This window comes from Enterobacter sp. kpr-6, from assembly GCF_900116015.1.
GTDB lineage: Bacteria > Pseudomonadota > Gammaproteobacteria > Enterobacterales > Enterobacteriaceae > Enterobacter_D.
In genome coordinates this window covers 172294-229964 of the sequence record NZ_FOYH01000006.1, presented here as the reverse complement: position 1 = coordinate 229964, position 57671 = coordinate 172294, and the positions used below count along the sequence as shown (strand labels likewise).

Annotated in this window: 49 protein-coding genes, 1 tRNA gene and 1 other RNA gene (2 of these 51 only partly in view); 19 read left to right on the top strand and 32 right to left on the bottom strand. The window is 55.1% G+C overall.

The features are described from left to right. From bcsB to BM373_RS15550, 20 genes are all read right to left on the bottom strand, one after another. Positions 1–689 carry the 5' end (the start) of a cellulose biosynthesis cyclic di-GMP-binding regulatory protein BcsB gene (bcsB, locus tag BM373_RS15655; protein WP_090463193.1) on the bottom strand. Its footprint begins 1609 nt before the window's first position, so 689 of the gene's 2298 nt are visible here — the first part of the coding sequence; its start codon is at positions 687–689; the stop codon falls past the left edge of the window. Next, positions 686–2797 carry a UDP-forming cellulose synthase catalytic subunit gene (gene bcsA, locus BM373_RS15650; RefSeq protein ID WP_090463190.1) on the bottom strand — a complete coding sequence of 704 codons (2112 nt, stop codon included), beginning with the start codon at positions 2795–2797 and terminating at the stop codon, positions 686–688. The genes bcsB and bcsA overlap by 4 nt, the downstream gene beginning before the upstream one ends. A 16-nt stretch (positions 2798–2813) precedes the next feature. Next, positions 2814–3617, bottom strand: a complete 804-nt coding sequence (bcsQ, locus tag BM373_RS15645; RefSeq protein ID WP_090463186.1) for a cellulose biosynthesis protein BcsQ — start codon at positions 3615–3617, stop codon at positions 2814–2816. Beyond that, on the bottom strand, positions 3608–4156 hold the full coding sequence (gene bcsO / locus BM373_RS15640) for a cellulose biosynthesis protein BcsO (protein WP_090463183.1): 549 nt from the start codon (positions 4154–4156) through the stop codon (positions 3608–3610). The genes bcsQ and bcsO overlap by 10 nt, the downstream gene beginning before the upstream one ends. A gap of 588 nt (positions 4157–4744) precedes the next feature. Then, positions 4745–5764: a dipeptide ABC transporter ATP-binding subunit DppF gene (gene dppF / locus BM373_RS15635; RefSeq protein WP_090463181.1), complete on the bottom strand. Its 1020-nt coding sequence runs from the start codon at positions 5762–5764 to the stop codon at positions 4745–4747. Then, positions 5751–6743, bottom strand: a complete 993-nt coding sequence (dppD, locus tag BM373_RS15630) for a dipeptide ABC transporter ATP-binding protein (RefSeq protein ID WP_090463178.1) — start codon at positions 6741–6743, stop codon at positions 5751–5753. The genes dppF and dppD overlap by 14 nt, the downstream gene beginning before the upstream one ends. 12 nt (positions 6744–6755) lie before the next feature. After that, on the bottom strand, positions 6756–7658 hold the full coding sequence (dppC, locus tag BM373_RS15625) for a dipeptide ABC transporter permease DppC (protein WP_090463176.1): 903 nt from the start codon (positions 7656–7658) through the stop codon (positions 6756–6758). A 9-nt stretch (positions 7659–7667) separates the two neighbouring features. Continuing rightward, a complete protein-coding gene (gene dppB / locus BM373_RS15620; protein WP_090463173.1) occupies positions 7668–8687 on the bottom strand; it encodes a dipeptide ABC transporter permease DppB in 1020 nt (339 codons plus the stop codon). A 171-nt stretch (positions 8688–8858) separates the two neighbouring features. Beyond that, positions 8859–10466: a dipeptide ABC transporter periplasmic-binding protein DppA gene (gene dppA / locus BM373_RS15615; RefSeq protein ID WP_090463171.1), complete on the bottom strand. Its 1608-nt coding sequence runs from the start codon at positions 10464–10466 to the stop codon at positions 8859–8861. A gap of 617 nt (positions 10467–11083) precedes the next feature. Next, positions 11084–11215: non-coding RNA, RtT sRNA (locus tag BM373_RS15600), on the bottom strand. A gap of 32 nt (positions 11216–11247) precedes the next feature. After that, positions 11248–11324 (bottom strand) — tRNA-Pro (locus BM373_RS15595). A gap of 106 nt (positions 11325–11430) precedes the next feature. Beyond that, positions 11431–11964 carry a long polar fimbrial protein LpfE gene (lpfE, locus tag BM373_RS15590; RefSeq protein WP_090463165.1) on the bottom strand — a complete coding sequence of 178 codons (534 nt, stop codon included), beginning with the start codon at positions 11962–11964 and terminating at the stop codon, positions 11431–11433. 5 nt (positions 11965–11969) lie between these two features. Continuing rightward, entirely contained in the window at positions 11970–13028 is a 1059-nt protein-coding gene (gene lpfD / locus BM373_RS15585) for a long polar fimbrial protein LpfD (RefSeq protein WP_090463163.1), read from the bottom strand. 17 nt (positions 13029–13045) lie between these two features. Further along, a complete protein-coding gene (lpfC, locus tag BM373_RS15580) occupies positions 13046–15574 on the bottom strand; it encodes an outer membrane usher protein LpfC (protein ID WP_090463160.1) in 2529 nt (842 codons plus the stop codon). Between the two features lie 22 nt (positions 15575–15596). Then, positions 15597–16292: a long polar fimbrial biogenesis chaperone LpfB gene (lpfB, locus tag BM373_RS15575; RefSeq protein WP_090463157.1), complete on the bottom strand. Its 696-nt coding sequence runs from the start codon at positions 16290–16292 to the stop codon at positions 15597–15599. Between the two features lie 83 nt (positions 16293–16375). Next, positions 16376–16900 carry a long polar fimbrial major subunit LpfA gene (gene lpfA, locus BM373_RS15570; protein ID WP_218159475.1) on the bottom strand — a complete coding sequence of 175 codons (525 nt, stop codon included), beginning with the start codon at positions 16898–16900 and terminating at the stop codon, positions 16376–16378. A gap of 310 nt (positions 16901–17210) precedes the next feature. Beyond that, positions 17211–18899, bottom strand: a complete 1689-nt coding sequence (gene eptB / locus BM373_RS15565; RefSeq protein ID WP_090463151.1) for a kdo(2)-lipid A phosphoethanolamine 7''-transferase — start codon at positions 18897–18899, stop codon at positions 17211–17213. A gap of 219 nt (positions 18900–19118) precedes the next feature. Next, entirely contained in the window at positions 19119–19550 is a 432-nt protein-coding gene (locus BM373_RS15560; protein WP_090463148.1) for an organic hydroperoxide resistance protein, read from the bottom strand. Between the two features lie 71 nt (positions 19551–19621). Continuing rightward, complete coding sequence (locus BM373_RS15555; RefSeq protein ID WP_090463145.1) at positions 19622–20836, bottom strand: L-lactate MFS transporter; 1215 nt, start codon at positions 20834–20836, stop codon at positions 19622–19624. 233 nt (positions 20837–21069) lie between these two features. Beyond that, entirely contained in the window at positions 21070–21762 is a 693-nt protein-coding gene (locus tag BM373_RS15550; RefSeq protein ID WP_090463142.1) for an autotransporter domain-containing protein, read from the bottom strand. A gap of 152 nt (positions 21763–21914) precedes the next feature. Here BM373_RS15550 and tag point away from each other — a divergent pair, with 152 nt between their 5' ends. After that, on the top strand, positions 21915–22496 hold the full coding sequence (gene tag, locus BM373_RS15545; RefSeq protein WP_090463139.1) for a DNA-3-methyladenine glycosylase I: 582 nt from the start codon (positions 21915–21917) through the stop codon (positions 22494–22496). Continuing rightward, a complete protein-coding gene (locus tag BM373_RS15540) occupies positions 22474–22914 on the top strand; it encodes an N-acetyltransferase (protein ID WP_090463137.1) in 441 nt (146 codons plus the stop codon). Before tag ends, BM373_RS15540 begins: the two co-directional genes overlap by 23 nt. On the opposite strand, the gene BM373_RS15535 is transcribed toward BM373_RS15540, so the two are convergent. Further along, the gene (locus BM373_RS15535; protein ID WP_090463134.1) at positions 22883–25213 is read right to left on the bottom strand and encodes a molybdopterin guanine dinucleotide-containing S/N-oxide reductase; all 2331 of its coding nucleotides are present in this window, start codon (positions 25211–25213) and stop codon (positions 22883–22885) included. The genes BM373_RS15540 and BM373_RS15535 overlap by 32 nt on opposite strands. Before the next feature lie 157 nt (positions 25214–25370). Here BM373_RS15535 and BM373_RS15530 point away from each other — a divergent pair, with 157 nt between their 5' ends. From BM373_RS15530 to BM373_RS15500, 7 genes are all read left to right on the top strand, one after another. Beyond that, positions 25371–26033: an OmpA family lipoprotein gene (locus BM373_RS15530; protein ID WP_090463128.1), complete on the top strand. Its 663-nt coding sequence runs from the start codon at positions 25371–25373 to the stop codon at positions 26031–26033. A gap of 188 nt (positions 26034–26221) precedes the next feature. Next, positions 26222–27241: a LacI family DNA-binding transcriptional regulator gene (locus BM373_RS15525; RefSeq protein ID WP_090463125.1), complete on the top strand. Its 1020-nt coding sequence runs from the start codon at positions 26222–26224 to the stop codon at positions 27239–27241. A 101-nt stretch (positions 27242–27342) separates the two neighbouring features. After that, a complete protein-coding gene (locus BM373_RS15520) occupies positions 27343–28092 on the top strand; it encodes a sugar phosphate isomerase/epimerase family protein (protein ID WP_090463121.1) in 750 nt (249 codons plus the stop codon). 4 nt (positions 28093–28096) lie between these two features. Next, the gene (locus BM373_RS15515) at positions 28097–29038 is read left to right on the top strand and encodes a sugar kinase (RefSeq protein ID WP_090463118.1); all 942 of its coding nucleotides are present in this window, start codon (positions 28097–28099) and stop codon (positions 29036–29038) included. Positions 29039–29237: 199 nt separating this feature from the next. Next, entirely contained in the window at positions 29238–30518 is a 1281-nt protein-coding gene (locus tag BM373_RS15510) for an MFS transporter (RefSeq protein ID WP_090463115.1), read from the top strand. 35 nt (positions 30519–30553) lie between these two features. Then, positions 30554–31528, top strand: coding sequence for a glyoxylate/hydroxypyruvate reductase GhrB (gene ghrB, locus BM373_RS15505; RefSeq protein ID WP_090463112.1), 975 nt, complete (start codon positions 30554–30556; stop codon positions 31526–31528). A 73-nt stretch (positions 31529–31601) separates the two neighbouring features. Continuing rightward, positions 31602–32327 (top strand): MurR/RpiR family transcriptional regulator, encoded by a 726-nt coding sequence (locus tag BM373_RS15500; protein ID WP_090463109.1) that lies wholly within the window; start codon positions 31602–31604, stop codon positions 32325–32327. Here the strand turns inward: BM373_RS15500 and BM373_RS15495 are convergent. The 3 genes from BM373_RS15495 to BM373_RS15485 form a co-directional block, all read right to left on the bottom strand. Next, on the bottom strand, positions 32258–33667 hold the full coding sequence (locus BM373_RS15495; RefSeq protein ID WP_090463106.1) for a CehA/McbA family metallohydrolase: 1410 nt from the start codon (positions 33665–33667) through the stop codon (positions 32258–32260). The genes BM373_RS15500 and BM373_RS15495 overlap by 70 nt on opposite strands. Then, a complete protein-coding gene (locus tag BM373_RS15490) occupies positions 33667–35289 on the bottom strand; it encodes a PTS transporter subunit EIIC (RefSeq protein WP_090463103.1) in 1623 nt (540 codons plus the stop codon). The genes BM373_RS15495 and BM373_RS15490 overlap by 1 nt, the downstream gene beginning before the upstream one ends. Before the next feature lie 332 nt (positions 35290–35621). After that, a complete protein-coding gene (locus BM373_RS15485) occupies positions 35622–36332 on the bottom strand; it encodes a DUF3053 domain-containing protein (RefSeq protein ID WP_090463100.1) in 711 nt (236 codons plus the stop codon). A 375-nt stretch (positions 36333–36707) separates the two neighbouring features. On the opposite strand from BM373_RS15485, the gene BM373_RS15480 reads away from it, so the two are divergent. Next, on the top strand, positions 36708–37001 hold the full coding sequence (locus BM373_RS15480; protein ID WP_090463097.1) for an HTH-type transcriptional regulator: 294 nt from the start codon (positions 36708–36710) through the stop codon (positions 36999–37001). Positions 37002–37086: 85 nt separating this feature from the next. Here BM373_RS15480 and glyS read toward each other — a convergent pair whose 3' ends face one another. From glyS to BM373_RS15465, 3 genes are all read right to left on the bottom strand, one after another. After that, positions 37087–39156: a glycine--tRNA ligase subunit beta gene (gene glyS, locus BM373_RS15475; RefSeq protein WP_090463094.1), complete on the bottom strand. Its 2070-nt coding sequence runs from the start codon at positions 39154–39156 to the stop codon at positions 37087–37089. Positions 39157–39165: 9 nt separating this feature from the next. After that, positions 39166–40077 (bottom strand): glycine--tRNA ligase subunit alpha, encoded by a 912-nt coding sequence (gene glyQ, locus BM373_RS15470; protein WP_042393986.1) that lies wholly within the window; start codon positions 40075–40077, stop codon positions 39166–39168. Between the two features lie 125 nt (positions 40078–40202). Beyond that, positions 40203–40505 carry a YsaB family lipoprotein gene (locus BM373_RS15465; RefSeq protein WP_090463091.1) on the bottom strand — a complete coding sequence of 101 codons (303 nt, stop codon included), beginning with the start codon at positions 40503–40505 and terminating at the stop codon, positions 40203–40205. A gap of 183 nt (positions 40506–40688) precedes the next feature. On the opposite strand from BM373_RS15465, the gene BM373_RS15460 reads away from it, so the two are divergent. Beyond that, on the top strand, positions 40689–41684 hold the full coding sequence (locus tag BM373_RS15460; RefSeq protein WP_090463275.1) for an acyltransferase: 996 nt from the start codon (positions 40689–40691) through the stop codon (positions 41682–41684). On the opposite strand, the gene BM373_RS15455 is transcribed toward BM373_RS15460, so the two are convergent. The 4 genes from BM373_RS15455 to xylA all read right to left on the bottom strand — a co-directional run bounded on the left by BM373_RS15455 (position 41677) and on the right by xylA (position 46350). Further along, on the bottom strand, positions 41677–42597 hold the full coding sequence (locus BM373_RS15455) for a GlxA family transcriptional regulator (protein ID WP_090463088.1): 921 nt from the start codon (positions 42595–42597) through the stop codon (positions 41677–41679). The two genes, BM373_RS15460 and BM373_RS15455, sit on opposite strands and share 8 nt — an antisense overlap. Then, positions 42594–43136: an isochorismatase family protein gene (locus BM373_RS15450; RefSeq protein WP_090463086.1), complete on the bottom strand. Its 543-nt coding sequence runs from the start codon at positions 43134–43136 to the stop codon at positions 42594–42596. Before BM373_RS15450 ends, BM373_RS15455 begins: the two co-directional genes overlap by 4 nt. A 382-nt stretch (positions 43137–43518) precedes the next feature. Next, positions 43519–44973 (bottom strand): xylulokinase, encoded by a 1455-nt coding sequence (gene xylB / locus BM373_RS15440; RefSeq protein WP_090463080.1) that lies wholly within the window; start codon positions 44971–44973, stop codon positions 43519–43521. A 54-nt stretch (positions 44974–45027) separates the two neighbouring features. Further along, positions 45028–46350, bottom strand: coding sequence for a xylose isomerase (xylA, locus tag BM373_RS15435; RefSeq protein ID WP_090463077.1), 1323 nt, complete (start codon positions 46348–46350; stop codon positions 45028–45030). A 367-nt stretch (positions 46351–46717) separates the two neighbouring features. On the opposite strand from xylA, the gene xylF reads away from it, so the two are divergent. The 4 genes from xylF to xylR all read left to right on the top strand — a co-directional run bounded on the left by xylF (position 46718) and on the right by xylR (position 51920). Continuing rightward, positions 46718–47710 carry a D-xylose ABC transporter substrate-binding protein gene (gene xylF / locus BM373_RS15425; RefSeq protein WP_090463272.1) on the top strand — a complete coding sequence of 331 codons (993 nt, stop codon included), beginning with the start codon at positions 46718–46720 and terminating at the stop codon, positions 47708–47710. A gap of 216 nt (positions 47711–47926) precedes the next feature. Further along, positions 47927–49468: a xylose ABC transporter ATP-binding protein gene (locus tag BM373_RS15420; protein ID WP_090463074.1), complete on the top strand. Its 1542-nt coding sequence runs from the start codon at positions 47927–47929 to the stop codon at positions 49466–49468. Then, positions 49446–50627: a xylose ABC transporter permease XylH gene (gene xylH, locus BM373_RS15415; protein ID WP_090463072.1), complete on the top strand. Its 1182-nt coding sequence runs from the start codon at positions 49446–49448 to the stop codon at positions 50625–50627. Before BM373_RS15420 ends, xylH begins: the two co-directional genes overlap by 23 nt. Positions 50628–50741: 114 nt before the next feature. Beyond that, entirely contained in the window at positions 50742–51920 is a 1179-nt protein-coding gene (gene xylR, locus BM373_RS15410) for a D-xylose utilization transcriptional activator XylR (RefSeq protein WP_090463069.1), read from the top strand. Positions 51921–51952: 32 nt separating this feature from the next. Here xylR and BM373_RS15405 read toward each other — a convergent pair whose 3' ends face one another. Further along, on the bottom strand, positions 51953–52780 hold the full coding sequence (locus BM373_RS15405) for a protein bax (protein ID WP_090463066.1): 828 nt from the start codon (positions 52778–52780) through the stop codon (positions 51953–51955). 312 nt (positions 52781–53092) lie between these two features. Here BM373_RS15405 and BM373_RS15400 point away from each other — a divergent pair, with 312 nt between their 5' ends. The 4 genes from BM373_RS15400 to BM373_RS15390 all read left to right on the top strand — a co-directional run. Continuing rightward, positions 53093–55123: an alpha-amylase gene (locus BM373_RS15400; RefSeq protein WP_090463063.1), complete on the top strand. Its 2031-nt coding sequence runs from the start codon at positions 53093–53095 to the stop codon at positions 55121–55123. A 245-nt stretch (positions 55124–55368) separates the two neighbouring features. After that, positions 55369–56625 (top strand): valine--pyruvate transaminase, encoded by a 1257-nt coding sequence (gene avtA / locus BM373_RS15395; protein WP_090463060.1) that lies wholly within the window; start codon positions 55369–55371, stop codon positions 56623–56625. 488 nt (positions 56626–57113) lie between these two features. Further along, entirely contained in the window at positions 57114–57422 is a 309-nt protein-coding gene (locus BM373_RS21855; RefSeq protein ID WP_143102672.1) for a hypothetical protein, read from the top strand. Then, positions 57377–57671: the 5' end (the start) of a collagen-like triple helix repeat-containing protein gene (locus BM373_RS15390; RefSeq protein ID WP_256214657.1), read on the top strand. 617 nt of this gene lie beyond the right edge of the window; only the first 295 of its 912 coding nucleotides appear in the window; the start codon lies at positions 57377–57379; its stop codon lies beyond the right edge, outside the window. Before BM373_RS21855 ends, BM373_RS15390 begins: the two co-directional genes overlap by 46 nt.

Below are 57671 nucleotides of genomic sequence, written 5' to 3'. Positions count from 1 at the left end.
AGCGCGGCCGCGCTGATGGTGTCCGCCGTACTTTTCGCCGGGAAAGCAAAGGTGATGGTGGCAGGCGTCATCTGCATATCGTCAAAGAACGGACGCGGGAAGTGGCTTAAATCGGAGCCAATATCCAGCGCCTGCCCTTCGAGACTAAATGCGGAGTCCGGCAGGATGGTGACGCGATACTTATCGGTCAGATCGCGCTGGCACATCATGGCGTCGCCATCGTTGATTTTGAAGCTGATGGTGTTGCTCGACACCATCAGCGCGGCGGGGATATCTAACTGAAAGCGCGAGATATCCGATTCAGCCGCGCCCAGCGGCACGGTGCCTAACGGCTGGCCGTTAAGCATCAGTTGCATCGTGGTGTTGCGCGCCGCCATCGCTGGTGACACTTTCAGGTTCAGCGAAAGCTGCGCGTTGGTGGTGACCTGGCCGACCGGCAGGGTGAAGTTAATGCCCCCCTGCAACTGGCCGCCACTCAGCACGATGCCCTGCGGCTGGCCCATCTGCGCCACGGTAATGGCGGTAACCACCGACGGCACAAAGGCGGGCGGCGGCGCAACCGGCGCGGTATCCACCACTGGCGCAGGTAAATCCAGCGGCAGCATAGCGTCCGGCGCAATGTCCTGCGCGTGCAACGGTGTGATAAACAGCGCGCTGACCAGAATGGCCAGGGTTGTCAGCTTTTTCATACGCTGCCGTCCTCCCGGGAAGCATTGAGAACGGCGCGCTGGCGGCGGTTTTCCCGACGCGTTTTCCAGGTCAGCCAGAAAAGATCGAATACGCAGCGCATGATGGTCAGCATCGAGCGGAACGGGTTGTCCTGCGGCTTCGGCGGGTTAATCCACGCATCCGCACGAGAGAGCACCACGCGCACCAGTTCACGGCGGCGCGCCAGCGGAATGTCTTCAGCGAATTTCAGGCGGATGTATTCCTCATCCGTCCCCATGGTTTCAACCGGAATACTGATCGCCCCGGACTGCAACAGCAGTTCGACTTCTTCAATGGCGTCATTCAGATGGCGGTCGTCCGGGATCGCGACACGGCAGCCGCCCATCGACAGATCGACGGTATGGCTGCGCGAAGAAATACCGCTGGCGTAGTGGATCAGCACCGGAATGTTGACGTCGATACGAATCGTTTTACGCGTCTGACGGGTTTCCCGCGCCACGGCAATCGCCGCCAGCAGGAAGATCAGGCTGTACAGCCCCCACGCCACGTTAAGCGCGATAACTTTCGGGTCAACGCCAAAGTGGTCATGGGCGAAGGCGCGCACGATACCCCATATCACGGCGATCCCCAGCAGGACGGCGATCACCAGATGCGGGCGCACGACCCGGAAATCAAAGTAGCCGACGTTCAGCAGCGCGCCTTTATCGGTGACGTTAAACTTGCCGCGTTTCGGGAAAATCATCGTTACGACGGTCGGCAGCACGATATGGAACGCCAGCACCAGGTCGTAAATTTCACCCCAGAAGCTGTAGCGGTAGCGCCCGTTGAGCCGCGAGTTCAGGTAGATCGCGAGGAACAGGTGCGGCAGCGCATAGGCAAACACCAGGCTTGCCGAGGAGTAAATAATGTTCAGGTTAAACAACAGGTACGCCAGCGGCGCGGTCAAAAAGACGATGCGCGGCAGGGCGAACTGGTAATAGAGCATCGCGCTTAAATAGCACAGGCGCTGCTGAATGGTCAGGCCGCGCCCGAACAGCGGGTTATCGAGACGGAAAATCTGCGTCATGCCTCGCGCCCAGCGGGTACGCTGGATGATGTGCAACACCAGACGCTCGGTGGCAAGACCGGCCGCCAGCGGAATATCAATAAACGCCGATTTCCAGCCCAGACGCTGCATTTTCAGCGCCGTGTGCGCATCTTCGGTCACGGTTTCAACGGCGAAGCCGCCGATTTCTTCCAGCGCGCTGCGGCGAATGACCGCACAGGAGCCGCAGAAGAAGGTGGCGTTCCAGTTATCGTTACCCTGCTGGATTGGGCCGTAGAACAGTTGCCCTTCGTTAGGAATATTGCGGCCCACGGAGAGGTTACGTTCGAACGGATCCGGCGAGTAGAAGTAGTGCGGGGTTTGCACCAGCGCCAGCTTCGGATCTTTGAGGAAGCCGCCGACGGTGGCCTGCAGGAAGATACGGGTGGCAACGTGGTCGCAGTCGAAGACGCAGATCAGCTCGCCATGCGTTAACTTCATCGCGTGGTTGAGGTTACCGGCCTTGGCGTGGGAGTTGTCGTTACGGGTGATATACCCGACGCCAACGTCGGCGGCAAAGACGGCAAATTCCCGGCGCTTACCATCATCCAGAATATAAATTTTCATTTTATCTTTTGGATAATCAATGCACTGCGCCGCCAGCACGGTGTCGCGCACCACGTCCAGCGATTCGTTGTAGGTCGGGATATAAACGTCAACCGTCGGCCACTGGGTCATGTCGTCCGGCAGTTTGACGATCTCGCGCTTCAGCGGCCAGATGGTCTGCAAATAGTTGAGCAGCAGCATCACCCAGACGTAGATGTCGGCGAGGAACAGGCCAATCCCCAGAATGGTTTCAATCTCAGAGTTAAAATGCAGCGTTTGCGTGGCGCGGAAGTAGATGTAGCGGGTGGACATCAAAAATGACATCACCACCATAATCACCGAAATGCTGCGCTTTTTGCTGTAGCCCATCAGGAACAGCAAACCAATGCTGACCAGGCCAAAAATATACTGCTTCTGGCTGTCCATTGGCGTAATAACGACCAGCACAGCAACAGGTACCAGCGCCAGAATGAGCAGGTAAAACAAGAACTTTTTCATAGATTGCCCGCAGAAATTAGAATCCCGACATCCTGGGAAGACTGTGCACCGTGCCATCACCGACGTTCACGCCAAGCACATTGGCGACTTTTTTCGCGATAAGCTCAATATCGAATGCCGCCGCCGAAGCCGGGCTGAAATCGAAGACGGACTGCTGGGAAGCGTTCGCTTCCGCCACGCTCTCATCACGATGGACGATACCAATCAGGCGCTCGCCCAGACGCTGCTCCATAAATGCGGTGACATCGCGGCTAATCTGCCGGCGGTTATCGCTCTGGTTGAGCACGATGTAGTGCCCGGCTTTGCGGTTCAGGACATCGCCCGTCAGACGGTTGTTTTCCACCTGCGGCAACAGGGAGAGAGAAGCGGTGTCCGCCAGCAGCGTGACCAGGTGCAGATCCGCCAGTCGCGACAGCGCTTTAAGCGCCGCAGAAGGGCCGGGAGGAAAATCAGCGATGATAATAAGCCCCGGGTAATTAAGCAGAGTGTTGAGGCCGCGGATGAGGAAATGCTCATCGTGCGCCAGGCGCGATTCAAAGGCTTCACGCTGCTCTTCGGTGGCATCGCCGTACGGCAGCACAAAAATGTTGCCGCCCGCGGTCAGTACAAACTGGCTCCAGTCTGAGGATTCTGCCGAGCGGGCCACAAAGCCACGTCCGTCAGAAAGCGGCACGCCAAAATGCAGACGCAGCGCGTTTTGCACATCAAAGTCCAGCGCCAGCACTTTGCTGCCCGACCGGGCCAGTGCGTAAGCCAGGTTTGCCGTCATGGTTGTTTTACCGACACCGCCCTTGGGCGAACAGACACAGATCAACGGCATGAAGCGATCCTTTCTAACAACGATTTAAGGGGCTGGTTCTTTTCGACTTTTTGTTTCGTCTCAACCACTTTGGGCGCAAAAAGCTGAGTGAAATTCACCGGCGCAGCAGGGGCTGGCTTTTGTGGTGCTACAGCAGGTTTTTCGGCCACGACGTCTGGCGGCGGTGGAAACGCGCTGACTGGCGCAGAGACAGGTGCGGCGACCGGAACGTTAACTTCGGCAGGCGCGCCAGAAAGCTGGGCTGCCACACCCTGGAAAATAGACGGCGTATCGCTTGTAGTGGCAGGCGCGCTAACCTTTTCCACGACGGGCGCGTTTTCTTTCACCGCGAAAAGGTTGGGATCAACAGCTTGCGGCGTGGCGAGCGACACATGGCCGCCCATCTTCAGGGCTGAGTCTTCCGTTACGGGGGCAAGCTGATTAATGATGGCCCAGTTGCCATGCTCATTCGCGAGGTTTTGCGACGATAAATCCACAAAATCGTGTTGCTGGGTGCGGGTCTTATCCTTAAACCTCTGCAAATCATCATAATGATTCATAGTTATACTCATGATTTACAAAATAAAAGTGTACTCACCACCGGATTACCATGATGGCTATTCACTGGCAGGGGTTCGGGTTAATAAATGTTGTGATATTCGTAAACGTAATTATTGCGTGGCTATGTTGCAGCTATACTTACCAGCAGCATATTTGCAGCAAATATATAAACTTTGGTTGTACACATGCTATCTTTTTTTTGCACAAAAAACAGCAAAGTGTTAAATCCTAAGGAAAAACCTATTAAGAAGTGCAAAGTATTAGCTTAAGTAAAACGCTAAGACTTTTTCATTACCTGCGTGAGCCGCAGCGGTATTAAATTCTGAATAAGACAGTTCTTAATTAAATTAAAAGTTACTCCGTGAAATATTTTGAAATACTTTTCACGGCTATTCCGTGTACTGATTTTGCTAACCCACTCTTCTGAAAGTCATTCTGTTTTTATCATAACTTTTAAGTATCACGCCCCGCGTAATTAAAGCGGGGGCTGCGTTTTTGTGGAACCGCTGGTTTTCTTCCCGCTACAAAGATCATAAAAAAACCGGAGCATAAGTGCTCCGGTTTGATTTTGCCCAATGGCGCTGTACTTACCCGTGAACGATTGGCTTTTCGCCGTTTTCGTCCTGGTCAACCGCAAAGCAGGCGACCAGTTGGCCGTTGTAGTCTTTTAGCTGTGGCTGCAACTGGGTGCAGGGGCCAAAGCGACGACGGCAGCGGGCGTTGAACGCACAGCCCGGCGGCGGATTCAGCGGGCTTGGCAGCTCACCGGTGAGCTTAATGCGCTCGCGGCGGTCGTCCGGGTTCAGACGCGGAGTCGCTGAGAGCAGCGCCTGGGTGTACGGATGACGCGGATTCGAGAAAATCTGCTCTTTGGTGCCCTTCTCCACGCAGCGGCCCAGGTACATCACCATCACTTCGTCGGCGATGTGTTCCACCACCGACAGATCGTGGGAAATGAACACGTAAGACAGCCCCAGATCCTGCTGCAAATCCATCATCAGGTTCAGCACCTGCGCACGCACGGAAACATCGAGCGCGGAGACGGGTTCATCGGCGATCACCACGTCCGGGTCGAGCATCAGCCCGCGCGCAATGGCGATACGCTGACGCTGACCGCCGGAGAACATGTGCGGATAGCGGTCGTAGTGCTCAGTTTTCAGCCCCACTTTCGCCATCATCGCCAGCGCTTTTTCACGGCGCTCTTCTTTGCTCAGGCTGGTGTTGATTTGCAGCGGCTCTTCCAGGATCTGGCCCACTTTTTTACGCGGGTTCAGCGACCCGTACGGGTTCTGGAAGACGATCTGGATTTTCTGGCGGCGCAGCTTTTGCGCTTCCGGATCGTGCTTGAGCAGATCCTGGCCCTGGTAGTACAGCTCACCGCCGGTCGGCACTTCAATCATTGTCAGCAGACGGCCCAACGTGGATTTACCACAGCCGGATTCGCCCACCACCGCCAGCGTTTTGCCGCGCTCAAGGTTGAACGACACGCCGTCCAGCGCTTTCACCAGGCGTTCCGGGGCGAACAGCCCTTTCTTCACCGGGTAATGTTTTTTCAGGTCGATAGCCTGCAACAGCGGTTGTTGCAGGGTGGCCTCATGCGTACTCATAGTTCGGCCTCCCGGCATCATCGAGTGGGTAGTGACATTTAGACTGACGGCCATCGCTCAGCAGGTTTAAATCTGGCTCGTCGCTGCGGCAGCGGTCGGTAGCATACGGGCAGCGCGGGTTGAGCAGGCAGCCACTCGGACGGTCATATTTCCCCGGTACCACGCCCGGCAGTGACGCCAGACGCGCTTTATCCTGCGCAAATTCCGGCAGCGCACGCAGCAGTGCCTGGGTGTACGGATGGCGCGGCGCGCGGAAGATATCGCGTGCGGCACCCGTTTCGACCACCTGGCCTGCGTACATCACAATGATTTTGTGCGCCGCTTCCGCCACCAGCGCCAGATCGTGCGTGATCAGGATCAGCGCCATGTTCTCTTTTTGCTGAAGCTCCAGCAAAAGCTCGATGATCTGCGCCTGGATGGTCACATCCAGTGCGGTGGTCGGTTCATCGGCAATCAGCAGTTTAGGCCGGCAGGCAATCGCCATGGCGATCATTACGCGCTGGCTCATCCCCCCGGAAAGCTGATGCGGGTAAACGTCCAGACGCGATGCCGGATCGGGTATACCCACCAGGTTTAGCAGGTCAATCGCCCGCTGGCGACGGGTTTTCTTATTCCCGCCCTGATGTACCTTAATGGCTTCCATAATCTGGAAACCGACCGTGTAGCACGGGTTCAGGCTGGTCATCGGGTCCTGGAAAATCATCGCCACTTCGGAGCCAACCAGACTGCGGCGCTCTTTTTCAGAGATACGCTTTAAATCCTGGCCGTTGAACTCCAGTTTTTCTGCCATCACGCGGCCCGGGAAATCAATCAGGCCCATGATCGCCAGCGAGCTGACGGATTTGCCGGAGCCGGATTCACCGACGATACCCACAACTTCGCCCTGATTGACGCTATAGCTCACGCGGTCGACGGCACGGAACGGCTGGTCTTCGTCGCCGAAGTGCACCGATAATTTATCTATATTTAATAACGACATTCTCGCGCCTCTCTACTGCTTCAATTTGGGATCGAGCGCATCACGCAGGCCGTCACCCATCAGGTTAAATGCCAGCACCGTCAGCAGGATCGCCAGACCCGGGAAGGTCACGACCCACCAGGCACTTTGTGCGAACTGCAACACGTCGGAGAGCATGGTGCCCCACTCCGGTGTCGGCGGCTGCGCACCCATGCCGAGGAAGCCAAGGGCGGCCATATCGAGAATGGCGTTAGAGAAGCCGAGCGACGCCTGAACGATCAGCGGCGCGAGGCAGTTTGGGAAAATATTGACGAACATCTGACGCATTGCACCGGCACCCGCCACGCGCGAGGCGGTGACGTAATCGCGGTGGACTTCCACCAGTACGGCGGCACGGGTTAAGCGCACGTAGTGGGGTAGCGCCACGAAGGTCAGCGCCAGCGAAGCGTTGACGATCGACGGACCGAACACCGCCACCAGCACCAGAGCGAGCAGCAGGCTTGGCAGCGCCAGCATGATGTCGACCACACGCATGATGACGTTATCGATAAGCCCGCCGAAGTAACCGGCGATCAGACCTAAAACAATACCCATCACCAGTGACAGCACCACCACCAGACAGCCGACCAGCAGCGACAGGCGCGCGCCGTACATCAGGCGTGACATTACATCACGGCCAACGTCATCGGTTCCCAGGATATGCGCCCAGCTACCGCCTTCCTGCCAGACCGGTGGGGAGAGCAGCGAGTCGCGGAACTGTTCAGCCGGGTTATACGGCGCAACCCAGTTGGCGAAAATAGCAATAAACAGCACAACAACGACGTACACCAGGCCGACGACCGCGCCTTTATTGCGTTTAAAATAGTGCCAGAACTCCTGGAAGGGAGTCATCGGCACGGGTGCGGACACCACTTTATTTTCAGTAACTTGTGACATGATGGCCCCTTACTTCTTATGACGAATACGCGGGTTCACCACGCCGTAAAGCAGATCGACCAGCAGGTTGACGAGAATAATCATTGTCGCCACCAGCAGCACACCGCCCTGCACAACCGGGTAATCGCGGCGTTGCAGCGCGTCGATCAACCAGCGTCCGAGTCCTGGCCAGGAGAAGATAGTTTCAGTCAGGATCGCCCCTGCCAGCAGCGTACCGACCTGCAAACCGATGACCGTGACCACCGGCAACATCGCGTTGCGCAGCGCATGCACCACAATCACGCGCATACGGGTCAGGCCTTTCGCGCGGGCGGTACGGATGTAATCTTCACCCAGCACTTCCAGCATCGACGAACGGGTCATACGCACAATCACCGCCAGCGGGATGGTGCCAAGCACAATCGCAGGCAGGATCATGTGCGCCAGCGCATCAATAAAGTTGCCTTCTTCGCCCCAGATCGCGGTGTCGATGAGCATAAATCCGGTCAGCGGATTCGTGTCGTCAAGGAACACCATGTCGCTGACGCGCCCGGAAACCGGCGTCAGGTTCAGTTGCACCGACACCAGCATGATCAGCATCATGCCCCACCAGAAAATCGGCATGGAGTAGCCGGTCAGCGCGATGCTCACTGCGGTGTGGTCAAAGATGGAGCCGCGTTTTACCGCAGCGAGTACGCCCACCGGGATACCAACGGCGACGGCGAAAATCATGGCGCAGATACCGAGTTCAAGCGTCGCTTTAAAACGCGGCACAAACTCGTCCCACACCGGAAGACGGCTTTTCAGCGAGATGCCTAAATCACCATGCAACACGCCCCAGACATAGTTGACGTATTGCTGCCACATTGGCTTGTCGAGGCCCAGTTCGGCCAGCAGCTGCGCATGACGTTCAGGGGAGATACCACGCTCACCCGCCATGATCATCACCGGGTCACCGGGGATCATATGGACAAAGGCAAAGGTGAGAAGGGTGATACCGATAAACGTCGGGATAACAAGCCCCAGACGTCGAAGGATGAACTGCAACATAACCCGGATTCTCTGTAGTGACGCCGCCCAGGGCGGTGTCTGTATTGCTCACAAATCTTTCCCCCTCTCCCTCAGGGAGAGGGCCGGGGTGAGGGTGGCATGGTGCCAGAATCCCCTCACCCTAACCCTCTCCCCTGGGGAGAGGGGATAAAGCATGGTGCTTTGTATTAATTATTCGACTGACACGTTTTCGAAGTGGTGTTTGCCTAATGGATCAACCACATAGCCTTTCACTTCTTTACGCACTGGCTCATAAACGGTGGAGTGAGCGATGATCAGCGCCGGAGCCTGGTCATGCATCACAACCTGCGCCTGTTTGTACAGTTCGATACGCTTGTTGTGATCGTCGGTCGCACGTGCCGGTTGGATCAGATCTTCAAACGGCTTGTAGCACCAGCGAGAGTAGTTGGAACCGTCTTTTGCTGCCGCACAGCTAAACAGGGTCGCGAAGAAGTTGTCCGGATCCCCATTGTCCCCGGTCCAGCCCATCATCACAGCCTGGTGTTCACCAGCTTTAGCACGCTTGAGGTATTCGCCCCACTCGAAGGTCACGATTTTGGCCTGAACGCCAATCTTCGCCCAGTCAGCCTGAATCATCTCAGCCATGCGGCGAGCGTTCGGGTTGTACGGACGCTGTACCGGCATCGCCCACAGTTCCACGGTCAGACCTTTATCCTGGCCCGCTTCTTTCAGCAGCGATTTCGCTTTCTCAACGTCGTAGTCATAGTCTTTAACGTCGTCGTTATAGCCCCACATGGTCGGCGGGATCAGGTTCTTCGCCGCAGTACCTGCACCCTGGTAAACCGCTTTGATGATCGCTTCTTTGTTCACCGCGTAGGTCAGCGCCTGACGCACTTTCAGATCGTCAAACGGTTTCTTCTCGGTGTTGAAAGAGAGGTAGCCCACGTTCAGACCGGCCTGCTCCATCAGGTTAATTTTGTCGTCTTTCTTCATGCGGGCGATGTCAGCCGGGTTCGGGTACGGCATCACCTGACATTCGTTTTTCTGCAGTTTTGCATAACGTACAGAGGCGTCCGGGGTGATGGAGAACACCAGGCGGTCGATCTGCGGCTTGGTGCCCCAGAAACCTTCAAACGCTTTGTACAGGATGCGGGAATCTTTCTGGTACTGCAGCAGCTGGAACGGACCGGTACCGATTGGGTTCAGGTCGACTTTCTCCGGCGTGCCGGCTTTCAGCATGTTGTCTGCGTACTCTTTAGACATGATGGAGGCGAAGTCCATGGCGAGGTCAGCCAGGAACGGGGCTTCCGGACGGGTCAGCACGAACTGAACCGTGTTGTCGTCCACTTTTTTCACTTCGCTGATTAACTCCGGCAGGCCCATGCCTTCGAAGTATTCATAGCTGCCACCGGACACTTTATGGTACGGGTTTTCGGTATTTTTCTGGCGGTCGAAAGAGAACACCACGTCGTCGGCGTTGAAATCACGCGTCGGTTTAAACTCTTTGTTGTCCTGCCACTTCACGCCTGCACGCAGGTGGAAGGTATAAGTTTTGCCGTCTTCGCTGACTTCCCACTTTTCAGCGAGGCCCGGGATCACTTCGGTAGTACCGGTTTTGAACTCAACCAGGCGGTTATAGATCGGCACAGAGCTTGCGTCGTAAGTGGTGCCTGAGGTAAAGAGCTGTGGGTTAAAGCCTTCCGGCGAACCTTCTGAACAGTAAACCAGGGTTTTGGCCTGAACACTTGCTGCGACGGTCATAGCCACCAGGCTAAGACCAAGCTTCAGCATCCCTGACTTCTTCAAGGAAATACTCATTATTCTGCTCCAATGTGATATGTGTTGTTTACCCGTTGCAGTGGGTATATCCGACAGGCCTTTATTTATTTTTTACCGGTCTGGTCGGTTGTGCCCGAAGGCGTCATGAGAGATGGGGAATCCTTTCACAAGGTTGACTGAGTTGCAGTGCAGATTCTCCGTGAAATGCCCCTCATGCCCTACAATCTGTCAACAGAATGTCAAAACGTCAATACAGGTAACCGGGATTTACAGCGACGGTGAGAATTGGCAAACAAAGATTAAAAAAAGTGCAGCCCACTATTTTCAGCAGGGAAATTTGTGCTACTACCCCACGACCAGAACAAACAACTGCTTTTTTTGTATGAATCAGTGATTAACATTTGCGCAGATTATGAAAAATTTCTGACGGAATGCTGAATATCTGAGCGATTAATACCGCGAACGTTAAAACGCACAGGTGAAAATGCTGAGGTTATCCATAAGCAACGCGAAAAAAGATTCAAATATGTATAAAAAAATACAATGGAATATGTCACAAATATGTGAAGAAACGGAGTGAAGTATAAAGCGGCGATTGAAACCGGATAATGCCCCAGAAAGCAAAAAACCCCACTCATTGAGCGGGGTTTTAAATTTGGTCGGTGACAGAGGATTACTCGCCACGGCGTGGCTCGCCCTGCGGGTCGTTGCTGCGCAACGCTCTCTCGCTTCGCTCGGGGCGAACCTCCTGCCCCCGGAGGTTCTTATCCTCACAGGCTTAAATGCAAAAAACCCCGCTCATTGAGCGGGGTTTTAAATTTGGTCGGTGATAGAGGATTCGAACCTCCGACCCCTTCGTCCCGAACGAAGTGCGCTACCAGGCTGCGCCAATCACCGAATGCGGGGCGCATCTTACTGCTCACCACGCTTACCGTCAATCCCTTAACATCAAAAAGCCTTTTGACTGGCGAGAAACTCGCCAGCACGCTCTGCGGGCAGAATGTTATTCGTACTGGATGTTAAACGTCACCATCGCGTTCGCCGCGCCTGGCGTCGCATTGGCGCGGACCGGCATGTAGCTGGCGATATAATTCAGCCTGTTTGAGCCATCAAACCAGACCACATGCGATACCGGCGTGCTGTCCGTTGCAACGGGCTTTTGCACCACGGGCGACGTGCTATCTGTTTTGATCTGTAAAGCGATCCCGGTAGCACCGCCAGGTTCCAGGGCGAAAAGAGCGGGATTGTCACTATCAGGTCTCCCGTCCATGGTCACCAAGGCGCTTGTTGCGTAAGAACAGTTTTTCAGCCCGATCGAAAATTTCTTCTGATTGAGTTCACTGCCAACGACAACCGGGCGCTTTAACGCCACGGGGCCCATCTCCACCTCGATAAGCTCCTGGTCCAGCTCACAGGTGCCTTCCGCGATGGTTAAGCTAAAGCGCAGTTCCCCGGCCGATCCAATATCCTTGGCCGCCGTAGCCGATGCTGCCGCCAGCAGCAAACAGGGCGCTATCACAGCATTTATCCATTTCATCCGGCTTACTCCACTTCCACACGCAGGGTCGCCACGCCTTCATAATTACCCCCGGCAGGCAGTGCGCCGGTAGTGCTGATGGGGTAAGCGCTGATTTTGGTTTTTGCGACGCGGTGTATATCGTCAACGAGCGGCGATACGGCCATTTCCTGCATTGAACTGGCGTCATTCGGAATTAATATCCCCTGGGCGCTTTCAACGATAACCCCCACGTCCGGGCTGCCGACATCAATGGCATTCGGATCGTTGTCGTTTGCTTTGCCTTCGATACGCAGGAAAACTTTTATACCGTCTGAAACATTGGCGCACTTGAACTGGAGTTCTTTGGTATAGACCGTCACGCCGTCTGGCTTCGCACCTTTACGATCTTTGAAATCACTGCTTGCGTATTCACCAAGATCAATTTCCAGGTTGCCGCTGTCCAGGGCGCAACTCTGACTGACAGTCACGCGACCACTGATATAAACCGAGGTGACGGGTTGACTATAACTCCCCGCCGACATGGTGGCGTAGACATCTACCAGTTGGGTATTGGGAATATCCGTTTCCCCCACGAAAGGTCGCACAATATACAGAGACAATTTCCCTACCGAGCCAGAACCCCAGTTTGCACTCTCATTGCCTTTGCAGCCTCCTCTGTCGCGTGCCCCATTCGATTCGTCTTCAAAGGGAACATTAATGTATCTTGGTCTGTTGCCTGCCAGTCTTACCTGTGCGGCAAAGGCAATATTATCGTTAACCTTGTAGTACTGAATTCCCGACACATCAATAACATCCCTAATGGGCGATACCGCTTTAAAATACGTGTAAGCAGTCTGGCTGGTATCATCAGGGCACTGACAGGTAGCGTGATAATAGTTCCCGCCGAGGTTCCAGTCTGCGAAATCTGTAACGGTGGTACCCGCGCTGTTTTGAGATGGATTGCTCAACTGCTTTTCCAGGGTGACATTAAAGCTATGGGTACCGCCTATTGTCTCGCAAGGCCCCCAGCCGTTTGCCAGTGCCTGCGCGGAAAACAGCCCCGCCCCCAGCACACCTGCAATCACGATACGTTTTTTAAACATCCGTTTTTCCTTCCCTGTTACCGGCACGTCGCACTGGCGATAACGACACCGATATTGTCCTGTTGTGGTGGTAGCGTGAACGTCACGCGGCACTGCTGCGCCTGCGCTTTCCCCCAGCTCACCTGCAAATCGCCTTTATCCGGCATCCCGCTGATATATAACTGACCATCTTCCCCGACGATGCTGCTCACTTCTTTCTTCGACTCCATTAACGTCGCCGTCGCGCCGAAAGGCACCGCGTTACCATTTGCCTGCTGAAGGGTCATTAACACGCGATAACCGACGCGGGTATCAAAACGCGCCCGCACAATCGCGCCACGCGTGGGCACAACGCTGACGGAGGCCGTGTCGAGATCGACCTTGTTGTTTAAGCTGTCGCTGCGCAACGCGATTTCGTTTTCACGGTAGGGGCTGAGATAAGGCGACACCGCGTTGCCCATCCAGTCCACTTCCACCCCGCTGTTATTCATGACATGCGCACCGCGGGCACCGGGCGCGGAAATGATGGCGATGGATTCACCTAATGGCTGGGCGAGGGTTATCCCTTCGCTGTGGGCAACCAGCCCGCCGCTCAGTCCGTAGTTCACCTGCTGGCTGTTGCGGCTGTAGTTGTAGCCCAGATTGACGTTCCCCACGCCGCCCTGATAGTCGAGATTGACGTTACCGCTGTTTCCGGTGCCGTTGCTCGCGTAGCCCTCTTGCACGCTGTAGCTTAAATTGCGGTCCTCCAGCGCCGAGCCACTCACGCCGACCTGTTGTGAGGTCCGTCCTCGCTGGTCGGTAGTCAAATGGTAGTTACTCCAGACGCGCCCAAGCGGAACAGATAATGAGAACGACCAGAGGCGATCGCTTTCATCCCATTCCGGGCTTTTGGTCCAGGTATAAGCGATGCTGTAACTCACCCGGCCAATCCGTCCGTTATACCCGGCGTTCACCGAGCGCTGTTTGCCTTCATCGCCCCAGTATTCCTGCTGGTTCGCGCTGAAATAAACCGAGCCATAGCTGCCCAGTTGCTGCGTGACGTTCGCCTGCATCTGGCTGCGTTTGTGGTAGCGGTCGTAAGTGCTGTCCGCCTCGCTACGCACGTCGGTGGCCTCGCGGAAGGAGTAGTACCCTTCGGTTGAGTAACGGTAGCCCGCCAGACGAAAATCCGTGCCGCTGTTAAAGGTTTTGGAATAGAGGAAGCGATAAGACTGGCCTTCCGCTTTTTCACCGTGCGCAAGCGTACTGTTTGCCTGGGTGACATCCAGCGACACCGCGCCAATATAACCAAAGTTTTTACCCAGCCCCGCCGCCAGCGCCTGGTAATCATCGGCAAAAACAGAGCCGCCGTAGAGGGTAAAGCCCAGCGGCAAACCGTATAGCGCCTCAAGCTGGGCGAACTTCGGCCTGGCACTGTCATAATTACCGGCGCGATACTCCCCCGCCGACAGGCTGTATTTCAAATGGCCTTCACGCTGAAACAGCGCAACGGAGGAGAAAGGTTGCGTAAACGTCTGCTCGCTGCCGTCGGCTTCTTTTATGGTGACGGTGAGATCGCCGCTGCTTGAGGTCGGATAGAGGTCGCTGATTTCAAATGCGCCAGGCTGCACAAAGCTGCGGTAAATCACGTAGCCATTCTGTTTGATGATCACCTCAGCATTGCTTTTGGCGATGCCGCGCACGACCGGCGCAAATCCTCGCTGGCTGTCAGGCAACATTTCTTCATCGGAGGAGAGCTGCGCGCCGCGTATTTGCACGCTGTCGAAAATCTCGCCGGAAGTGGAGGTGTCGCCCAGGGTGAACTGTGATTTCAGCGGGATGATGACCCGGCTTAACGACGTACCAAGGTTATCCCAGTGCTGATCGCCCTCGTTTTTGCTCCAGGTGCTGTAATTACGCAAACGCCATGCGCCCAGATTTATCCCGCTACGCATATTGAGGTAATAGCTGTCGCTGGTGTCGTTGGTGTTGTTTTCCGGATCGTCGTAGGTGGAATGGCTGCCGGAGAAGTTGTAATCCACCATTAACGCATTGATGCCTTCATCCCAGAGGGATTCGGACACGGTTCCGCGCGCGGTCTGGTTCATCGCCGCCTGTGGAAAACTCATCACCAGCGTTTGTTCAGCAAAATCGAAGTGGCTTGCCGCCTGAGGGATAATCTCGTCGAAGGCGACGCAGGCTTCCGGCGGGGCCATTTTCAACGCCGGGAAATTCTCAACCCGCACGCCCATTTCGGCGAGCTGCACGGGGCTTAAACAGGGGATCAGCGCTTCGCCCAGTTTTGCGCGCTGGCTTTCCGTGGCGGCTTTAAATTCCAGCGTGCGGGGAGCCATTTTCGTGTCGTTTACCACGACCGCTACGCGATATTTGCCCGGCAACTGATCGGCTTTATTTGTCTCATAAACAGAGAGATCAACATGCTGGTCGATTCCCGGCACGTCTTCCAGAAAGCGCGGATTAAATTTCCCGGCCTGCGCGGGCAGCGCCCCGGCCACCAGCAACGCCAGCGCCGTCAGGGGGAAACAGTGAGGGGTTTTTATCCGCGTGAAATGTGACCATGACATAAAAAAGAACCCTTAGACACGCTTAATTTACGTGCTGCGTCATCATGTCCCCGGACGTGCCGAAGTCATTAATAATGTTGTATTTGACTTCGCTGACATTCCCCGTCCCGGCAGGCAACGTGATAGTCAGTGACCCTTTGGCTGGCACCATCCCGGTTTTCTCAACGTCATGGCCATTCGCAGAAAATTTGTTAAAGGTGAGATTAAATGCAGAGGGATTATCGACTTTAATTTGATTCCCCCCGGCCCGCGAAAAACGTAATTGATTCCAGCCGTCCATGCTGCGGCCTTTCAGACCTTCAGGGCGATAAAATAATTTCAGCCGCGTGCGCACGGCAATCTGCAACGTATTGTTAGACGCCCCTTCGCTTTTCGAAGGAATCGCTTTCACGTTAACCCAGTAAACAGATTCACGATCCTGAGGTAATGAATTTGAAGTATTCACAATACGCAGGACATTATTTTTATTGGCGTTGAGTTTAAATAACGGTGGCGTAATGATAAAAGGCGTTTTTTTATTGCCTTTATCATCATCGATCCATGACTGGATCAAATATTCTTCGGTGGTGTTTTTATTGCTGACAGTTAAAGACGCTTCTCTTTTACTGCCGTCATAAATGACGCGCGTATGACTTAATGCCACGCCGCCCGCAAAACTGTGCTGGGCAAACAGCGCCAGCGACAGGGCCACGCATGAAGCGAAACCTGAACGATCCATCCCTCTCTCCCTGAGTATCCATGGATAAATGGCAGCAGAACGTTGCTGCCATCGTCATCCTGTCCTGTCTTATGCAGAAATGATTATTCGTAAGTCACGTTAAAATCGACGGATGCGTTACCGTAGCCCGTGGTCACGGCGTCTTTGGTCGCAACATAATTGGCAGAGTAGTAGAGAACCGTCTGACCGGCGGCCAGAGTATTGGTGGATTTGCCGGTGTTCAGTACGACAGACTTGTTGGCGTTATCATAAATGCTGATCGCCACGCCTGTTGCCGCGCCGACTTCGTTGGTCAGGGCCAGCATGTCTGGCTTAGTCGCATCGCCCATACCGCTGAAGCTGACGCTCACTTTGTTTTTGTCTGAAATGTCGCAGCCTTCCAGCTTAATTTTGAATTCTTTTGACGGGGATTTATCGCCCACCGCTTTGAAAACGGTCTTCGCAACCTGGCCGAGCACCACTTCCTGATACTGAGAATCGGTGGAAATTGCGCAAGGGGCGTCCACAATTTCCCCTGTAAATTTCACCGTACCATCACCCGGTGCCGCCGCAAATGCAGACGCGGAAAGAAGGGTAAGCGATGAAACTGCAGCAATTATTTTTTTCACAATTAACTCCATTTATTCGTTTAATTAATCAATACATTTAAATTTTATTTAACTGTATCCAGTGGGGAGGGGAATTATAGGGGGGCGATGTAAAAATGATATTTAGTTAAAGTGAAATATTTGTTTAAAGAAAATACAAGTCAACAAAAAACAACTGGGTTTACACATTAATAAAACAAATAATTAAGAGTGCCTTTTATATTGAATTCATATTGCTTCCCGGCAATATATAAAATTAATAAATAGTAATCTGCGATTTTTTGGCAAAAAAAAGCCCATGCCATGCATGAGCTTTTTCTCGTCAGTCCGGTTATTTCGCGGCAGTCTGCGCGCTGTCCGGGATATGACACCAGTTGTTGTTCTCGTTAATCCCACCGTCTGGTGAGGTATAACCCAGGCAACCCATAATGGTGTCGTACAGTTCCACATGGCGGCGTGGCACTTTGATGTCGGCCTGCTGCTTGAGATGCGCGAACATCTTCGCTTTATCCGGGTTCTCCAGATATTTATCCGACATCCATACCATCATCGGTACGCGGAACTGCTCTGGCGGAGCCATTTTACGCGGCGTGCCGTGCAGGTGCTCATACTCGTTGATCGACTCACCATGGTCGGCGGCGTAGAAAACAATCGCCTTCTTATCACGCACCTGATCAATCACGTTTTTGATGAAGTAATCCACGTAGGTCACGGAGTTATCAAACGAGTTGATCATCTCCTCTTTCGTGCATTTATCATCCACGTCCTGACACTCCGGCGTCCACTGCGCAAAGCTACGCGGATAGCGCTGGGTGTAGTTAAAGTGCGAGCCTTTGGTGTGGAAAATGATCAGGTGCTTGCCGTCGGTATTGTTGGCCAGCGATCCCTTCATTTCATCTAACAGCAGCGCGTCATCCACGCTCTTACCCCGGTTGCGCGGCTCAGCGCCGATCTGCTCGCGGTAGGCGATGTTGTCCGCCATGGTGTTGCTGTAGAACCACATTTCGCTCTGCATAGCGTACAGGTCGCTTGAGAAGCCAAGCTGTTTCAGTACGGCAAAGACGTTCTGTTCTTTTAAGGTACGCTGCGGATTTTCATCCGCCCCGCCCTCACGCACAAACATACAGCGCAGCGAGAGCTTGGTGGCGGTATCACAGGAGGTGCCGCGGAAGGCGACCAGGTTTTTCTCCTGGGACAGCAGCGGCGTGGTATTGCGCTCATAGCCGAGCAGACCCATATGATCCCAGCGCGTGGTTTCGCCGATGATAAACACCACGTAGGTGTCATCGAGATCGCCAGGCGCGACGTAAGAATATTTGGTCGCCGGGTTAATCAGCGATTTATCGGAGGACTCATCCACCTGCGCCCAGGCGTACAGGCCTAACGCCGACAGCCAGTTAGACGGCAGGTAGGAGTTGGCGACAACCCCGCCATAGCTCGGCATATCGACACCGCTGGTGCGCTCGACATTTTTTTGCTGAAGCTCCAGCAGGCGAATCGGTCCCCACACCAGCAGACCGGCCATCAGCACCACCAGCGCGCTGCGCGTGCGGATGCCCGGCGTGCGTAGCTGACGCCACAGTGTGTAACGGCTCCGGTTACTCCAGATTAAAATCAGCGGAATGGCGCTGACGCACACCAGCCAGATAATAAAGTGCAGCCCGACCACTTCTTTGGACAGGTCGATGTCGGTGGTCATTACGGAGGCAATAATGCCGTAGCCGATCACCACGTTCAAAAACGTCATGTAATAGCTGGCCCCGGCGGAAAAGAGCACAACCAGAGAGGTGAGCACGCGCCAGGTACGTCGGCCAAACAGCGAAAGAATACGAAGTAAGAAGAAGGTGACCAGCACGGTCCCGACCAGTTCAACAACCGCAGAAATGCCTTTCAGGATGGTGAAATCTTGCGCATATCCATCAAACCGACGAATAAAAACTGCGCTATTCATAAACAGACCAATGTACAGCGACAGCAGAAAACTCAGCCATTGCTGCGACATCGCTTTGATATATCTCATGCAAGATGCCCTGAAAAAAGGGATAAACAGCACCTGCTCACCACCATAAAAACGGCGTGCAGGCTAGTGGGACGCATCGGAAGTTAATACGGGAACTTCAACAAGCGCGAGTAGTAGAACACAAGGAAAAAGAAAAGTGCTACTTTGAGTGTGATCCAGCCATATATTTACAAAAATAATATATGGCTGATTGATGCAGGTTACCGTATCGGGAGGGGATCAGGAAGTAATAACGTTCAGGGTCACGTCAATGTTATCGCGGGTGGCGTTCGAATACGGACAGACAATGTGCGCTTTTTGCACCAGCGCTTCCGCTTCCTGATGATCCATACCGTGCAGGTGGATATCCAGTTGTGCCTCAATGCCGAAGCCGGTTGGCAACGGGCCGATACCGACCTGGCCTTCAATCCACGCATCCTGCGGCAGCTTCACCTTTTCCTGCGAGGCCACGTGCTTTAACGCGCCCAAAAAGCAGGCGGAATACCCTGCGGCAAAGAGCTGTTCCGGGTTGGTGCCCTCGCTGCCCGCCCCGCCCATCTCTTTCGGTACGGAAAGTTTAATATCCAGCACGCCGTCGGATGAGGTCGCCCGGCCATCACGGCCACCGGTTGCTTTGGCTTTTGCGCGGTACACCACTTTTTCTAAAGACATGGGTTGCTCCTTTCGTTGAAAGACCTGCCACTAAGGATAGACCGTGCCACGCGTAACGTGGCGCTTTTTGCTTAATGGTGAGTCAGCGCGTGCGCCTCGTTATAGTATTCGCGCTGCGGCTGACGAATGGTGGTGGAGAGCGCCAGCGACAGGATCAGCAGGGCGAAGATGACGCAGAACGTGATGTAAAACCCGCCGAACAGCGAGGCGATAATCGACCCGCAAATGCTGCCGATCCCAAAGCCTAAATAAATCACGCCGTAGTTTTTCGCCAGGTTATTCAGGCCGAAGAATTCGCTGACCAGCGACGGGAACACGGTGATGGTGCCGCCAAAATTAAAGGCGATGCAGGCGATAGCGGCAAAGAAGCTGACTTCGTTCAGCGGGGCGAACAGCAGGGCCGCCATGCCGACCAGCGAAACCACCTGGCCCAGCGTAATTACGCGGATGCGGGACATTTTATCCGACAGAATGCCCAGCACCAGACGCCCGGAGAGGTTAGCAATGGCGATCACCGTGACCGCATTGGCGGCGGTCGCCAGATCCAGATGCACCATGGTCTGCGCGATATCTTTTGCCACGCCAATCACATACAAACCGCTCATGCAGGCGGTCAGGAACATCACCGCCAGCATCCAGTACTGCGGCTTACGCATCGACTGCGCCAGCGTGAAGTCGTTTTCCACCACGCCGTTGGTCATGGTCGCTTTTTGCTGCGGGGCGTCTTTCATCAGCGTTGCGCCAAAGAGGATCATCACCAGCACAATCGCGGCCCAAATCATAAACGTTTTTTCCAGACCGACGGTGGCTAACAGATGGCTGTCGATAAACTTAAAGCCGAGGCTGCCAAGGCCATAAGAGCCAATGGAAAACGCTGAAATCAGCCCCTTACGCTCCGGGAAGAATTTCACGCAGTTAGACAGAGTAAGCAGATAACCCGCGCCGTCGGCCAGACCCACCAGCACGCCCGCGCTCAGCCACAGCATCAACAAACTGTTAGCGTGCGCCGTGAGGAAAAAGCCAAGGCCCAGCAGCAGGCCGGATGCCATGGTGACGCGCTTCACGCCAAAGCGTTCCTGCAATTTACCGGCGACCGACGAGGAAATCGCCAGCCCCAGGCTTAACAGACCGAAAGAAAACGCTACCTGGCTTACCGGCTCATCCAGTTTCTCGGCCAGCGCGCTATTGAACAGACTCCAGGTATAAACCGATCCTAAGGCGAATTGCGTAATGATGGTCCCAGCCAGCGTCAGCCAGCGGGTCCGGTTCAGGGATGATGTTGTCATGGCAGTCTTCCTGCGTAAGCAAAAGGGAAATTCTCTGCCATCAACCTTAGCGAAGCGCGTTTCATGCCAGGGGTAAAAAGGCATGAAATGCAGTGAGAGCGGAATGAAATGCCTTGCAGCGGGAATGAATGACCGCGCCTTTTGTCAGCCGACGCGATTTTTGGGAGGTAAGTTAGTACGCACTATCGCTACCAGGCGCGTGACTGTTGTTGATGAAATGTAATTAGTTTGTATCAGAAGCGCGCACTGACGCCCATGCTGTAGAGGTAGTTTTGTCCGGTCGCCATATTCTCTGACTGCGACATCGAAGCGTAAGCCGCCATATGCGGATTAAGCAGCATATCCGCGCCGAGGGTCACATCCATCCAGTTGCCGTACTGGTTTGACGCCGATAAGCGGTTAAGGCCGGACTGGGTCTTCCACATATTCTCGCCAAACTGCTGGTTGTAGCTGATTTGCGCCCAGGGCCGCAGATCCCCAAACCGGCTATCAACCCGCCAGCCAAACGAACTGACGCTGGCGTGCCAGAGCGGATCGGTAAAATTGGGACTGGGAGGACCGTCGCCAAACTCATTAAACATGGAAGACGTTGAGCCATCATAATGCCAGACGGCCACCGGCCCGGTGGTCACGCTCTTGATAAGCGGAATATTCCAGCCCAGACTCATGGTGCTGGTCGCATCCATTGGCGTGTCATCCGGCAAATTAAAGCTAACGCCGGGCGTGTTCTGTGAAGAGCGGATCCGCTCTTCGAGGATATCGTCATAACGCGGTTGGTGATCGCTATCCCATGTATAGCGATCGGTCGTATTACTTTGCGTGTCGGTAACGATATATTCCTGTTGCCATGCGTAAGACGTCTGGCAAAAAAGCGCACAGACAGTCACAAGCGCCAGTTGGCAGCCACTGTATTTTTTATTCTTCATCGACGCGACTCCAGAAAAGAGCCAATACGTTGTTATCGTTTTTCGGATGAGGGGTAAGACCCTGTATTAACTATTGTCTCTTTGACAGACACGTCAAGCCAGCACCGATAATTTCTTTTGTGATTGCCCGCAACTTTAAAAGGGAGAAATACATGCAACGCTGCGGTTGGGTGAGCCAGGATCAACTTTATCTCGATTATCACGACAACGAATGGGGTGTCCCCCAGCGGGACGGTCAGAAACTCTTTGAGATGATCTGCCTGGAAGGTCAGCAGGCGGGCCTGTCGTGGATCACGGTACTGAAAAAACGCGAAAACTATCGCCGCTGTTTTCATCATTTCGATCCGGTGCGCGTCGCCGCCATGCAGGAAGAAGACGTGGAAAGGCTGCTGCTGGACGCGGGCATTATTCGCCACCGGGGGAAAATCCAGGCGATTATCGGCAACGCCCGCGCGTGGCTTGCGATGGAGCAAAACGGCGAACCCTTCGCAGATTTTGTCTGGTCATTTGTGGATAACCACGCGCAGGTGACCCGCGCCGCCACGCTTGCAGACATCCCCACCACCACACCCGCGTCCGATGCCTTATCCAAAGCGCTGAAAAAGCGCGGCTTCAAGTTTGTCGGCAGCACCATCTGTTACTCTTTCATGCAGGCCTGCGGGTTAGTGAATGACCACATCACGGTCTGCTTTTGCCACCCGGGAGGCGACGATGATCCACGAATGGCACAATAACGACACCGCGCCCCTGCTGGCGCTGTGGCTGGAAAGCACCACCTTTGCGCATCCTTTTATTGATGAAAAGTACTGGCAGGAGAGTGAAGCGCTGGTGCGCGACGTCTATTTACCCTCCGCCAGCACCTGGGTGTGGGAAGAGGACGGCGTGGTTCAGGGATTTATCAGCGTGATGGAGTCGCAGTTTGTTGGCGCACTGTTTGTGCGACCGGCTGCTCTGGGCAAAGGGATTGGTCGGGCGCTGCTTGAACATGTCAAACAGCGCCACGAGGTATTACGTCTTGAGGTCTACCAGAAGAATGGCCGGGCAGTAAATTTCTATCATGCGCTCGGCTTTCGGATTGAAGACAGCGCCTGGCAGGAAGAAACGCACCACCCGACGTGGATCATGCGCTGGCAGGCGGATCAAACGCCGTAAGCGTCAGCGCCGGCCCGGTGTATTTTTCCACCCACGCCAGCGCCGTATTCCCGGCACAGCCGTTACCGAGGCGGGAACTGGGGAGATCTTTGGTCAGCACATTGACCGCGCCATTTTTGCAGATCCCCCCGGCAGACGGATCGAGATCCGGCCAGCCGCCTTCGTGTATACACAACACGCCCGGACGAATGCCCTCCGTCACCACCGCGCCCGCCAGCACCTGCCCGCGACCGTTCCACACGCGCACCAGATCGCCCGCTTTAATCCCACGCGCTTCGGCATCCCGAGGGTGCAGCGTCACAGGCTCCCGCCCGGCCACGGCATATTCCTCACGCAGTGAGGCGTAACTTAACTGACTGTGCAGACGGTGCGCCGGGTGCGCGGAAAGCACCTGCAACTGCTCAGCCTGCGCATTGCCGTGCCACTCGTCAGGCGCGAGCCACATCGGGTGCGCCGGGCAATCGGCATAGTTAAAGGAGGCAATACGCTGTGAATAAATTTCGATTTTACCGCTGTCGGTTTTCAGCGGGTTCGCCACTGGATCGGCGCGGAACGCCGCAAAACGCACGAATCTGGCGTTTTCTTCGCTCTCCGGCATCTCAATAAGCTGGTTCGCTTCCCAGAATTCGGCAAACGGCGGCAGGGTGACGTTCTGGCTTGCCCCACGCTGTCCGGCAATCTCATAGAAGGTTTCCAGCCATTGCAGATCGCTTTTACCTTCAGTGAAACGTTCGCGACCGCCGCGTTCCCAGCGCTCGCTGAGATCGGCGAAGACCTCGAAATCATCGCGTGCTTCATCGCGCGGCGGCACGACCTGCTTCATCGGGACCAGGTGCTGATTGCTGTAGTCGCCGGTCATGGTGAGATCGTTACGTTCAAACGAGGTGGTGGCAGGCAGCACGATGTCGGCGTGTTTTGCCGCGGCCGTCCAGTAGCATTCGGAAATCACCACCAGTTCTGGCTTCTGCCAGGCGCGGATCAGGCGATTGGTATCCTGATGATGGGTAAAGTTCGCACCGCCCGCCCACCAGACAAATTTAATCTCCGGGAAATGGCGATCCATCCCGTTGTGCTGATACGCCCCGCCGGGGTTTTCCAGCGCTTCAACGATGCGCGCCACCGGGATTTTATCCACCGCGTCCGTACCGCCCTGCACGCTGCCCTGCATTGACGCCAGCACCGCCGCACGACGCGTCGGGTTGCCGCCGTTGGCAAAGTGATACGACAGGCCAAACCCGCCGCCGGGGGTGCCGATCTGTCCGAGCATGGCGGCCAGCGTCACCAGCATCCAGTGTTTTTGCTCGCCAAACTGCTGGCGCTGCATCCCCCAGCCGGACATCAGCATGGTGGTGTTTTCATGGAAAAGTTGCGCCAGTTCGCGGATTTTCGCCGCATCAAGCCCGCAAATTTCTGCTGCCCACTCAGCGGTTTTCGCCACGCCGTCGCTGGCCCCCGTCAGATACTGAGCGAAAATGTCATAGCCCGTGGTGCAGCGCGCCAGAAACGCCTCGTCCTGCCAGCCGTTTTCCACCAGCGTATGGGCGATGCCGAGCATCAGCGCCACGTCCGTGCCCATATGCGGAGCCAGCCACTCCATGCGATCGCCGAAGAAATCAACGGTTTCCGATCGCATCGGATCGATGCAGATCAGGCGTTTGCCGCTGTTTCGCAGCTGTTCAAAATAGCCAATGCCCTGCTCGTCCGAGGCATTCCAGGCAATCTTTAAAGTGTTCAGCGGGTTAGCGCTCCACAGCACCACTACATCGCTATGTTCAAGCACCAGCGGCCAGCTTGTCTGCTGTTGATACACCTCATTGCCGCCGACCACATACGGCATGATCGCCTGCGCCGCGCCGGTGGAGTAGTCGCCCAGATGCCCGGTGTAGCCCCCCGCCAGGCTCATATAGCGCTGCAACAGGGTGGCGGCTTTGTGCAGCACGCCGTTTGAGCGCCAGCCATACGAACCGGCAAAAATTGACGCCGGGCCGTAGCTTTCCCGAATGCGGGCATGCTGGGCGTGGATCAGATCCAGCGCCTCATCCCAGCTAACGCGCACAAATTCATCCTGCCCGCGTACGCCCTGCGGGTTATCTGGTGAGTTTAAAAATCCTTTGCGCACCATTGGGAAACGCACCCGGCTGGGGCTATGTACCTGATCGCGAACGGCAGTTTGCAACGAATTGTGATGCGATGTGGGCAGCGCACCGCGGGAAGAAAAGACATTTTCCCCGTCGGTTTCAACGAGCATTGGCCCCCAGTGGGCAGCCGTAAGGACTGTTTTTAAAGAAGATTGTGTCAAAACTTGCGCTCCCGGTGCAGGTGTCACGGACGCTCGTGCGCCGTTTAATGTTTTTACAATAATTCAGAATCTTTCCGAACATTTTTGACCTGGTGCCCGGTCATAATCAACCGCCATTATGGTTGAGCATAGAATTATTAATTATTAAGGATGTTTGATGAAAAAAAGTGCCCTCCTCATTGCAGCGGCCGTTTGCGGCGCGCTGGCGGTTTCAGGCTGCACCACAAATCCTTACACCGGCGAGCGTGAAGCCGGTAAAGCCGGCATCGGCGCGGGCATTGGCTCGCTGGTAGGCGCGGGCGTGGGCGTGCTCTCCTCCTCGAAGAAAGATCGCGGCAAAGGCGCACTGATTGGCGCAGCGGCAGGCGCGGCCCTCGGCGGCGGCGCGGGCTATTACATGGATGCGCAGGAAGCCAAACTGCGACAGAAAATGCAGGGAACGGGCGTGAGCGTAACGCGTAATGGCGACAACATCGTGCTGAACATGCCGAACAACGTGACCTTTGATAGCAGCAGCGCGACGTTAAAACCGGCAGGCGCGAATACCCTGACCGGCGTGGCGATGGTGCTGAAAGAGTATCCGAAAACGGCGGTGAACGTGGTGGGTTACACCGACAGCACCGGCGGCAAGGATCTGAACATGCGCCTGTCACAGCAACGTGCCGACGCGGTGGCGAGTTCGCTGATCACCCAGGGCGTTGACGCAGGCCGCCTGCGCACCAGCGGCATGGGCCCGGCGAATCCTATCGCCAGCAACAGCACCGAAGACGGCAAAGCGCAGAACCGCCGCGTGGAGATCACGCTGAGTCCGCTGGCGTAGTTTTTGGGTACCCCTCACCCTGAGGGATAAAGACAGACCCTCACCCCAACCCTCTCCCTCAGGGAGAGGGAGAAAGGCCAGTCCGCGCTCGGGCTCTCCCCTCTCCCCAGGGGAGAGGGCCAGGGTGAGGGGAAAACCCTCTCCGCTAAAATATGTTAATCTCCAGAAAGTTACCCCAGGAGACGGACATGAACGCAAAGGCAGCGCGCCCGACGATCAGCGATGTCGCAAAAGCGGCAAAAACAGGTAAAACCAGTATTTCGCGTTATCTCAACGGCGAAAAACATCTTCTCTCCGACGCTCTGCTGGCGCGCATCGAACAGGCCATTGCCGATCTGGATTACCGCCCAAGCCTGATGGCGCGTGGGCTAAAGCGCGGGCGCACCCGTCTGATTGGCCTGATCATCGCCGACATCACCAATCCCTACTCCGTTAACGTACTCAGCGGCATTGAAGCCGCCTGCCGCGAAAAAGGCTTTACCCCGCTGGTCTGTAACACCAATAACGAACTGGATCAGGAGCAGCATTATCTCGACCTGCTGCGCAGCTACCAGGTTGAAGGGATCGTGGTAAACGCGGTCGGCATGCGCGAGGAAGGACTAAACCGTCTGCAACAGTCCTCCCTGCCGATGGTATTGATTGACCGCAAAATCCCTGACTTCGCCTGCGATGTGGTTGGCCTCGATAACACTCAGGCGGCAACCACCGCAACTGAACATCTGGTCGATCAGGGATTTGAAGCCCTGCTGTTTCTCAGCGAACCGCTCGGCACGGTGAACACCCGCCGCGAACGCCTGAGCGCCTTTCACGCCACGCTTGCCCGTTACCCCGGCGTGATTGCGGAAAACGCCGAAGTCCCGCTGCATGAAGCCGGGCAGATTGACAACGCCCTGCGCCAGTTTCACAGCCGCCACCGGGGAATGCGCAAGGCCGTCATCTCCGCAAACGGCGCGTTAACCCTGCAAGTCGCCCGCTCGCTCAAACGCCTCGGCCTGCACTGGGGTAGCGATATCGGCCTGCTCGGTTTTGACGAACTGGAATGGGCGGAACTGGCGGGCGTCGGCATCACCACCCTCAAACAACCCACCTGGCAGATTGGTTTCGCCGCTGTCGAACAGGTGGTGCGCCGCATCGATGGCACCGACGATACCGTGCGCGAGCAGGTTTTCTCTGGCGAACTGATCGTTCGCGGCTCCACCTCCCGATAACTCCCCTTCGTGATGGCGATCATGCTTTCGCCATCGCAAACTTTCTTTTGGAACCGGTTCCATCTAGCTTAAATAACAGAGTTACGAGCTGGAGCAGAAAGATGCAAAGAAAAATTATCGTCGTCACCGCCGCGTATGGCCATGAGCGCATTCAGGCGCTGGGCGGCCAGGCGGGTGTGCTGCCGTTTATCGCGGATGCCGGAGCCGACGGTGTGGAAATCCGCCGCGAGCTGTTCGATGCGGAGACCCTGAACGCGCTGCCCGCACTCGCCGATCTTATCGAATCGCACCAGTTGCTGGCCTGCTATTCCGCGCCCGAACCATTGTGCCTGCCCGACGGCACGCTCAACCCGTTACTGCCCGCGCTGCTGGCAGAAGCCCGCACGCTCAACGCCCTGTGGCTGAAAGTCTCGCTGGGACATTTTCAGCATAAAACGGTGCTGGAGACGCTGCGCACGTGGCTTGCCGACAGCGGGATGGCGCTGGTGGTGGAAAACGATCAGACCGACTGCGGGCAACTGGCCCCTATGCAGCGCTTTAAAGCAGCCTGCCGGGTGATGAATCTCCCCGTGACGCTGACTTTTGATATGGCGAACTGGCTGTGGGTGGGCGAATCGCCAGAAGAAGCCGCACGCCATCTGGCTCCTGCCGTCAGCTATATCCATGTGAAAGCGGCCGTGGCGCACCATTTTCATTACCGTGCGGTGCCGCCGGATCAGGCCGAGGAGCGCTGGTCAGAATTGCTGAATCAGCTTCCCGCCGATGTCCCGCGTGGGATCGAATTTCCGCTTGAAGGGCGCGATTTAACCGCCGTTACGCGCCGTTACGTTGACTTATTACGCGAGGAGTAATGCCATGGAAAACGCTCTGGATGTGATTACCATTGGCGAAGCCATGGCGATGTTTGTTGCCACCGAAACCGGCGATCTGGCCTGCGCGGAGCACTTTATTAAACGCGTGGCGGGCGCAGAGTTAAACGTAGCGACCGGCCTTGCACGCCTCGGTCTGAAGGTGAACTGGGTGAGTCGCGTGGGCGATGACAGCTTCGGCCAGTTCGTGCTGAACACGCTGCAAAAAGAGCGCATCGGCACCGCAGGCGTGGCCATTGATGGCCGCTATGCCACTGGTTTTCAGTTGAAATCTAAAGTTGAAGATGGAACCGATCCCACCGTGGAGTATTTCCGCAAAAACTCCGCAGCCAGCCATCTTTCCACTGATGATTTTGATGAAGCGATGTTTTCAGGCGCACGCCATTTGCATTTAAGCGGTGTGGCGGCGGCGTTGTCTGCCAGTTCATACGATCTGCTGGATCGCGCAGCAGGCGTGATGAAAGCGCGCGGTAAAACGATCTCCTTTGATCCCAATCTGCGGCCAGTGCTGTGGAAAAGCGAAGCCGAGATGGTGGAAAAACTTAATCGCCTCGCTTTTCAGGCCGACTGGGTTCTGCCTGGATTAAAAGAGGGCGTGATCCTCACCGGTGAGAAAACCCCGCAGGGCATCGCAGATTTTTACCTGGCGCGGGGCGTGAAAGTAGTCGTGATTAAGACCGGCACCGACGGTGCATGGTTCAAAACCGCCAGCGGCGAAGAAGGCGCAGTGGCGGCGATAAAAGTTGAGAACGTGGTCGATACCGTCGGCGCGGGCGACGGGTTTGCCGTCGGGGTGATTAGCGCCCTGCTGGAAGGCAAACCGCTTAAGCAGGCGGTAGAGCGGGGGAATAAAATCGGCTCGCTGGCGATCCAGGTCCAGGGCGACAGCGAAGGTCTGCCGACGCGCGAACAGCTTGGCGAGGGGTGACGTCCTCGACCCTCACCCTAACCCTCTCCCTGAGGGAGAGGGGACAGATCGAGCGTGGACTGCCCTTCCCCTCTCACTGAGGGAGAGGGGACAAATCGAGCGCGGACTTGCCCTTCCCCCTCTCCCTCAGGGAGAGGGCCGGGGTGAGGGTGAGAGATAAAGAAACATAACCTGTACCTACAACATCAGAGGCAAATCTATGAAAAGCCCAACAAACGCCGCAAAACGCTGGCTGTACATCATGCCAATCGTGTTCATCACCTACAGCCTGGCGTATCTCGATCGCGCGAACTTTAGCTTCGCGTCAGCGGCAGGTATTAACGAAGATCTGGGCATCACCAAGGGCGTTTCATCGCTGCTCGGCGCACTGTTCTTCCTCGGCTATTTCTTCTTCCAGATCCCGGGGGCGATGTATGCCGAACGCCGCAGCGTGCGTAAGCTCATCTTTGTCTGCCTGATTTTGTGGGGGGCCTGCGCGTCCCTGACCGGCGTGGTCAACAATATCCCGGCACTGGCGGCGATCCGCTTTATCCTCGGCGTCGTTGAAGCCGCCGTCATGCCCGCGATGCTGATTTACATCAGTAACTGGTTTACCAAATCAGAACGCTCGCGGGCGAACACCTTTTTGATCCTCGGCAACCCGGTCACGGTGCTGTGGATGTCGGTGGTTTCCGGCTACCTGATCCAGTCCTTCGGCTGGCGTGAAATGTTCATTATTGAAGGCGTGCCGGCAATCATCTGGGCGTTCTGCTGGTGGGTGCTGGTGAAAGATAAACCGTCGCAGGTGAACTGGCTGGCGGACGATGAAAAAGCGGCGTTGCAGGCGCAACTGGAAAGCGAGCAACAGGGCATCAAAGCCGTGCGCAACTACGGTGAAGCCTTCCGTTCACGCAATGTGATCCTGTTGTGCGCGCAGTATTTCACCTGGAGCATCGGCGTGTATGGCTTTGTGCTGTGGCTGCCTTCGATTATCCGCAGCGGCGGCGCAAACCTCGGGATGGTGGAAGTGGGCTGGCTCTCCTCGGTGCCTTATCTGGCGGCGACCATCGCGATGATCCTTGCGTCCTGGGCGTCCGATAAACTGCAAAACCGTAAACTCTTTGTCTGGCCACTGCTGCTGATCGCTGCGTTCGCCTTTATCGGTTCCTGGGCCGTGGGCGCAAACCACTTCTGGGTTTCCTATACGCTGCTGGTGATCGCAGGTGCGGCCATGTATGCCCCTTACGGCCCCTTCTTCGCCATCATTCCTGAAATGCTGCCGCGTAACGTTGCGGGTGGCGCAATGGCGCTGATCAACAGCATGGGCGCACTCGGCTCATTCTTCGGCTCGTGGTTTGTTGGCTATCTCAACGGCTCCACCGGCAGCCCGGCGGCCTCGTACATTTTTATGGGAGTGGCACTTTTCGTTTCAGTGTGGCTTACTTTGATTGTTAAGCCTGCTAATAATCAAACTCTGCCGGTGGGCGCGCGCCACGCGTAATCGCACCGACCTCTATTATTATTTGGGAGAACCGCATGAAGCCGTCCATTATTCTGTACAAAGCCATGCCTGATGATCTGCAACAGCGTCTGGAAGACCATTTCACCGTTACCCAGGTTGCCAACCTGAACCCGGAAACGGTGCAACAACACGCAGAGGCGTTTGCCAGTGCAGAGGGTTTGCTGGGCTCCAGCGAGAAAGTGGATGCGGCTCTGCTGGAAAAAATGCCCAAACTGCGTGCCACCTCCACCGTGTCTGTGGGCTACGACAACTTTGACGTGGACGCGCTGAATGCGCGTAATATTCTGCTGATGCACACCCCTACCGTGCTGACCGAAACCGTGGCCGATACCATGATGGCGCTGGTGCTGACCAGCGCGCGTCGGGTGGTGGAAGTGGCGGAGCGCGTGAAAGCGGGCGAGTGGACCAAAAGTATCGGCCCGGACTGGTTTGGGATTGATGTGCACCACAAAACGCTCGGTATCGTCGGCATGGGCCGCATCGGTCTGGCGCTGGCGCAGCGCGCGCATTTTGGCTTCGGTATGTCCATCCTCTACAACGCGCGTCGCCATCACCCGGAAGCCGAAGAGCGTTTCAACGCGCGCTACTGCGAGCTGGATACGCTGTTAGAAGAAGCGGATTTTGTCTGCCTGGTGCTGCCGTTAACGGATGAAACGCACCACATGATTGGCGCGGAACAGTTCGCAAAAATGAAGTCGTCAGCGATTTTCATCAACGCCGGACGCGGCCCGGTAGTGGATGAGCAGGCGCTGATTCAGGCGCTGAAAACCGGGGAGATCCACGCCGCCGGGCTGGATGTGTTTGAGCAGGAACCGCTGCCTGCCGACTCGGAACTGCTGTCGCTGCCGAACGTGGTCGCCCTGCCGCACATCGGCTCCGCCACCCACGAAACGCGCTATAACATGTCGGCGTGTGCGGTGGATAACCTGATCGATGCGCTCAACGGCAAGGTGGAAAAAAACTGCGTCAACCCACAGATCCTGAAGTAAACCCTGTGGGCTGCTTGCCTGCGGGATGCAGGCAGGTAGACTATCGCGAAAAAGCGCCAGGGAGGGACAGAAGATGGATATTCTTAATCTTTTTCGCGATATTCGACTCAATAAAACTGAAATTGCCGCGCTGCGTTATATTCAAAATAACACCGAACAGTGTCTGAAAGAGGGCGTCCGTACCGTCGCGGCACAGTGTTTAAGCAATCCCTCATCGCTGGTACGTCTGGCAAAAAAACTGGGTTTTAGCGGCTGGCTTGAGATGGTCTATTTCATCAAGTTCAATATCACCCAACCCAGAATGGATGTCACAACCGACCGGGATTTCATGCGTATTCAGCCTGAAGAGAGCATCCAGACGCTATTTCGGCACCTCAGGTCGGGAAAGCTGCTTATTCACGGCAGCGGTTTTTCTCAGTTAATCGCGCAGTATATTTATAATAAATTCCTGGTGACGGGCGTTAATGCCAGCCTGGCGCTGTGGCCTGATTATGAAATACTGGAGCAGAAAACAGCGGCCAAATTCGATGCCATCTGGATTATTTCTAAATCCGGGCGCAGTTCATCGGCGCTGAGTTGGGTGAAGTCACTGGAGCATAAGAATATCGAGCTTGTCTGCTTTACGGGCGATCACCAAAGCCCTCTGGCGCAGGCTGCCAGTACCGCCATCATTGTTCACGATCCGCAAAAATATGATGACGATATTTACTGGTCCAATCCTTTTTTTGGCTACTGTATTTTGAGTTTTGAGCAACTGCTTAAGCAGTGGTTTGAAGAAGAATCCGCCGCCAGGAAATGATCCCGCAGGACAGAAAAACGATATTCCTCCGGCGCGGGGAGCTGGCAATAAACCGGGCTGGCAAAGAAAACGGTTTGATTATCCAGTCGCCCTTCCAGCCGGAAATAATTCCCCGGCTCAAGATTCACGCAGGCGGTAAACTCCCTGCCCGCACGTTCCATAATACACTCGCCATTGTGAAGTAAACGCCATACCAGCGCAGGGACTTCGCTGTGCGCCTCAAATTCCACGCTGCCGCGCACCTCACTGCCGGGCACTATTTCTTCTGACGACTGCCGGAGGGTTAACCGGCAATTTGCCCCGTTATCAACGAGCGTATGCCCGTTTTTTAAACCGGAAAGCAGGCCGGCAATGCTCAATGCCTTGCAATAGATTTTGGTTAGCGGCTGGCCTAAGGGATAAATTCCGGCACCGTTTTCTTTATGCGCGTCACTTCCCCCCACGGCAGTTAAGCGATGGCCCCGCTGCCAGAGAAAATCAAAAAAGCGGATGGCTTTTTCATTATCAATCGGCTGATCGGCCAGATGGGGCGCGTTAATAACTTCCAGCAGATGAATGGCGCGTAAATCAAAATCGTGCGCCAGCGATATACCGGCGGCGAAAGGATGGTTTATGGCGATCAGCGCTCCCGTGGCGGCAATATCCCGGTGAAGCGTCGTCAGCGCCTCATTTTTACTTTTCGCCCCGGCAAAATAGCGGCTGTAATCAATAAATTGCCGCACGCCGAACACATTATAATGAACGTCATTATCAAACGTCAGTTCAGTCGCCGGGATCAGAATCGGCGCATCTGCCGGAAAATGGGTCGTGATAATCGAATGGTCGGTTAATGCCATAAAATCAAGGCCCAGCTCGCGGGCGCGACGGTGTATCTGCTGCAACGACACCCGGCCATCTGACCAGGCGCTGTGGGCATGAAGGTCGCCGCAATACCACCCGGCATGCGGATTAATGATCTCATCCCAGGATTTATCCAGTACCGCAATGGCATTTGGTTGAGGATCATCTTGCACGCTGGCACACAAATGAACCTCATATTCGATTTCTCCGGAAATAAATCCGGGTTTTACTACGGTGAATGTCCACTCGCCATCCACTATTTCGCCGGGCAGCGTATTATTTGAACCCGCATTAAATGCTTCGCGTATATGGTAATCCCTGATGCGGGTTTTCCAGGTTAATACTGCCCGGATATGCCCCCGGGGATCTTTCACAACCAAAAAATAATGCTCAAATGGCCCTGCACACAGCGTGATATCTATTCCCTGAACGTTGCGAACAGAGATCGTGACAGGAAAGACCTCATACCCGGCTGCGCTAAAATGATGATGAATACGCATCAGGAGATCCCCAGTTGTTCACGAACATCAACGGCAATGCTGCATACATCCGGCCCGTAGACAATTTGCACCGCGTTTTTGCCAATGCGCACCACACCCATGGCTTTAAGGTTATTCTTCCAGTGAGCATCCGCTGCCATTAGCTCTGCGTTGACCAGAATAATGCGCAACCGTGAAATACAGTTATCAACTTCCACAATATTCTCACGCCCACCCAGCGCGGCAATAATGCCTTCAGATAACGTTGGCGCTGCCGTGCCGTTTTTAATTTTCTCATTGTAGTCCTGCTTGGTATAAAGACGGATTTCTTCGTCCTCAGCGGTATCTTCCCGGCCCGGCGTTTTGATATTGCAGCGTACAATCAATGTTCTGAACAACGCGTAAGAGATAATGAAAAACAGCGGGAACAACCAGAGGAAAGGCCAGATATTGAGCTTCTCAGGCCGCAGAATAAAGGGGATCCAGTCTTTGATATTCCCCTGATAAATCGACACCTGGCAAAACTCAGACAGCACTTCGCCAATGGCGGCCAAAGGCGCAAACACAAGAAAGTAAAGCCAGGGTGCAATAAACAGAAAGGTGAATAAAATCGGCTCGGTAATACCAAAAACCACCGTGGAAACCACCACCGAGATCAGCAGTGCCGCGACTTTTTTCTTATTTTCTTTGCGCGTCGTGTGGTACATCGCCAGCGCAATGCCCGGGTAAATAGCAAAGTTAATAATGGCATTACCGCCCATAAAAGCCCGCACCAGAAGTTTACCCGGTTCTGGCGAGGCAAGTTGCGCCATCTGGATCGCAGAGGTGCCCGAAACAATAACGCCGTCGACCACAGCCGTACCGCCAAGCTGCGTCCAGCGAATTGGCAACGATAATAAAGGGTGCATGCCAAACGGAATTAATATTTCATTTGTTGCCCGATACACAAATGTCCCCAGCAGGCCGGATGAGTGCACAAACCCGGCAAAGTTACTGAGCATACCGCCAATAAATGGCCAGCCGACATAGAAAAATACACCCGCCGCCCCGCCAGCCAGTAAAGCTAAAATAGGCACGGTACGTGTACCAGAAAAGAACGCCAGCGCAGCAGGCAGCTTTGTATTATAAAAACGGGCATGAATAGCCGCGACACTAAAACCCACCGCTAATCCGCCAAATACGCCGGTCCGGTAGGTGAAATATCCCAGTTCAGTGGTGAATAACGCCGAAGCTTTTGTGGCTTCAATGGGCGACATTCCCTGACTGATAAAAGCGTCAATCGTCGTGCTGTCTGCGCTATACCCGTGAATTTTTAACAGAACTGACAGCGTCATTAACATAGAAAGATAAGCGACCACCGATGAAAACGCGGCCCAGCCCTGCTCTTTTTTCGCCAGTGAAAACGCCACGCCTGCGGCGTAAAGAATGCCGAGGTTTTTAAATATAACTTCGCCCAGGCCTTTAATGACCATAAAGGCTTTGTAGAAAACAGAACCGGACCAGGCGGCCCATTCCAGCCCCAGTGATTTCACCGTGACTTCCGATGTTAATGCACCGCCAATACCCAGTAACAGACCACCGATGGCGACAAGCGAAATTGGCACCAGCATAGCTTTTCCATACGTCTGTAATTTCTCTTTCATATCTCATTCCTGAATATAAAAGTCGTAAAATTATTATTTCCCTGAACCCCACGGCGGTTCGTTAAAACAACATTCAGACAGGGTTAATCGTGATTATTTCTGATAGAAAACGCATGCAGAAACAGCATCAGGTGAAATAAATACCCGACTGTGAAATTCCACGTCATTTCAATAAGTAACAGAGATCTCTGCTGGCGTTGTTATAACAACTCTGCTTTTTAAAAGGAACGGTGGGCTAATAAAAGGCACAGACAGTAATGAAATGAATACCTGTTTCAGAATGAGGGCAAAAAAAACCCGCCTGATGGCGGGTTAGGGAGATGATTTACTCTTTACTGCGTCGCAGTGATCGCTGCATTCCATGCCTGTGTGAAGGCCTGGTGCTGCGAGGCCAGCGGCCCAATCAGCGAGTTGTACTGGCTGGCCTGCTGTGAGGTCGGGAACTGGATACCGTTCGCCACAAAGCTCACCTGCGTATCCTGCTGGGCAATAAAATCGCCCACCTGAACCAGTTGCTGCGTGAAGATCTGCGCCGCCGGGATCAGCGGTTGCAGTGCGTTGGCAGGCTTAGTCACCACTTTGTCATACACCTGATCGTAAACCGGCTTCAAATCTTCAGCCTGTTTTAACGCGGAGCGTGACGCATCGGCCTGCATTTTTGCGTTCTGCAACTGCTGGCTTAACACGCCGAGGGAACCGTTCGCCTGACGCAGCGGTTCACGCTGCTTCATATAATCCTGAGGGACGCGGATGGCGTTCACGCTATCCACTACCGGGCGCAAGCCCTCGTCCATCGCCTGGCTAACCTGCTGCGAGTAGCCATAAATGATGGCGTAATCCGACACGAAGGGGCCAAACTGTTTTTTCTGATCTGCGGTCAGGGTGGGTAAGCGCTCACCACTGCGCATCGCTGTATTTTGCAGAAAATCAACGAACGCTTTGCGCTGATCGCCTTCTTTATCAAAACACCCACTCAGGCTAACTACCATTAATAGCGCCGCAAGAGGCGCAAACCAGCGAGAGCAGGACTTTCCTGTCGCCATTTTATTACTCCTTTCACCCAAAAAAGCGCACATCGGGACCCGTGTGCCTACGGGTTACAAGGATAGTCCAGGTCAGCTTTGCAAGATACCTTTTCCTGACGATCTTGCGAAGGAAACTCGCCCGCACGCCAGTGGACGCCGGATCCTTTAGCAACATTTTTTCCATAGATTGACAAATTTATACATCTTCGCGGCAGGTGCTGATTTTTAACGAGTTAGCTAATAGCAAAGTGCGTAAAAATGCATTTTTTGCGCATTAATTACGCTATCGGCACAATTAATTAGCGAGCAAAGATCCACAAAGATTTTTACCGACTATTCTTAAATTGCTCGATGTTTTCGCGATGCCGCGAAGTGATTTATTAGGAGTTCTCAATGGAATATAAAGATCCTATGTTTGAACTGCTGAGCAGTCTGGAACAGATCGTCTTTAAAGATGTACCGCAACATAAAGCCACGTTAAGCAAAAAAACGAATCCTTTCATGGAGTTCGAACAATTGCGAAAGGGAACGGGCTTAAAAATTGATGATTTCGCCCGTGTAATGGGCGTCAGTGTTTCAACGGTTCACGAATGGGAATCAAAACGGGTAAAACCGTCGTCAACTGAACTGAAGTTGATGCGATTGATTCAGGCAAATCCACGTTTAAGTAAGCAGTTGATGGAATAAATTATAATTTTTGTGCTTTAGGTGTTCCTGTCAGAAAAAACCCGCCATTTGGCGGGTTTTATGTTTCTGTGTCCTGACGGCAAAATCACTGCAACAGTGAAATATCGGCCACCTGCAGGAACAGTTCACGCAGTCTTGCCAGCAGCGTCAGACGGTTGAGACGCACCTGGGTATCTTCCGCGTTTACCATTACGCTTTCAAAGAACTGATCCACCGGCTCGCGCAGCGAGGCCAGTTCGATCAGCGCTTCCTGATAACGGCCTTCGGCGAAGAACGGCGTCAGTTTATCGCGCATAACCGCAACCTGCATGGCGAGACGGATTTCCGCATCGTCTTTCAGCACGGAGGCGTGAACGGTATCGTTCAGCGGCTCGCTGGATTTTGCCAGGATGTTGGAAACACGTTTGTTCGCTGCCGCCAGCGCTGCCGCTTCTTCCAGAGTGCGGAAGTGCGAAACCGCCTTCATACGCGCATCGAAGTCTGCCGGACGGGTCGGACGACGCGCCAGCACCGCCTGGATGGTATCCACGGTGTAGCCTTCATCCTGATACCAGGCGCGGAAACGACCGAGCATAAAGTCGATCACCTCATCCACCACCTTCGCGTTGGTCAGCTTGTCGCCGTACAGACGCACCGCTTCTTCGGTCAGGGTTTGCAGATCGAGGTTCAGGTTCTTCTCAACGATAATGCGCAGCACGCCGAGCGCGGCACGACGCAGCGCAAACGGATCTTTGTCGCCTTTCGGATGCTGACCGATGCCAAAGATGCCCGCGAGGGTGTCCATCTTGTCGGCAATCGCCACGGCGCACGCCACCAGGTTTGACGGCAGGGCATCGCCCGCAAAGCGCGGTTGATACTGCTCGTTCAGCGCAACGGCAACGTCTTCCGCTTCGCCGTCGTGACGCGCATAGTGCATGCCCATCACGCCCTGGGTGTCGGTAAATTCAAACACCATGTTGGTCATCAGGTCGCACTTGGAGAGCAGACCTGCACGTTCAGCGTGGCTTACGTCTGCGCCGATCTGCTGCGCAATCCAGCCGGAGAGCGCCATGATGCGGTCAGTTTTGTCTCGCAGCGTACCCAGTTGTTGCTGGAACAGCACGGTTTGCAGACGCGGCAGATTGTCTTCCAGGCGCTTTTTGCGGTCGGTATTAAAGAAGAATTCGGCATCCGCCAGACGCGGGCGCACGACCTTTTCGTTACCGGAGATAATCTGCTGCGGATCTTTGGACTCAATGTTAGAGACAAAGATAAAGTTCGGCAGCAGTTTGCCGTCGTCGGCATAGACCGGGAAGTACTTCTGGTCGCCCTTCATGGTGTAAACCAGCGCTTCAGCCGGTACCGCGAGGAATTTCTCTTCAAACTTCGCGGTCAGCACCACCGGCCATTCCACCAGAGAGGTGACTTCTTCAAGCAGGCTTTCGCTCAGATCGGCATTGCCGCCAATCTTACGTGCAGCCTCTTCAGCGTCGGCTTTGATTTTGGCTTTACGGGATTCGTAATCAGCCATCACTTTGCCGCGTTCCAGCAGGATCTGCGGGTACTGATCGGCATTGTCGATGGTGAATTCCGGCTCGCCCATAAAGCGATGGCCGCGAATGATGCGATCGGACGAAATGCCCAGAATGGTCGCCGGGATCACGTCGCTGCCGAGCAGCAGGGTCAGGGTATGCACCGGACGCACAAAGTGCACGTCGTTTGCGCCCCAGCGCATCAGTTTCGGGATCGGCAGTTTGGTCAGCGCGCTCGCGATCATGTTGGGCAGCAGCGCCTGCGCGCTTTCGCCTTTCACATGGGCGCGGTAGAGCAGCCACTCACCTTTATCGGTGGTCAGACGTTCAGCCTGGTCAACGGTGATCCCGCAGCCACGCGCCCAGCCTTCGGCCGCTTTGCTTGGCTTGCCTTCAGCGTCGAACGCCTGAGCGATCGCCGGGCCGCGTTTTTCTACTTCACGATCGGGCTGAGATTCCGCCAGATTCGCCACTTTCAGCGCCAGACGGCGCGGGGCAGCAAACCATTCAACGCCGCCGTGCGCAAGGCCGGCCGCGTCCAGTTCCGCAGTAACGTTCGCAGCAAAAGATTCCGCCAGGCTGCGCAGGGCTTTTGGTGGCAGTTCTTCAGTGCCAAGCTCCACCAGAAAAGTTTTTTCAGACATGGCCGCCTCTTATTTATTTCGGTTGCACATCGGGAAGCCAAGGGCTTCACGGGACGCGTAGTAAGCCTCTGCAACGGCTTTGGTCAGCGTGCGAATACGCAAAATGTAGCGCTGACGTTCAGTCACGGAGATGGCTTTGCGCGCGTCCAGCAGGTTAAAGCTATGGGCGGCTTTCAGAATGCGCTCGTAAGCAGGCAGCGGCAGCGGGTTTTCCAGCGCCAGAAGCTGCTGGGCTTCTTTCTCATACTGCTCGAAGCAGGTGAACAGGAAGTCCACATCGGCGTGTTCGAAGTTGTAGGTGGATTGCTCCACTTCGTTCTGATGGAACACGTCGCCATAGGTGGTTTTACCCAGCGGGCCGTCGCTCCAGACCAGGTCATACACGCTGTCCACGCCCTGGATGTACATCGCCAGACGCTCCAGACCGTAGGTGATTTCACCGGTGACCGGTTTACATTCCAGACCGCCAACCTGCTGGAAGTAAGTGAACTGCGTCACTTCCATGCCGTTCAGCCACACTTCCCAGCCCAGACCCCAGGCACCCAGCGTCGGGTTTTCCCAGTTATCTTCAACGAAGCGAATGTCATGAATGGTCGGATCCATACCCAGCTCTTTAAGCGAGCCCAGGTATAACTCCTGAATATTGTCCGGGGACGGCTTAATGACGACCTGGAACTGGTAGTAGTGCTGTAAGCGGTTGGGGTTTTCGCCGTAGCGACCGTCAGTGGGGCGGCGGGAAGGCTGCACATAGGCAGCGGCCATTGGCTCTGGGCCCAGCGCGCGCAGACAGGTCATCGGGTGAGAAGTACCTGCGCCCACTTCCATGTCCAACGGTTGAACAATGGTGCAGCCCTGGCGAGCCCAGTAATCCTGTAAGGTCAGGATCAGGCCCTGGAAGGTCCTGGTATCAAACTTTTGCATAGTATTTCGTGCTGGATACGGTGGATTTAAGGAAGTCGCCAGTATACCCGTTGACCGCAAGATATACAGTACGAAACGGGTTTGTTTAGGGAAAATTGGGTTTGTCGGGCGGCGGTTGGGCCTGATTAACGCATGGAAAGGTGTAAAAACTGCCCTTCGGTGTCGAAAGCGCAGACAAATCCTTCATCTCTCGGCGTAAAGCCGCGCATCTCGTAACTGGCCTGGAAACGCTCAAAACGCGTCACCGCAATATTCTGCGTGCCGGTGTTATAGCGGTGCGCCGCTGTCTCTTTGCATAACTGCTCCATAGAGAACGTGCGGGCCGGGCTTACGCGGGCAACCTGCGCTTTTTGCGGCGAATCCGACGGTGGACTGCTGCATCCGGCCAGCAGGCATAAAAGTGCCGGAAATAGACATTTCATCATCATTTTGAGTGCTGCCTCATTTGCGGGCTATTATTTTTGGTTATGGCACGTTTATCTGCGCTTGTTAACATTTTGCAAACACATCGCAAAGTGGACAAGCGCAAGCGGGTAAACTCAGAATTATCCAAAGTGATAAGGCAGGGAATGACCAGTCAGAACCTGTTTACGAGGGAAATTGGGGAAAGAATGCAGGCAAAAATTAACTGGATCGATAATCTGCGCGGGATTGCCTGCCTGATGGTCGTGATGATCCATACCACCAGCGGGTACATTACCAATGCTCAAAGCGTCACTCCCCTGAACTGGGATATTGCGAATATCCTCAATTCCGCCTCACGCGTCAGCGTGCCGCTGTTTTTTATGATCTCGGGGTATCTCTTTTTCGGTGAGCGCAGCGCCCGGCCGCGCCACTTTTTACGCATCGGTCTTTGCCTGTTTTTTTACAGCCTGCTGGCGTTCCTCTACATCACCTTTTTTACGTCAATTAACAGCGAGTTATCGCTCAAATATCTGCTGCAAAAACCGGTCTTTTACCACCTGTGGTTTTTCTTCGCGATTATTGTGATTTACCTGCTTTCGCCGCTGATTCAGGTGAAAAGCGTGAGCGCAAAAATGCTGCTGGCGCTGACGATAGTGATTGGGATTGTCGCCAACCCGAACACGGTGTCGGTCAAAACGGGCGGCGTGGAATGGCTGCCGATCAATTTGTATATCAATGGCGACACCTTTTACTACGTGCTGTATGGCTTACTGGGGCGCGCCATCGGCATGATGGAGACGCAGCGCAAATCACTGAACTGGCTGTGCGCGGCGGTGTTTATCATCGCGGTGTTCGCCATTTCACGCGGGACGCTGCATGAGCTGAGATGGCGCGGAAGTTTTGCCGATACCTGGTACCTTTACTGCGGGCCGCTGGTGTTTATCTGCGCCCTCTCCTTGCTGACGCTGGTTAAAAACACGCTTAACGATCGCGTTCTGCCCGGCCTTGGGCTGATTTCACGGCATTCGCTGGGCATTTACGGCTTTCATGCGCTGGTTATTCACGCCCTGCGCACGCGCGGGGTTGAACTGAAAAGCTGGCCGCTGCTGGATATTGTGTGGATTTTCACCGCCACGCTCGCCGCCAGCCTGCTGCTGTCAATGCTGCTACAACGCCTGGATACCCGGCGCTTCGTTAGCTGATGGCGCGCTGGCGGGCGCGATGAAACTGGCGTGGCGATGAGAATCCGGCCGCCTGAGCAGCGTGCTCGACGCCGCGCCCCTGAATCAGCCACTGCTCTGCAACGGCCAGGCGTAGCTGTTCAAGATAATCCCGCACGCTGATCCCTAAATGCTGCTGAAACAGCCGCGTCAGGTGGCGCGGGCTGACGTGCGCACAGGCGGCGATCTCCGCCAGCGACCAGCTTTTTTCCGGTCCGACGGTGAGCGCATCCTGCGCCCGGTGAATAGCCGGATGCAGATGGTTGCGATAGCGCAGCCACGGCGAAAGCTGCGGATCGTCCCCCGACCGGCGAAACCACACCACCATTTCACGCGCTACCGTTAACGCCATATCCGGCCCGCACAGGCGGTTAATCAGGTGCAGCGTTAAATCGATTCCTGAAGTGATGCCCGCACTGGTCCAGATGCTGCGATCCTCAATAAAAATCCGGTTCTCTTTGACCTGTGCCGTGGGCGCTGCTGCCCGCAGTCGGGCGATCACATCATGATGCGTGGTGCACTGGATGCCGTTCATCAATCCGGCTTTTGCCGCCAGTAACGAGCCGGAACAGACGCACATCAGGGTGATTTTTTGGCTGTGGATCAGCGGCTGCTGACGCATCAGCCAGTGGCGCACTTTTTCAGCCTGCGGCGTGGCAAAAAAGCGCGCGGAGTCGGATACACCGGGCAGCACCAGCAGGCTGCCTTCAGGAAGGGTATCCGGCAGCGGTGCGATGTTACTCATTGTGATACCAATGGAAGTCGGCACTTCGGCGTCTGGCCCGATAAAATGCAGGCGAAAAGCGTTGCCTGCCAGGGCAAAGGTTTCTGCCGGGCCGGTCATATCCAGCGACAGCACGCCCGGCAGCATCACGAACCAGACATCGACACTCATGCAAGCGACTCCAGGGTTTGGGTGACGGTTTTAATCTCCGCGAAACGGTCAGCCAGCACGGTTTCGGTGCGGTGACGCAGAGTTTCGCTATCCAGCGTAATGCCTTTGTGAGTCATCGGGAAGGTTAACGTCGCTTCACTGACAAAGGTGACGCGATAGCCCAGATCCGATGCCACCCGCGCCGTGGTTTCGCAGCACTGTTCGGTGCGCATCCCGCAGATAATGACGTGGTTAATGTCGCGGGCGCGCAGCCAGCGGTCAAGCCCGGTATCGGTAAACGCGTTATGCACTTGCTTGTGAAAGGTCACCGCAGCCCGGTGGCGCAGAAACGGCATCGGCGTGACAAAACCGCTTTCCAGCGAGAAGGGGCCGCTGCCGGCAACGTGGAAGACATCCACCACCGGGATAGTTGCCGCTTCACAGCCTGCGATCAGCCGCAGCATGGCCTGCTCAAACGCGGGGAGATCCTGCGTCTGCCAGAAGTCTTTGTGCACGAAGGATTGTTGGGTGTCGATGTTGATGAGCGCAGTACGTGACATTTCAGGACGCCTTATTCAGTGAGTGTAAGGCTATTCTGGCAAGGTATGAGGGGGTTGCTAAGACCAAAAAAGGACAGCATGAGGGTGTTTGAGGACGAGAGAAGAAGCACCCTCACCCCGGCCCTCTCCCTTAGGGAGAGGGAGAAAAGGCGGAACCGTGCGCGGGATTACCCTCACCCCGACCCTCTCCCTCAGGGAGAGGGAGAAAAGCGGAACCGTGCGCTGGATTACCCTCACCCCGGCCCTCTCCCTCAGGGAGAGGGAGAAAAGCGGAACCGTGCGCGGGGTTACCCTCACCCTGAGGGAGAGGGGGAAAGGCAAGCCCGCACTCGATCTGTCCCCTCTCCCCTGGGGAGAGGGTTAGGGTGAGGGGTAACGATGCTTAATACATCAACGGCAAAAGCTGCTGATAAATCCGGCGGAACGTCTCGCGGCGCGGAGCATAGTGTGCATGACGCGCAGCATCAGGCGTGTGCGCCTGCTCCAGAGACAGTTGCGGGAGCAGATCCGCCAGTGGCGTTTCGGGATTGCTGGCAATTTGCGCCAGTCGCGCTGCGCCCAGCGCCGGGCCGACATCGCCGCCGGTGCGATAATCAAGCTGTTGTCCGCTGATATCCGCCAGCATCTGCCGCCAGTATGCGCTTCTTGCACCGCCGCCAATCAGCGTCACGCTTTTTGGCGCGATCCCACAGGCGTGGACCACATCCATGCCGTCGGCGAGCGCATAGCCCACGCCTTCCAGCACCGCGCGCGCCAGTTCGTTTTGCCCGTGCTGATGGGTCAGACCAAAAAAGACGCCCTTCGCCTGCGGATTGTTATGCGGCGTGCGCTCACCGGAAAGGTACGGCAAAAACCACACGTCCCCGGCGTTCTCGTCAGCCTGCCGTGCCGCTTCGATCAGTGCAGGCACCGAGCCAAGCCCGGTCAGTTTTGCTGCCCAGTCGAGGCATGAGGCGGCGCTTAACATCACCGACATCAGATGCCAGCGCTGCGGCAGCGCGTGACAGAAGCTGTGCACCGCGCTTTCCGGCTTGCTTAAAAAGCCTTCGCTGACGGCAAAATAGACGCCGGAGGTGCCGAGCGAGAGCATCGCCTGCCCCGCATCCATCATCCCCACACCCACAGCACCAGCGGCGTTGTCGCCACCGCCTGCCACTACCGGGACCACAGACATGCCGAAGGATTGCGCCACTTCCGGCAGCAAGGTGCCGGTAATTTCACTGCCTTCAAACAGCGCGGGCATATGGTCGCGGGTGAGCGAACAGGCCGCCAGCATGGTGTCGCTCCAGTCGCGTTTTGCCACATCCAGCCACATCGTTCCGGCTGCGTCAGACATATCGCTGGCGTAGTCGCCGGTCATGCGCAGACGCAGGTAATCTTTGGGCAGTAAAACCTTCGCCACCTGTGCAAACACTTCGGGTTCATGGCGCTTTACCCACAGCAATTTTGGCGCGGTAAAGCCCGGCATCATCAGGTTGCCGGTAATGGCGCGGGAGTCCGGCACCTGGGTTTCCAGCAGGGTGCACTCTTCTGCGCAGCGGCCGTCGTTCCACAGGATCGCCGGGCGTAAAATACGGTCGTTTTTGTCCAGCAGGGTTGCGCCGTGCATTTGCCCGGCGATCCCGATGGCTTTCACCTGCGCCAGCGAATGCTGCAGGCCCAGGCCTTTCATTGCGCGTTCCGTCGCCAGCCACCACTGTTCGGGATCCTGCTCCGACCATAATGGATGCGGACGGGAAACGGTCAGCGATTCGGTCTGCGAAGCCAGAACATCGCCCTGCTCGCTGAGCAGGATGGCTTTCACACCCGATGTGCCCAGATCTATTCCGATATACATAGTGGCTAATCCTTAATGGCGCGCCACGTCGGGCGTGGCGCGGAGGGTCATAAATTACTTATCAAACAGATAGTGGTTAACCAGGTTTTCCAGACGTTCCTGGTGCCCACTCTGATGCTGCGGTGCCAGATTCTGCTGTTCAGCGTAGGTCGCAAGCTCCGCCAGCGTAAGCTGACCTTTCAGAATTTGCTGGCCGAGTTCACCATTCCAGCCCGCGTAACGCTTCGCCACGCGTTTATCCAGCTCGCCACCTTCAATCATGCGGGCCGCCACTTTCAGCGCCAGCGCCATCGTATCCATCGCACCAATATGACCATAGAACAGATCGTATTTATCGGTGCTCTGGCGACGCACTTTGGCGTCAAAGTTCAGGCCACCAGTGGTAAAGCCGCCCGCTTTAACGATTTCATACATGACCAGCGCGTTCTCTTCGACGCTGTTCGGGAACTGGTCGGTATCCCAGCCAAGCTGCGGATCGCCACGGTTAGCATCCACGGAACCGAAGATGCCAAGGGCAATCGCCGAGGCAATTTCATGGTGGAAGGAGTGCCCGGCAAGCGTCGCGTGGTTCGCTTCGATATTCACTTTGATCTCTTTTTCCAGACCAAACTGTTTGAGGAAGCCGTAGACCGTCGCCACGTCATAATCGTATTGATGCTTGGTCGGTTCCTGCGGTTTCGGCTCAATAAGCAACGTCCCCTGGAAGCCGATTTTATGCTTGTGCTCGACCACCATCTGCATGAAGCGGCCAATCTGCTCGCGCTCCTGGCGCAGGTCGGTATTCAGCAGCGTTTCGTAGCCTTCACGACCGCCCCACAGCACGTAGTTTTCGCCGCCGAGCTGGTGAGTGGCGTTCATCGCCGTGGCCACCTGCGTTGCCGCCCAGCTAAACACTTCTGGATCGGGATTGGTTGCCGCGCCCGCACCGTAACGCGGATGGGTAAAGCAGTTCGCCGTCCCCCACAGCAGCTTCACGCCGCTCTGCTGCTGTTTTTGCGCCAGCACGTCGGTCATTTTCGCAAAGTTGTTCAGATACTCTTTCAGCGACGCGCCTTCCGGCGACACGTCAACATCATGGAAGCAGTAATAGGGCACGTTCAGCTTATGGAAAAATTCAAATGCCACGTCAGCTTTGCGTTTTGCCAGCTCAAGCGCATCACCCGCCTGCTGCCATGGGCGTTCAAATGCGCCCACGCCAAACATGTCGGCTCCGTTCCAGCAGAAGGTATGCCAGTAGCACGCCGCGAAACGCAGGTGATCTTCCATACGTTTACCCAGAACCAGTTCATCTGGATTGTAATGGCGGAAGGCGAGTGGATTAGTCGATTGAGTACCTTCGAAACGAACGCGTTCAAGTTGGTCGAAATAGGCTTGCATAATGAGCTCCGTAATCAATGTATGCGGCGAGGGATCGGTTCTGCATTAATACTGGATCCTCTTCTCGCCTTGCTCAATTACGTTATTTCACACTGCTATTGAGATAATGCACAAACGTGCGCTGGCTCCCAATTAACCTGCTAATTATTCTTTCGGCGCTTATTCCAGCTTTTTATGAAATCACCCGTAAGTACACTTTAAAATCAGATCACGGTCATAAATTAACAAATAAACCAAAAATCATAACGCCAGGATAAAAATCAGTAATTGCCAGTTAACCATTCCACGTTAAGAATTTGCTGCGTCTATAGCAGTGCATGTTTCTTTTATCTCAACCCCTATAAACCCTACAAAAGGTCTTACTATTATGAAGATAAAGAATCTTTGCCTTACTCTTTGTGCTTCCCTGCTGCTTGCCAGCACAGCAACTCATGCAAAAGACGTAAAAATCGGTATGGCCATTGATGACCTGCGTCTTGAGCGCTGGCAGAAAGACCGCGATATTTTTGTGAAAAAAGCGGAGTCCCTCGGCGCGGAAGTATTTGTGCAGTCGGCGAACGGCAATGAAGAGACACAAATGTCGCAGATTGAAAATATGATAAACCGCGGCGTTGATGTGCTGGTTATTATTCCTTACAACGGTCAGGTATTAAGTAATGTGGTAAAAGAGGCGAAACAAGAAGGGATTAAAGTTTTAGCTTATGACCGTATGATAAATAACGCCGATATCGATTTTTATATCTCGTTTGATAACGAAAAAGTGGGCGAAATACAGGCACAAAGCCTGGTAGCAAAAGTGCCTGAAGGCAATTATTTCCTGATGGGCGGCTCACCGGTTGATAACAACGCCAAATTATTCCGCGAAGGTCAGATGAAAGTCTTAAAACCTTATATCGACAGCGGGAAAATTAAAATCGTAGGCGATCAATGGGCCGACGGCTGGCTGCCGGAAAATGCGCTGAAAATTATGGAAAACGCGCTGACCGCTAACAACAACAAAATTGATGCTGTAGTGGCCTCAAACGACGCAACCGCAGGTGGCGCAATCCAGGCATTGAGCGCCCAGGGACTGGCGGGTAAAGTCGCTATTTCCGGTCAGGACGCCGATCTTGCGGGCGTTAAGCGCATCATCAACGGCAGTCAGACTATGACCGTCTATAAACCTATTACCGAACTGGCTAACACCGCCGCTGAAATCGCCGTCGAACTCGGCAATGGCAAGCAACCGAAAGCCGACTCCTCGCTCAACAACGGCCTTAAAGATGTTCCGTCCCGTCTGCTGACGCCTATCGAAGTCAATAAAGACAATATTGATGCCACCGTTATCAAAGACGGCTTCCATCAAAAAAGCCAGTTGTAATGTTTGCACGCTCCCTCGCGGAGCCTGGCCATCAGGCGTTATTTGCGCAGCCAGTTTGGACACGGACAGCGCGGAGAAACCGGAGCGTACACGTAGTACGTGAGGATTTTGAGCACTGCCCAGGTTCAAAATGGCAAGCGAAATAGCCCTGATGGACATGGCTCCAGGGGGGAGCACTTCAGGCACTTTGATTCCATAGATTCACACGGAGCAGGTATGCCTTATTTACTTGAAATGAAAAACATTACGATGGCGTTTGGCGCAGTCAAAGCCGTGGATAATGTGAGCCTGCAACTGAACGCCGGGGAAGTGTTATCGCTGTGTGGCGAGAACGGTTCCGGCAAGTCAACGTTGATGAAAGTGCTGTGCGGTATCTACCCCTTCGGGACGTATCAGGGCGACATCATGTTTGCGGGTGAAGCGCTCGAAGCGGGCCACATTCGCGATACCGAACGCAAAGGCATCGCCATCATTCATCAGGAACTGGCGCTGGTGAAACACCTCACCGTGCTGGAAAACATTTTTCTGGGTGCAGAAATCACCCATCACGGCGTGCTGGATTACGACACCATGACGCTGCGCTGTGAAAAACTGCTGGCGCAGGTAAGCCTGGCAATTTCCCCGGACACCCGCGTCGGGGATTTGGGCCTTGGGCAGCAACAACTGGTGGAAATCGCGAAGGCGCTGAATAAACAGGTGCGTCTGCTCATTCTTGACGAACCGACCGCCTCGCTCACTGAACAAGAAACCGCGATCCTGCTGAACATCATCCGCGACCTGCAAAATCACGGCATCGCCTGCATTTACATCTCGCACAAGCTCAACGAAGTCAAAGCGATCTCTGATGTGATTTGCGTCATCCGTGACGGCCAGCATATCGGTACGCGCGATGCGGCAGGCATGAGCGAAGACGACATCATCACCATGATGGTCGGACGCGAGCTGACCGCACTCTATCCTAATGAACCCCACACCACCGGCGATGAAATCCTGCGCGTTGAACACCTCACCGCCTGGCACCCGGTTAACCGGCATATTAAGCGCGTTAACGACGTGTCGTTTTCGCTGCGGCGCGGCGAAATCTTAGGTATCGCCGGGCTGGTCGGGGCCGGACGCACCGAAGCGGTACAGTGTCTGTTTGGCGTCTGGCCGGGCCGTCATGAAGGCCGCGTGTTTATTGATGGCAAAGAGGTGCAAATTCGCAACTGCCAGCAGGCTATCGGGCATGGAATTGCGATGGTCCCCGAGGATCGCAAAAAAGACGGCATCGTACCGGTGATGGCGGTCGGGAAAAACATTACGCTGGCGGCGCTCAATCAATTTACCGGAACGATGAGCAGCCTGGATGACGCCGCCGAACAGCACTGCATTTTGCAGTCACTGGCACGGCTGAAGGTCAAAACCTCTTCGCCGGAACTGGCGATTGGCCGCCTGAGCGGGGGGAATCAGCAAAAGGCGATTCTGGCGCGCTGCCTGCTGCTTAACCCGCGCATTCTGATCCTCGACGAACCCACGCGCGGGATCGACATCGGCGCGAAATACGAGATCTACAAGCTGATCAACCAGCTTGTGCAGCAGGGCATCGCCGTCATCGTGATTTCATCGGAACTCCCGGAGGTGCTGGGGCTGAGCGACCGGATTCTGGTGATGCACGAAGGCAGGCTCAAGGCCAATCTGATCAATCATCAACTGACCCAGGAACAGGTAATGGAAGCGGCGCTGAGGAGCGAACATCATGTCGAAAACCAACCCATCTGAAATGAAATTGTCCGCCCCGTCGCCCCTGTCGCTTGCCGGGCTGAAGTCGCTCAATTTGCAGGTATTTGTGATGATTGCCGCCATTGTGGTCATCATGCTGTTCTTCACCTGGATGACCGACGGCTCTTATCTCAGCGCGCGTAACGTCTCTAACCTGCTGCGCCAGACGGCGATCACCGGGATTCTGGCGGTCGGCATGGTATTTGTCATTATCTCCGCAGAAATCGATCTCTCCGTCGGTTCAATGATGGGCCTGCTCGGCGGCGCAGCGGCGATTTTTGACGTCTGGCTCGGCTGGCCGCTGCCGCTCACCATCCTGGTGACGCTGGTGCTTGGCCTGCTGCTCGGAACGTGGAATGGCTGGTGGGTGGCGTACCGCAAAGTGCCGTCGTTTATTGTCACCCTGGCGGGGATGCTCGCGTTTCGCGGCGTGCTGATTGGCATCACCAACGGCACCACCGTGTCGCCGACCAGCGCGGCGATGACGCAAATCGGGCAGAGCTATCTGCCGGATGGCATTGGCTTTGGCGTCGGTGCGCTGGGGCTGGTTCTGTTTACCCTCTGGCAATGGCGCGGACGTATGCGCCGTCAGGCACTGGGTCTGACGACTCCGGCATCAACCTCCGTGGTGGGCCGTCAGGCGCTGATTGCGGTGATTGTGCTCGGTGCAATCTGGTTACTTAATGACTATCGCGGCGTGCCTACGCCGGTGCTGATCCTCACTTTCCTGCTGCTCGCCGGGATGTTCATGGCCACCCGTACCGCGTTTGGCCGACGTATTTACGCCATCGGCGGCAATCTGGAAGCCGCGCGTCTTTCCGGTATCAACGTCGAGCGCACCAAGCTGGCGGTGTTCGCCATTAACGGGCTGATGGTCGCCATCGCCGGGCTGATCTTAAGCTCGCGTCTGGGGGCGGGTTCGCCATCGGCGGGCAACATCGCCGAACTGGACGCTATTGCCGCCTGCGTGATCGGCGGCACCAGTCTGGCGGGAGGCATCGGCAGTGTGGCCGGGGCGGTAATGGGTGCGTTCATTATGGCGTCGCTCGATAACGGCATGAGCATGATGGACGTCCCTACGTTCTGGCAGTACATCGTCAAAGGGGCCATTTTACTGCTGGCCGTGTGGATGGACTCGGCAACAAAACGCCGGGCATAAAGGTTCATTTAACGCGCCGAACTACAGGGACGATCACACTGCCGGAGAAAAGTTATCCGGCAGTGTGCGCATTGTGATAATCAGAACGCATGATTCATCAGGAAATTAACCATTATGTTTGAGAAGCGTCACCGCATCACGTTGTTATTCAACGCCAATAAAGCCTATGACCGCCAGGTCGTTGAGGGCGTCGGGGAATATTTGCAGGCGTCGCAATCGGAGTGGGACATCTTTATTGAAGAGGATTTTCGCGCCCGCATCGAAAACATCAAAGAGTGGCTTGGCGATGGCGTTATTGCTGACTACGACGATAAAGAAATCGAACACCTGCTGGCTGACGTCGGCGTCCCCATCGTCGGGATCGGTGGGTCATACCATCACCCGGACAATTACCCGCCGGTTCATTACATCGCTACCGACAATCACGCGCTGGTCGAAAGCGCCTTTTTGCATTTAAAGGAAAAGGGCGTACAGCGCTTCGCTTTTTATGGTCTGCCCGCCTCCAGCGGCAAGCGCTGGGCGGTCGAGCGCGAATATGCGTTCTGTCAGCTTGTGGCGCAGGAGAAGTATCGCGGGGTGGTCTATCAGGGGCTGGAAACCGCGCCGGAGAACTGGCAGCACGCGCAAAACCGCCTCGCTGACTGGCTTCAAACCCTGCCGCCGCAGACCGGGATCATTGCCGTTACCGATGCCCGCGCACGCCATGTGTTGCAGGTGTGCGAGCATTTACATATTCCGGTGCCGGAAAAGCTGTGTGTGATCGGCATTGATAACGAAGAACTGACCCGCTATCTCTCCCGCGTGGCGCTCTCGTCAGTGGCGCAGGGCACCCGGCAGATGGGCTATCAGGCGGCAAAACTTCTGCACCGTCTGCTGGATAACGAACCCATGCCGCTTCAGCGCCTGCTGGTGCCGCCAGTGCGCGTGGTTGAGCGGCGCTCCACGGATTACCGATCGCTCAGCGATCCGGCGGTGATTCAGGCCATGCACTATATTCGCAATCACGCCTGCAAGGGGATTAAGGTCGATCAGGTGCTGGATGCCGTCGGCATTTCCCGTTCAAATCTGGAAAAGCGCTTTAAAGAAGAAGTGGGAGAAACAATCCACGGCGTGATCCACGCCGAGAAACTGGAAAAGGCCCGCAGCCTGCTGGTCTCCACATCATTATCGATAAACGAGATTTCGCAAATGTGCGGCTATCCTTCGCTGCAATATTTTTATTCGGTATTTAAAAAAGCGTACGACAGCACGCCGAAGGATTATCGGGACCGCTACAGCGAAATATTGATATAAAAAAACGCCTTCCGACGGGAAGGCGTTTTTGTTTACATGTGCGCTGCAATCAACCGCTGATTGTCCTGGTACATGGCAAACAGATAGTTGTTATAACGCTGGCCCTGGGTTGAGTAACCCTTGAGCTTGTGGATCATGTTGCTGGCCGTCACTTCCTGATCCGCTTTACGCAACTGCGCGCGCGATTTACGGAAGGAGGCGTAAGCCGGATGCGTGTTCAGGTTAACCACGTACGCATTCACTGACTCTTTCACTGAATCAAAGTGCGAATAACCTTTCACCTTGCCAGGGCCATTATTGCAGCGGCCTTTCGCGCATTTCATGCCGAACAGGTTATTGTTATTACGCGCCAGCTTAGAGGTGCCCCAACCGCTTTCTGCGGCGGCCATCGTCGCCACCATGCTGTCAGGAATAATGTCAACGCGATCAAGCAGCGTATTCCATGGAATACGGCGGGTATTCCCCGACCAGCCCACTTTATAGCGTTTGGCAATATCTTTTAAGCGTGTGCGTTCTGACGGCGACCAGCGGCCATCGTACTGTTTTTTGATTAACCAGTTACGCTCAGCCGTAATGGCTGCGTTTTGATTAGTGATGTAAGGCATGACCGTCCGGAGAAACGCTTTTTTCCTTGGTGTTCCGGAAGGGTATTTTCGCAAATCAGGAAGTGAACTACTCTTTGCACTATTGCGAGAATACTCTTGTTTACTGCTTGCCTGCTTCTTACTAATCGCCTTGGTTACATGGGCTTTGTGATTTGCTGTTTTTTCGTGCGTCTTTGCAAGAACCTCACCGGAAAATACCAGGGTGAGAAACATCATAATCATGGCCCCATATCGTCGCATGGGAGTCAATATCATTAGGTCTCCAGGTCAGATGGATACATTCCAACACCTTATTTTTGAAGAAATTTGAGAGCGGAATCGCAAATTATATCAAAAATACCCTTCTATTAACACCTAAGGAATAATCCATTTCCTAAAACCTGTCACCAGGTAATTCGTATCAGTGTGCAAAAGATGCACAAATTGAGGGGTTTATCGCAAATTCCTGGTTAAATTTGAAGCAGATCACTCACCCCTGGCGCTCACCCCCGTCATTTTGCGCACAGGATGAGTCCCCGCCTCATCGCTGCTGGCAAAATAACCAAAACCACCCAACCGGAAAGCGGTATGAAATATTCTGTACCTGGACTTTTGCTGTTACCTGCGATGGCCTGGGCTAACTGGTCCGCCCCTGGTTTTCCTGCTTTTCAGGCGGAAGGCACCGGGATCTATCGCACACAGGCCGCCTTAAAAAAAGGCACTTTGCCGCTGACGCTACATGTTGACCAACAATGCTGGCAGCCCGCCGATGCGCCCAGACTGAATCAGATGCTCTCGCTCAAGCCCTGTGAAGGCCCCGCCCCGTCGTGGCGCGTGTTTCGTGATGGCGATTATCAGATTCAGGTAGATACCCGATCCGGCACGCCGACGCTGATGCTGACCGTCAAAAGTGCGCCACAGGCCGCGGCCATCAATGCGATCAAACAGTGTCCCACCTGGGACGGTAAGCCACTCACCCTCGACGTAAGCAAAACCTTTGCCGAAGGCAGCGTAGTGCGTGATTTTTACAGCCAGCAAACGGCAACTGTCCGTCAGGGTAAAATCACCCTTCTGCCCGATGCCAGCAGTGACGGCCTGCTCTTACTGGAACGTGCCGATACGCAGCAAGCCGCCCCCTTTAACTGGCACAACGCCACGGTCTATTTTGTGCTGACCGATCGCTTCGAGAACGGCGATCCGTCGAACGACAACAGCTACGACCGCCATAAAGACGGTATGCAGGAGATCGGCACCTTCCACGGCGGCGATCTCAAAGGCTTAACCCACAAGCTCGATTACCTTGAAAAACTCGGCGTCAACGCACTGTGGATCAGCGCCCCGTTCGAGCAAATTCACGGCTGGGTCGGCGGCGGGACCAAAGGCGACTTCCCGCATTACGCCTATCACGGCTATTACATTCAGGACTGGACCACGCTCGACGCCAACATGGGCAGCGAAAACGATTTACGCACCCTGGTCGATGAAGCGCACCGGCGTGGCATTCGCATTCTGTTTGACGTGGTGATGAATCACACCGGCTATGCCACCCTTGCCGATATGCAGGAGTACCAGTTTGGTGCGCTGTATTTGCAGGGCGATGAGCGGAAAAAAATCCTCGGTGAGCGCTGGACCGACTGGAAACCTGCCGACGGGCAAAGCTGGCACAGTTTTAATGATTACATCAACTTCAGCGATAAAACCGCATGGGATAACTGGTGGGGCAAAGCCTGGGTCCGCACGGACATCGGCGATTACGACAACCCCGGCTTCGACGACCTCACCATGTCGCTGGCGTTTCTGCCGGATCTGAAAACGGACTCCACCACACCTTCCGGGCTGCCGAACTTTTACCGCCACAAACCGGACACCCGCGCGAAAGCGATTGAGGGTTACACCCCGCGTGATTACCTCACGCACTGGCTGAGCACCTGGGTGCGCGATTACGGTATTGATGGTTTTCGCGTGGACACCGCCAAACACGTTGAGATGGCGGCGCTGCAACAGTTAAAAACTCAGGCGACCCAGGCGCTGGCGGAATGGAAGCAGGCGAATCCGCAGAAAAAACCTGATGACGCGCCGTTCTGGATGACCGGCGAGGCCTGGGGCCACGGCGTGATGCAAAGCGATTATTATCGTCACGGCTTTGATGCGATGATCAATTTTGATTATCAGGAGCAGGCGGCGAAAGCGGTCGATTGCTTCGCGAGCATCGATCTGACCTGGCAGCAGATGGCAGAAAAGCTGCAATCATTTAATGTGCTGAGCTACCTGTCATCCCACGACACCCGCCTGTTCCGCGAAGGCGGTCAGGAAGCGGCGCAACTGCTGCTGCTCGCCCCCGGCGCTGTGCAGATTTTTTATGGCGACGAGTCCGGGCGACCGTTCGGCCCGACGGGTTCCGATCCGCTGCAGGGCACGCGCTCAGACATGAACTGGCAGGACGTCGGGGGTAAGGAAGCAGAGCGCGTGGCGCACTGGCAGCGACTCGGCCAGTTCCGCGCCCGCCACCCGGCGATCGGCGCAGGCAAGCAGACCACCCTTTCGATGCCGCAGGGCTACGGGTTTGTGCGCGAGCAGGGTGAGGATAAAGTGATGGTGGTGTGGGCGGGGCAGCAGTGACGGTTTTTGCCCCTCACCCTAACCCTCTCCCAATGGGAGAGGGGACAGATCGCGCACGGACTCGCCTTTCTCCCTCTCCTTCGGGGAGAGGGCCGGGGTGAGGGGCCACCACCAACACAATCCACCACCACACGTCCCAGTCGCAGCACATTCCCCCTCCCCTACCCAAATCCCCTGATTTGCACCGCGCCTGCGCTGGCGTTAAGGTGAGCCAATTCTTAAAACAGACCGACAGATCACCTGCTATGACATTTTCACTTTTCGGCGACAAATTCACCCGCCATTCAGGCATTACGCGCCTGATGGAGGATCTCAACGATGGCCTGCGCACCCCAGGTGCCATCATGTTAGGCGGCGGGAACCCGGCGCAAATCCCGGCGATGACCGATTACTTCCACAACCTGCTGGCCGACATGCTGCAAAACGGCAAAGCCACTGATGCGCTGTGTAATTATGATGGCCCGCAGGGGAAATCGGAGCTGCTGACGGCGCTGGCCGGGCTGCTGCGTGAAAACCTCGGCTGGGATATTGAGCCACAGAATATTGCACTGACTAACGGCAGCCAGAGCGCGTTTTTCTACTTGTTCAATCTGTTCGCTGGCCGCCGTGCCGATGGAACCACCAAAAAAGTGCTTTTCCCGCTGGCCCCGGAATACATTGGCTATGCCGACTCCGGGCTGGAAGAAGATCTGTTTGTCTCCGCGCGTCCGAATATTGAGCTGTTGCCGGAAGGCCAGTTCAAATATCACGTTGATTTTGAACACCTGCACATCGGTGAAGAAACGGGCATGATCTGCGTCTCGCGCCCGACCAACCCCACCGGCAACGTCATCACCGATGACGAGCTGATGAAACTTGATGCGCTGGCTAACCAGCACAACATTCCGCTGGTGATCGATAACGCTTACGGCGTTCCCTTCCCTGGCATTATCTTCAGCGAGGCCCGCCCGCTGTGGAACCCGAATACCGTGCTGTGCATGAGCCTGTCGAAACTCGGTCTGCCCGGCAGTCGCTGCGGCATTATTATTGCCAGTGACAAAATTATCTCCGCCATTCGCAACATGAACGGCATTATCAGCCTCGCACCCGGCGGCATTGGCCCGGCGATGATGTGCGAGATGATCAAACGCAACGACCTGCTGCGCCTCTCCGAAACGGTGATCAAACCCTTCTACCAGCAGCGCGTTCAGGAAACGGTCGCCATCCTGCGCCGCTATCTCTCTGAAGAGCGCTGCCTCATTCACAAGCCGGAAGGTGCGATTTTCCTCTGGCTGTGGTTTAAAGATCTGCCGATCAGCACCGAACTGTTATATCAGCGCCTCAAAAAGCGCGGCGTGCTGATGGTGCCGGGAGACTACTTCTTCCCAGGCCTCGACAAGCCCTGGCCGCACACCCACCAGTGTATGCGCATGAACTATGTGCCGGATCCCGACAAGATTGAGGCTGGCGTGAAGATTCTGGCGGAAGAAATTGAATTCGCCTGGCAGGAAAGCGCACGCTGAATATAACCGGGCCTTTATTTAAAAGGCCCGGATAATTATTACGATAATAGCCAAAGCGCCTCTAATTAAAATAATGTTTTTGATGCGATATATCTTTCACACGCGTGGGATATATCCTTTTATTATTCACTTTTTGCCCGCTAAATATATTTAAAAGTTAAACAACACTAAACTCCGCACTAAGATTTAAGCGGAGCTTACCGATCCGCTTTCATTTTCAATTAATTGATTAATAACGATATATCTATTAAAGTGTGACATCAAATTAAGAATAGTCACATTTATTTAACTTTTAAGTCAAATTAACCCAACAAATTTGGTAGGTCTGAAAAACCCACTTACACTTATTACTACGCCGTCCGGCGTTTTAATTTAGTGGAGTTTTATTATGGCTACTAATAACGTTAGCCACCTGAGCGTCATTGCGGTGGCCGTCCTTCTTTCGTTCTCATTATCTGCCTGCAGCGGCGGCGGATCCCATTCTTCTCATGCAAAAAATACCCCAACGCCGGGACAAAGTGCGGGTACGGATGATGGAGCAACGGCAGGCAACGGATCGGGAGGCTCAGGTTCAGGCGGTTCCGGTGGTACGGGGACGGGCGGCGGTTCAGGCTCCGGCGGAACAGGCGGCGGCTCCGGTGCGGGCGGCTCAGGAAGCGGCTCCGGCGGTGGTACAGGCGGCGGCACGGGCGGTAGCGGCGGCGGTACCGGTGGAGGTGACGGCGGTACGGGCGGTGGCGGAACAGGCACCGTGTCGAACGGCACCGTTAATACGGTACTCGGCGATGCCGGTCTGACCGTCTCAAGCGTCGGCACAACCCTGGATAACCTTGGCAGCCAGATCCCGGCTGACAACCCGGTCACATCAACCGTTTCCACCACGGTGAGCGGCGTAGGGACGGCGGTGAATACCACCGGCACCGGCATCACCAGCGGGATTGGTAATTCATCCAACCCTAACGGCGTGGGGACCACCCTTACAGGCGTCACCACCACGGTATCGTCGCTCGGTAACACGGTTTCATCGGTCGGCACCAATCTGGCCA

Excerpts from the sequence above, each read along its gene's own strand:
- bcsA (WP_090463190.1), bottom strand. The coding sequence starts at position 2,797 with ATGAAAAAGTTCTTGTTTTACCTGCTCATTCTGGCGCTGGTACCTGTT.
- bcsQ (WP_090463186.1), bottom strand. The coding sequence starts at position 3,617 with ATGCCGTTGATCTGTGTCTGTTCGCCCAAGGGCGGTGTCGGTAAAACA.
- bcsO (WP_090463183.1), bottom strand. The coding sequence starts at position 4,156 with ATGAATCATTATGATGATTTGCAGAGGTTTAAGGATAAGACCCGCACC.
- dppF (WP_090463181.1), bottom strand. The coding sequence starts at position 5,764 with ATGAGTACGCATGAGGCCACCCTGCAACAACCGCTGTTGCAGGCTATC.
- dppD (WP_090463178.1), bottom strand. The coding sequence starts at position 6,743 with ATGTCGTTATTAAATATAGATAAATTATCGGTGCACTTCGGCGACGAA.
- dppC (WP_090463176.1), bottom strand. The coding sequence starts at position 7,658 with ATGTCACAAGTTACTGAAAATAAAGTGGTGTCCGCACCCGTGCCGATG.
- dppB (WP_090463173.1), bottom strand. The coding sequence starts at position 8,687 with ATGTTGCAGTTCATCCTTCGACGTCTGGGGCTTGTTATCCCGACGTTT.
- dppA (WP_090463171.1), bottom strand. The coding sequence starts at position 10,466 with ATGAGTATTTCCTTGAAGAAGTCAGGGATGCTGAAGCTTGGTCTTAGC.
- lpfE (WP_090463165.1), bottom strand. The coding sequence starts at position 11,964 with ATGAAATGGATAAATGCTGTGATAGCGCCCTGTTTGCTGCTGGCGGCA.
- lpfD (WP_090463163.1), bottom strand. The coding sequence starts at position 13,028 with ATGTTTAAAAAACGTATCGTGATTGCAGGTGTGCTGGGGGCGGGGCTG.
- lpfC (WP_090463160.1), bottom strand. The coding sequence starts at position 15,574 with ATGTCATGGTCACATTTCACGCGGATAAAAACCCCTCACTGTTTCCCC.
- lpfB (WP_090463157.1), bottom strand. The coding sequence starts at position 16,292 with ATGGATCGTTCAGGTTTCGCTTCATGCGTGGCCCTGTCGCTGGCGCTG.
- eptB (WP_090463151.1), bottom strand. The coding sequence starts at position 18,899 with ATGAGATATATCAAAGCGATGTCGCAGCAATGGCTGAGTTTTCTGCTG.
- BM373_RS15560 (WP_090463148.1), bottom strand. The coding sequence starts at position 19,550 with ATGTCTTTAGAAAAAGTGGTGTACCGCGCAAAAGCCAAAGCAACCGGT.
- BM373_RS15555 (WP_090463145.1), bottom strand. The coding sequence starts at position 20,836 with ATGACAACATCATCCCTGAACCGGACCCGCTGGCTGACGCTGGCTGGG.
- BM373_RS15550 (WP_090463142.1), bottom strand. The coding sequence starts at position 21,762 with ATGAAGAATAAAAAATACAGTGGCTGCCAACTGGCGCTTGTGACTGTC.
- tag (WP_090463139.1), top strand. The coding sequence starts at position 21,915 with ATGCAACGCTGCGGTTGGGTGAGCCAGGATCAACTTTATCTCGATTAT.
- BM373_RS15540 (WP_090463137.1), top strand. The coding sequence starts at position 22,474 with ATGATCCACGAATGGCACAATAACGACACCGCGCCCCTGCTGGCGCTG.
- BM373_RS15530 (WP_090463128.1), top strand. The coding sequence starts at position 25,371 with ATGAAAAAAAGTGCCCTCCTCATTGCAGCGGCCGTTTGCGGCGCGCTG.
- BM373_RS15525 (WP_090463125.1), top strand. The coding sequence starts at position 26,222 with ATGAACGCAAAGGCAGCGCGCCCGACGATCAGCGATGTCGCAAAAGCG.
- BM373_RS15520 (WP_090463121.1), top strand. The coding sequence starts at position 27,343 with ATGCAAAGAAAAATTATCGTCGTCACCGCCGCGTATGGCCATGAGCGC.
- BM373_RS15515 (WP_090463118.1), top strand. The coding sequence starts at position 28,097 with ATGGAAAACGCTCTGGATGTGATTACCATTGGCGAAGCCATGGCGATG.
- BM373_RS15510 (WP_090463115.1), top strand. The coding sequence starts at position 29,238 with ATGAAAAGCCCAACAAACGCCGCAAAACGCTGGCTGTACATCATGCCA.
- ghrB (WP_090463112.1), top strand. The coding sequence starts at position 30,554 with ATGAAGCCGTCCATTATTCTGTACAAAGCCATGCCTGATGATCTGCAA.
- BM373_RS15500 (WP_090463109.1), top strand. The coding sequence starts at position 31,602 with ATGGATATTCTTAATCTTTTTCGCGATATTCGACTCAATAAAACTGAA.
- BM373_RS15495 (WP_090463106.1), bottom strand. The coding sequence starts at position 33,667 with ATGCGTATTCATCATCATTTTAGCGCAGCCGGGTATGAGGTCTTTCCT.
- BM373_RS15490 (WP_090463103.1), bottom strand. The coding sequence starts at position 35,289 with ATGAAAGAGAAATTACAGACGTATGGAAAAGCTATGCTGGTGCCAATT.
- BM373_RS15485 (WP_090463100.1), bottom strand. The coding sequence starts at position 36,332 with ATGGCGACAGGAAAGTCCTGCTCTCGCTGGTTTGCGCCTCTTGCGGCG.
- BM373_RS15480 (WP_090463097.1), top strand. The coding sequence starts at position 36,708 with ATGGAATATAAAGATCCTATGTTTGAACTGCTGAGCAGTCTGGAACAG.
- glyS (WP_090463094.1), bottom strand. The coding sequence starts at position 39,156 with ATGTCTGAAAAAACTTTTCTGGTGGAGCTTGGCACTGAAGAACTGCCA.
- glyQ (WP_042393986.1), bottom strand. The coding sequence starts at position 40,077 with ATGCAAAAGTTTGATACCAGGACCTTCCAGGGCCTGATCCTGACCTTA.
- BM373_RS15465 (WP_090463091.1), bottom strand. The coding sequence starts at position 40,505 with ATGATGATGAAATGTCTATTTCCGGCACTTTTATGCCTGCTGGCCGGA.
- BM373_RS15460 (WP_090463275.1), top strand. The coding sequence starts at position 40,689 with ATGCAGGCAAAAATTAACTGGATCGATAATCTGCGCGGGATTGCCTGC.
- BM373_RS15455 (WP_090463088.1), bottom strand. The coding sequence starts at position 42,597 with ATGAGTGTCGATGTCTGGTTCGTGATGCTGCCGGGCGTGCTGTCGCTG.
- BM373_RS15450 (WP_090463086.1), bottom strand. The coding sequence starts at position 43,136 with ATGTCACGTACTGCGCTCATCAACATCGACACCCAACAATCCTTCGTG.
- xylB (WP_090463080.1), bottom strand. The coding sequence starts at position 44,973 with ATGTATATCGGAATAGATCTGGGCACATCGGGTGTGAAAGCCATCCTG.
- xylA (WP_090463077.1), bottom strand. The coding sequence starts at position 46,350 with ATGCAAGCCTATTTCGACCAACTTGAACGCGTTCGTTTCGAAGGTACT.
- xylF (WP_090463272.1), top strand. The coding sequence starts at position 46,718 with ATGAAGATAAAGAATCTTTGCCTTACTCTTTGTGCTTCCCTGCTGCTT.
- BM373_RS15420 (WP_090463074.1), top strand. The coding sequence starts at position 47,927 with ATGCCTTATTTACTTGAAATGAAAAACATTACGATGGCGTTTGGCGCA.
- xylH (WP_090463072.1), top strand. The coding sequence starts at position 49,446 with ATGTCGAAAACCAACCCATCTGAAATGAAATTGTCCGCCCCGTCGCCC.
- xylR (WP_090463069.1), top strand. The coding sequence starts at position 50,742 with ATGTTTGAGAAGCGTCACCGCATCACGTTGTTATTCAACGCCAATAAA.
- BM373_RS15405 (WP_090463066.1), bottom strand. The coding sequence starts at position 52,780 with ATGATATTGACTCCCATGCGACGATATGGGGCCATGATTATGATGTTT.
- BM373_RS15400 (WP_090463063.1), top strand. The coding sequence starts at position 53,093 with ATGAAATATTCTGTACCTGGACTTTTGCTGTTACCTGCGATGGCCTGG.
- avtA (WP_090463060.1), top strand. The coding sequence starts at position 55,369 with ATGACATTTTCACTTTTCGGCGACAAATTCACCCGCCATTCAGGCATT.
- BM373_RS21855 (WP_143102672.1), top strand. The coding sequence starts at position 57,114 with ATGCAAAAAATACCCCAACGCCGGGACAAAGTGCGGGTACGGATGATG.